This is a genomic window from Alsobacter ponti, assembly GCF_024294805.1.
GTDB lineage: Bacteria > Pseudomonadota > Alphaproteobacteria > Rhizobiales > Beijerinckiaceae > Alsobacter > Alsobacter ponti.
This window is the reverse complement of the sequence record NZ_JANCLU010000019.1, coordinates 1-56,287: the sequence shown is the minus strand read 5'-3', so window position 1 is coordinate 56,287 and position 56,287 is coordinate 1. Positions and strand designations below refer to the sequence as shown.

Sequence of the window (56,287 nt, the reverse complement as noted above, 5' to 3'; positions counted from 1 at the left end):
ATCTTCTGGGACCAGATGGGGCCGTCCGTGTTCCGCGCCGGCGAGGGGATCGACGTCCGCCCGCATCCCCATATCGGCCTCGCGACGGTGACATACCTGTTCGAGGGCCAGATCCTTCATCGCGACAGCCTGGGCAGCCTGCAGGCCATCGATCCGGGCGAGGTCAACTGGATGACCGCCGGAAAGGGCATCGTGCATTCGGAGCGCACGGCGGCGGAAGCGCGCCGCTCCCCGGCGCCTCTGTTCGGCATCCAGTCCTGGGTCGCGCTGCCGGAGCGGTACGAGGAAACCGATCCCGGATTCGCGCACCACGGCGCGGCCGAGCTGCCGTCGCTGTCGGCGGAAGGCAAGACGGTGCGGCTGATCGCCGGGTCGCTGTACGGCCTGACGTCGCCGACCCGCACCTTCTCCGACATGGTCTATGCTGACGTCACGCTGGAGCCGGGAGCGAAGCTGCCGGTGCCGGCCGAGCACGTCGAGCGCGCCATCTATGTCGCGAGCGGCGCCGTCGAGGTTGGGGGAGACGTGTTCGACGAAGCGCGGCTGCTGATTCTCACGCCCGGCGAGCAGGTGACGGTGACCGGCGTCCGCCCGGCGCGCATCCTGGTGTTCGGCGGCGAGCCGATGGACGGCCCCCGATACGTGTGGTGGAATTTCGTCTCCCGGTCCAAGGATCGCATCGACCAGGCGAAGGCGGACTGGCGGGCGGGTCGGTTCCCGGGCGTGCCGGGCGACGAAGAGTTCATCCCCCTGCCCGACTGAGGCTCGCCGCCCACTCGTATCGTGGCTCAGTTCACGCCGGGCTTGCAGCCTCCCCGCCAGATTGCAAGATGGCGGGGGGACAAGTCTTCGCCATGAACATCGCCGAAATGGTCCAGCACGATCCGAATCTCGCCGCCCCGGCGGCGCGCTCGGCGCCGGTGTTCAGCGGCGCGACGATGCCCAAGACGCTGCTCGGCTTCGTCTGGGAGGTCAGCGCCAGGCACCAGTTCTATCTCTCTTTGCTATCGGTGCTGGTCTTCGTGCTGTCGACAGCGCCGCTCGAAGTGCAGAGGCGCATCGTCAACGACGCGTTCAAGGGCGGGGATTACGTCGCGATCATCTGGCTCGCGCTGATCTATTTGGGCCTCGCTCTCGGCGAGGGGCTGCTGAAGCTCGTGATGAACATCTATCGCGCCTGGGTCGGGGAGGTTTCGGTCCTGAGCCTGCGCATGACCGTGCATCGCCTCATCCATGGCCTGCCGGAGGAGCTATCGAGCGCCGAGGCGCTGGGCGTCGAGACCTCGATGATGCTGTCGGAGTCCGAGCCCATCGGCGGCTTCGTCGGCGTCTACGTGTCCGAGCCGATGATGCAGGGCGGCATCCTGATCAGCGTCTTCTCCTACATGATCTACCTGCAGCCGCTGATGGCGCTGGTCGCGTTCGTGGTGTTCTGCCCGCAGATCGTCTTCGTGCCGCTGATCCAGCGGGCGATCAACCGGCGTGTCGCGCGGCGCATCAAGACGTTGCGCGAGGTGAGCATGTCGATGATCGCCGATCCGGCCGGCGTCGGGGTGCTGGGCCGCGCTCAGGAAGACCGGATCGGGCAGGTCTTCGGCTTCAACATGGGCATCTACAAGCTGAAGTTCTCGATGAACTTCTTCATGAACATCCTGCACCACAGCGGCACCGCCTTGGTGCTGGGCATCGGCGGCTGGTTCGTGGTGCGCGGGCAGACCGAGATCGGGACGGTCGTAGCCTTCGTGTCGGGACTCACCAAGATCAACGACCCGTGGGGGGACCTCGTAAACTGGTTCCGCGACCTCACCGTCACCGAGACCAAGTATCGCCTCATCGCCAACGCCATCCAGATGCTCGCGGACGCCAAGCTGGGCGCGGGGCGCGAGCCGGCCGATATCGTGGAATAGAGGGCCGCGGCCGCGCCCCTTGCGCTTGCGCGCGACCGTCGGCTTTGCGACAAGCCCGCATGCTTCACGTCAACGACCTCACCTACCGGCTCGGCGCCCGCACGCTGTTCGACAAGGCGACCGTCGCCATCCCTTCCGGCGCGCGCGTCGGCTTCGTAGGCCGCAACGGCACGGGCAAGACGACGCTGTTTCGCATGATCCGTGGCGAGATTTCGCCGGAGGGAGGCTCCATTGCGGTCGGACGCGGGCTGCGCATCGGCTCCGTCGCGCAGGAGGCGCCCGGGGGGCCCGAGACGCTGACGCAAGTCGTGCTTGCCGCGGATGTCGAGCGCGAAAGCCTTTTGGCGGAAGCGGAAACGGCGACTGACCCGCACCGGATCGCGGAGATCCAGACGCGCCTCGTCGACATCGGCGCCCACGCCGCGCCCGCCAAGGCGGCCGCCATCCTCTATGGACTGGGCTTCGACGCGGAGGCGCAGGCCCGGCCGTGTTCCTCGTTCTCCGGCGGCTGGCGCATGCGCGTGGCCCTGGCCGCCGTGCTGTTCGCCGAGCCGGACATCCTGCTCCTGGACGAACCGACCAACTATCTCGACCTCGAAGGCACGCTCTGGCTGATGGACTACCTGGCGCGGTATCCGCACACCGTGCTCGTCATCAGCCACGACCGCGACCTCCTCAACCAGGCCGTCGATCAGATCCTGCACCTCGACCAGGCCAAGCTGACGCTCTATCGCGGCGGCTACGACCAGTTCGAGCGCCAGCGGACGGAGCAGCAGGCGCTGCAGGCGAAGCTCCGCAAGAAGCAGGACGACGAGCGCAAGCACCTGCAGGCGTTCGTGGACCGCTTCAAGGCCAAGGCGTCGAAGGCCAAGCAGGCCCAGTCGCGCGTCAAGCGGCTGGAGAAAATGCAGACCATCGCGCCAATCCTGGACGCCGAGGTGCTGCCCTTCCACTTCCCCTCGCCCGAACGACCGCTGTCACCGCCGATCGTCGCGATGGAGGGGGCCAGCGTCGGCTACGCGGACAAGCCCGTGCTCTCGCGCCTGTCGCTCGTCATCGCCGACGACGACCGCATCGGCCTGCTCGGATCCAACGGAAACGGCAAGTCCACCTTCGCCAAGCTCGTCGCCGGCAAGCTGGAGGCGATGGCGGGAACGGTGCGGCGCTCGACCAAGCTGAAGGTTGGCTATTTCGCCCAGCACCAGCTCGACGAGCTGCGCCTGAACGCCACGCCGTATCAGCATGTGGCCGAGCTGATGCCGGACAGCCCCGAGGCACGCGTTCGGGCGCGCTGCGCGCAGATGGGTTTTCCCGGCGCCAAGGCGGATACGCCCGTCGCCAACATCTCGGGCGGCGAGAAGGCCCGGCTGCTGATGGGGCTCGCCACCTTCGCCGGGCCGCATCTGCTGATCCTCGACGAGCCGACCAACCACCTCGACATCGACTCGCGCATCGCGCTGATGGAAGCGATCAACGATTTCAAGGGCGCGGTCATCCTCATCTCGCACGACCGCTTTCTTCTGGAGGCCTGCGCCGACCGGCTCTGGCTCGTCGGCAACGGCACGGTCAAGCCCTTCGACGACGACCTCGACGCCTATCGTCGACTGGTGCTCGAAGGCCCGGACGCGGGCGCGAAGCGCAAGGCCGAGACCGAGCGCGCGGCGGGCGACCAGCGCCGGGACAATGCCGGGAAACGGCTGGCGAACGCGCCTCTAAAACGTCGCATCGAGGCAATCGAGGCGAGAATGGCGAAGTTCGCGGAGCTGATCGCGCGCGTCGACGCGGTGCTGGCCGAGCCCGACATCTTCCAGCGCGAGCCTGCCAAGGCCGCCCAGTTCGCGGCCCAGCGAGCCGAGCTGGAGCGCAACCTGACGGCCGCCGAGGAGGAATGGCTGGCCCTGTCCGCGGATTACGACGCGGCCACGGCCTGATCCCGCTCGGTCAGCGGACCACCCGCACGAGGCGGTTGTTGGCGAACAGGTAGATCGCTTTCCCGGTCGGCTCCATGTAGAGCATCGTGGTCTCGCGCTTGGCGCTGGAGCTCGCGCCCGTCTGCACGCTCAACGGCTCGCCCTTGAGCGCCACCAATTCGCATTCGGTCAGGCCGATCAGCCCGTCCCCGTCCCGCCCCCGGAATAGGGCGGGGTCGATGCTCAGGTCCGCCGTGCAGCGGCCGTCCTCGCCGACGACCGCTTCCGTGGTCGCCGCGCGCGCCGTGACGGACTTGTCGTTCACGAAGCCCGAGACCTCCGCCGCGCAGCCGCCAAGCCCGAGCGCGAGCGCCGCGACGACGAGCCCCTTCCGCACGCGGTGTTCTCCAACCGCCATCACGCCTTCTTCTCCCAACGTCCCGCCTCGCTCTGCTGCCAATAGGTCGCCGCGTAGCCCGCCTCCCGCACCGACCGCCAGGTCCGCCGCGCGCCGGCGACCGCCTCGTCGTCGGTGCCGTCGAAGAGGAGCACGATCCGCGCATAGCCCCGCGCGTCGGTGGGCAGGGGCGCGCCCTCGACGAGGAAGCGGATCTGCGCCTCGTTCGGATTGCGGTCGGTCAGGGTCAGGACCACCGGCTCGCGGTCGGCCTCCGGCTCCCGATCCGGCGCATGGGGGATGAAGCTGTCGTCCGACCAGGTCCAGAGGAGGTCGTCGAGCGCGCCGAGCCGCTCCTGCGTGGAGGCCTGCACGACGACGCGCCAGCCGCGCTCCAGGCTCTTCTCGACGAGCTGGGGCAAGACCGCCTCCAGGGGGCGTCTCTCCAGGTGGTAGAAGAGCACTTCGACGTCGGCCAACCTCGTCCCCCTGCCGCAATCCCGCCGGCCTGTGCCTTTTCGCACCTCGAACGCGCCGCGTCGACCCCGCGCCACGGGCCCGCGTGACGAAGCGCACCTCGGACCGGTGAACGAAGCGTTAGCGTCCTGATCGAGATTGATGGGGAGACGACCGATGCCCGCCGCGTTTTACCGCCTTGCCGCGATCTGCTGCGTGATCCTGGCAGGGTCCGCCGTCGCCTACGCCGACAGGATCGTCGGCTCCTTCTGAGAACTCCTGAGACTCGCGCCGACCCCCTTCGCGAGCCGAAGCCTCCCGGTGCGTCCGGGAGGCTCCTTTTTTGCTGGCGCGAACGTCAGTCGATGATCTGCACGATCTTGCGGGAATGCGGGTCCACCAGCACGGCGCGGTCGTTGACCACCGTGTAGCGGTACTCCGTCTTCACGCCGACATCCGCCGGCACCGTATAGAGCTCGACCGAGCTCGGCAGGGCTTCGCCGACGACGACCTTCTCCTTCAGCTTGACCGAAGGCCGGTGTTCGCGGACGACGTACTCCTTCACGCGTCCGGTGTCGGCCGGGGCGAGCGCTCCACCCACGATGGCGCCTGTGACGCCGCCGACGGCCGCGCCCACGGGCCCGCCCACGACAGCGCCGGCCGCCGCGCCGCCGACCGCGCCGGTCGCCGCGCCGCCCGTGCTCTGGGCCATCGCCGGATACGCAAGGACGAGGGACATGGCGGTCGCGGAGACCGCCAGCAGATTTCTGGCTTTCATGGCTTTAACCTCCAATGCGCTTCGAAACGCATCGGAAAGCCGGGTGTTCCCGGCCGCGAGCCCCGGCGCGGCGGATCAGCCTTCGTAGTGGTCCGCCACGAGCCGGTTGAGGAGGCGCACGCCCCAGCCGGAACCCCAGCTCCGGTTGACCTCGCTGGCGGGCGAGCCCATCGCGGTGCCGGCGATGTCGAGATGCGCCCAGGGCGTGTCGTTGACGAAGCGCTTGAGGAACTGCGCGGCGGTGATCGATCCGCCGTGGCGGCCCCCGGAGTTCTTCACGTCGGCGAACTTCGAATCGATGATCTTGTCGTAGGCGGGGGCGAGCGGCATGCGCCACACGCCCTCGCCGGTCGCCTTGCCGGCGGCGAGGAGGCGCTCGGCCAGTTCGTCGTCGTTGGAGAACAGGCCGGCGTTCTCCTGGCCGAGCGCCACGATGATCGCGCCCGTCAGCGTCGCCAGGTCGATCATGAAGGCGGGCTTGAAGCGATCCTGCACGTACCAGAGCACGTCGGCCAGCACGAGCCGGCCCTCGGCGTCGGTGTTGATGATCTCGATCGTCTGGCCCGATAGCGAGGTGACGATGTCTCCCGGCCGCTGCGCCGCGCCGTCGGGCATGTTCTCGACCAGGCCGATCGCGCCGATGACGTTCGCCTTCGCCTTGCGCGAGGCCAAAGCGTGCATGAGGCCGACGACGCAGGCCGCGCCGGCCATGTCGCCCTTCATGTCCTCCATGCCGCCCGCCGGCTTGATCGAGATGCCGCCGGTGTCGAAGCACACGCCCTTCCCGACGAACGCCACCGGCTTCGCCTTGGACGAGCGCGCCCCGTTCCAGCGCATGATGACGACCTTGCTTTCGCGCTCGGACCCCTGCCCGACGCCCAGCAGCGCGCGCATGCCGATCTTCTCGAGCTTCCTGGCGTCGAGCACCTCGACCTCGACGCCGAGCTTCTGCAACTGCTCGGCCCGCTTCGCGAATTCGGCCGGATAGAGCACGTTCGGCGGCTCGTTGACGAGGTTGCGCGCCAGCGTGACGCCTTCCGCGACGCCGGCCCGGGTCTTCATCGCCTTGCGCGCGCCGGCGGGATCGGCGCAGCCGATCGTCACCGCCACGGCCCCGGAGGGCGCGTCCTGGTCGGACTTGCGGGTCTTGTACTTGTCGAACTGGTAGGCGCGCAGCGACAGGCCGAGCGCGAATTCGGCCGACGCTTCCGCGCCCGCCGCCCAATCGGTCGGGCCGTCCAGCAGCACGGTCACCGCCTTGCTCGGGCCGACGCGGCCCATCACGGCGCCGCCCAGGGTCACGAAGTTGGTTTCGGCCCGGTCCTTGGCGGTCCCCAGCCCGACGACCACGAGGCGGTCCGCCTGAAGGCCGGCGGGAGCGAGCAGTGTCAGCCCGCTCAGCGCCTTGCCCTTGAAGTTCTCCGCCGCCGCCGCGCGGGCGACAGCGTCCACGGCGGCCGGGCCGAGCAGGTCGCGGGTCGCGACCGGCAGCATGAGATCGTCGCCCACGAAGACCACGACCGCGCCGGAGGCGGGCAACGAAGGCGCGGAAAAGGCGAGCTTGAGACGATCCGACATCAAGAACTCCGGGAAACGGTCAGGAGCCGCCGACGGCGCGGGACGCGCCTCGTGAAGGCCACATTCCAGCTTCTACCGAGCCATTCGCCATCTTTCCAGTCACATGAGCGCTGGCGCCTCCGCCCGGCCCGCATGGTGTCCCCCGAAGCCGCACTTGTCGGCGGCGGCGGGAGCCTTTACGGCTGACCGCGAAGGAGAACGGCGCGCCTCGATGAGCATCCTGGATCGGTACATCTTCCGGACGTCGATGGTCGCCTTCCTCGCGACCCTCCTGACGCTGACGGCGGTCATCTGGACGACGCAGGCCCTGCGCGAATTCGACCTGCTCACAGCCAAGCGCCAGACCATCCTGGTCTTCCTCGCCGTGACCAGCCTGTCCATCCCCGCCCTGATCACGATCATCGCGCCGGTGGCGGTGTTCATCGCCACCCTCTACACGCTCAACAAGCTGAACGGCGACAGCGAGCTCATCGTCATGAGCGCCGCCGGCCTGCCGCCCAAGCGGCTGCTGCGGCCTTTCCTGGCGCTCACCGTGCTCGCCTCCCTGCTCGTCAGCACGATGACCCTTTGGGCCATGCCGGCGAGCTTCCGCGACCTGCGCGACCTGCTGACGCATATCCGTGCGGACTTCCTGACGAAGATCGTCAAGGAAGGGCAGTTCACCACGCTGGACGCCGGAATCACGTTCCACTACCGCGAAAAATCGGGCGAGGCGCTGCTCGGCATCTTCATGCAGGACCGGCGCGACAAGGACAAGGTGAGCACCTACATCGCCGAGCGCGGCCAGACGACCGAATCCGACGGCGTGCCCTATCTCGTGCTCGAGAAGGGCAGCGTCCAGGCGGACCAGCCGGGAGGCCGCAGCCCGAACATCGTCACGTTCGAGCGCTACGCCATCGACCTCAGCCAGTTCGGTTCGGACGGCGATGTCGTCACCTACAAGCCGCGCGAGCGCAGCACCGGCGAAATCCTCGGGCTCGACATGAACGACCCGTACGTGAAGGCGAATGCCGGCCGGTTCCGCGCGGAGTTGCACGACCGGCTCTCCGCGCCGCTCTATCCGTTCGCGTTCATGGCCCTCGGGCTCGCCGGCCTCGGCGCCGCACGCACGACCCGCCAGGGCCGGGGCATGGCCATCGCCGGCGCGGTGGTCGCCGTCATCGCGCTGCGAATCGCCGGCTTCGCCGCGTCGAGCCTCATCGTCCGCGCGGCGTGGGCGGTCCCGCTGGTCTATCTCATTCCGCTCGCCGGCACGGCGATCGGCCTCGTCGGCCTTCTCAATCCGGGGTTGTTCCAGCGCAAATCGCCGCGCGTTCCGCGGGCGGCCAGGCTGCAGGCCGCGCGGGGCTGACCATGGTGATCGGCAAGACCCTCGGGCTTTATCTCTCGGGCAAGTTCCTGCGGGCCGTCGCCGGCGTGTTCCTGACCGTGTTCGGGCTGATCTACACGCTCGATTTCGTCGAGCTGGTGCGGCGGACGGGCGATGTCGCCGACATTCCGACCGTGCTGCTGGCGCAACTCGCGCTGTTTCGCACGCCGGCCATCGCCGAACAGATCCTGCCGTTCGCGGTGCTGTTCGGGGCCATGGCGGCGCTGCTCAACCTGTCGCGCAAGCTCGAACTCGTGGTCGCCCGCGCCGCCGGCGTGTCGGCCTGGCAGTTCCTGTTCCCGGCCATCGTGGTGGCGACCGTGATCGGCCTGCTTACGGTGACGGTCTACAACCCGCTGGCGCAGACGCTGAAGGACCGGGCGACGCAGATCGAGGCGAAGCGCTTCGGCAAGTCGAAGCCGGCCGCCGACCAGCAATACTGGGTGCGCCAGCGAAGCGTCGACGGGCAGGCGATCGTGCGGGCGGAACGGGCCAGCGCGTCCGGCGAGCAGCTTGGGCAGGTCACGTTCTTCGAGTTCGACAAGGACGGCCGCTTCCAGAGCCGGGTCGAAGCCGATACGGCCGAATTGCGCAGCGGCTTCTGGGAATTGCAGAACGCCCGCCTGTTCACGCCGGAGGAGGAGCCCAGGAGCTTCGCCTCCTACGTCATCGCCACCAATCTGACGCCCGAGCAGGTGCGCCAGTCCTTTTCGGCGGCCCAGGCCGTGCCCGTGTGGGACATGCCGGCCCTGATCGAGCGCACCGAGCGGGCCGGGCTCGACGCGACGCGTTACCGCCTGCAGTACCAGTCCCTGCTCGCCCGCCCTCTCCTCTTTGTGGCGATGGTCTTCGTGGCCGCTTCTGTTTCCTTAAGATTTTTCCGATTTGGTGGTATTGCGCGGATGGTTCTCGGCGGCGTCGCGTGCGGCTTTCTGCTGTACGTCGCAACCCGACTCGTTGAGGATCTCGGCGCGGCAGGAATTCTGTCGACGACGGTCGCGGCGTGGTCTCCGGCCGTCGTTGGGAGTTTGCTCGGAACGCTCGCTCTATTGTATCAAGAGGACGGGTGATGACGGGCCGTGCGTATCTTCGGCCAACGTGGTTCGAGCATGGTTGACAGACGTTACATAACCGCCCTGGCACTCGGCTTGAGCACGCTCGGGGCGACGGCGTCGGTCATCGAGCTCGCCTATGGACAGACCGCGTCCGACATCCTGGCGCGCAAGACCCAGGCTACGGCCAAGAAGGGCGACGACAAGCTCCTCGTGGAGTCGCGCGAGCTCGTCTACGACCGCGACAACGACACCGTCGCCGCGTCGGGCAATGCCCAGCTCTATTACCAGGGCCGCGTGCTGGAGGCCGACAAGGTCACCTACGACCGCAAGGCCAACCGGGTCTATGCAAGCGGCAACGCCAAGCTGACGGAAGCCGACGGCCAGGTGTTCTATGCCGACCGCTTCGAGCTGACCGACGACTTCAAGGACGGGTTCATCGATTCCCTGCGGATCGAAACGACCGACCGCACGCGCTTCGCGGCGCCGCGCGCCGAGCGCACCGCCGGCGAGACGACGGTGTTCGAGAAGGGCACCTACACGGCGTGCGAGCCGTGCAAGGACGATCCCTCCAAGCCGCCGACATGGCAGGTCCGCGCCAAGCGAATCATCCACAAGAACGAAGAGCAGACCGTCTATTACGAGGACGCGACGCTCGAGTTCTGGGGCATGCCCGTCGCGTGGTTCCCGTATTTCTCGGCTCCCGACACGACGGTGAAGCGCAAGTCGGGGTTCCTCGCCCCGCACTACATCGCGTCGACGGCGCTCGGCTACGGGGTGTCGATTCCGTATTTCTGGGCGATCGCGCCCAACTACGACCTGACCATCACGCCGACCTTCCTGACCCGCCAGGGCGTGCTGGGCCAGGCCGAGTGGCGGCATCGCCTCGTCAACGGCAGCTACAACATCCGGGCCGCCGGCATCTTCCAGCAGGACAGGTCGGCGTTCCTGCAGCCTCCGTTCGGCGCGGGCGACAAGACGTTCCGCGGCTCCGTCGACACCGCCGGCAACTTCGTCATCAACGACAAGTGGCAGTGGGGCTGGGATATCCATGCCGCCAGCGACAAGTGGTTCAACCAGAACTACAAGTACAACGTCACCAACATCACCGACTTCAACTGGACGGGCTTCCGCGAAAGCGTCTCGACCATGTTCCTGCGGGGACAGGGCGAACGCAGCTTCTTCGACGCGCGGGGCTACTATTTCCGCGGCCTCTCCTACGCCGACTGGCAGAAGCAGCTGCCGGTCGCCGCGCCCGTTGTCGACTATGATCGCCGCTTCACGGGGCCGGGCGTCCTCGGCGGCGAACTGACGATCGGCGGCAACATCACCACGATCACGCGCGAGCAGACGGCCTACCAGAGCCTTGTGAACGCCGCCGGGCAGCCTGGAAACTATCAGGTCAAGGTCGACGGCAAGGCCACGTACGACACCTGCGCCCCGGGCTTCTACAACCCGACTGACTGTTTCGTGCGCGGCGTCGCCGGCACCTACTCCCGCGGCTCGGTCGACGTCGCCTGGCGCAGGACCTTCATCGATCCGCTCGGGCAGACATGGACCCCGTTCGCCTCGATGCGGGGCGACGTGGCCTTTCCGGCGCTGAGCACGACGGGCCAGTACAACCAGTACCTGCCGCTGTTCATCGACACGAGCGGCGAGGTCATCGGCCGGTTCATGCCCGCCGTGGGCGGCACGTATCGCTACCCGTTCGTGGCCCAGACCGACTTCGGCACGCACATCGTCGAGCCGATCGCGCAGCTCATCGCGCGCCCCAACGAGACCCAGATCGGCCGGATGCCGAACGAGGACGCGCAAAGCCTCGTGTTCGACGACACCACGCTGTTCAGCGTCAACAAGTTCTCCGGCTACGACCGGATCGAAGGCGGCACGCGCGCCAATGTCGGCGCGCAGTACACCTATAACGGCCCCAACGGGGGCTTCGGCAGCTTCCTGTTCGGCCAGTCCTACCAGGTCGCCGGCCTCAATTCCTACGCCAACCCCGACCTCGCGCGGACCGGGCTCGATTCGGGCCTGAGCGACGCGCGCTCCTCCTACGTGTCCCGCATCCAGATGAGCCCCTTCGGGAACATCAACTTCATCGCGCGCGGGCGCTTCTCGCAGGAGGATTTCGCGCTGCAGCGGCTCGAGCTCCAGGCGGTTGGGACCTATGACCGTCTGACCGCGAGCATCCTCTACGCGCGCTACGCTCCGCAGCCCGAGCTCGGCCTCTATACGACGCGGGAAGGCTTCGTCACCCAGGCGAAGCTGGCCGTGACGCCGAACATCTACGTGTCGGGCGGCGTCGCCGTCGACCTCGGCCGCCAGGACGCCGAGAAGTTCTACAATCCCGGCGGCCAGATCTCGAACGCCATCTCGATCAGCGCCGTCACGGTCGGGGCCGGCTACACTGACGATTGCACCACCTTGGGCATCATCTACTCGAATTCGGCGAAGCAAACCTATTCCGAAGGCACGAAGGACCGCGTCCAGACGGTCATGCTCCGGCTGGAACTGCGCACGCTCGGCGCGGCCGGCTATTCGTTCACGCCGTCCATCGGAGCGACGGACGGGGTGAATCAGTGAGCGTCCGCGCCGGCGGTCCGCCGCTGGTCCTGACCCAGGGCGACCCCGCCGGAATCGGTCCCGAGCTGGCGCTGCGCGCATGGGCGGGCCGGGCAGAGTCCGGAGCGCCGAGATTCGCGCTCATCGCCGACCCCGACTTGATGCGGCGGACCGCCCAGCGCCTGGGCCTCGCCATCCGCGTCGTCGAAGTCGCCTCGCCCGACGCCCTCGACCCAGGCGACGACGCACTGCCCGTCATTCCGACCGGCCACTCGGCCGCCGTCGAGCCGGGCCTGCCGGAACCCGCCAGCGCGGCAGGGACGATCGCCTCGATCGACATGGCGGCGCAGTTCGTGCGGGACGGCCGCGCGGCCGCGATGGTCACCAATCCGATCGCCAAGTCGGTCCTCTACGCCGCCGGCTTCACGCATCCCGGCCACACCGAGTATCTCGCGGAACTGGCGAACCGGCTGTGGGGCGTGTCGCCGCTCCCCGTCATGATGCTGTGGTCCGAAACCCTCGCCGTCGTGCCGATCACCATCCACGTGCCGCTGCGGCGCGTGCCGGACCTGCTGACGACCGAGTTGATCGTCGACACCGCCCGGATCGTCGCGCGCGACATGGCGGCGCGGTTCGGGCTGCCCCGGCCCAGGCTGGCGTTCTCGGGGCTCAATCCGCACGCGGGGGAAGGCGGCGCGCTGGGGCTGGAGGACGACGCGGTGATCCGGCCCGCGGTCGAGCAGTTGCGGGCCGAGGGGCTGGACGTGACCGGCCCCCTGCCCGCCGACACGATGTTCCACGCCCGCGCGCGCGCCCGCTACGACGTCGCGCTGTGCATGTACCACGACCAGGCGCTGATCCCGATCAAGGCGCTCGCGTTCGACGACGGCGTCAACGTCACGCTCGGCCTGCCCTTCGTGCGAACGTCGCCCGATCACGGCACGGCGTTCGACATCGCCGGGCGGGGCGTGGCGCGGCCCGACAGCCTGATCGCCGCGCTGCGCCTGGCCGGCCGCCTGAGCGTCGCCGGCACGCCATGAGCGCCATCGACGCCCTGCCGCCGCTGCGCGAGGTGATCCAGGCGCACGGCCTGCAGGCCAAGAAGTCGCTGGGGCAGAACTTCCTGCTGGACCTCAACCTGACGGCGCGCATCGCCCGCGCGTCCGGGCCGCTCGACGGCGTCACGGCGGTCGAGATCGGCCCGGGTCCGGGCGGGCTGACGCGCGCCCTGCTGGCGATGGGCGCGAGGAAAGTGGTCGCGGTGGAGCGCGACGAGCGGTGCCTTCCGGCGCTGGCGGAGATCGCGGGCCATTATCCCGGGCGGCTCGAGGTGATTTCGGGCGACGCGCTGGAGATCGACTGGAGCCGGCTCGGCCTTGAGGGACCGGTGCGCATTGTCGCGAACCTGCCCTACAACATCGCCACCGTGCTGCTGACCGGGTGGATCGAGGCGGAGCCCTGGCCGCCGATCTTCGAGAGCTTCACGCTGATGTTCCAGCGCGAGGTGGCCGAGCGGATCGTCGCGACGCCGGCCCAGCCCAAGGACTACGGGCGGCTGGCCGTGCTGTGCGGCTGGCGCACGAGCGCGCGCATCCTGTTCGACATCTCGCCGGCCGCCTTCACGCCGCCGCCGAAGGTCACGTCGTCCGTCGTGCACCTGACGCCCAGGGCGGATCCGCTGCCCTGCCGCCTCCGCGACCTGACGGAGGTCGCCCAGGCGGCGTTCGGGCAACGGCGCAAGATGCTGAGGCAGAGCCTGAAGCCTCTCGCTTTGGACACGGCCGCCCTGATCGAACGGGCCGGCCTCGATCCCACGGCCCGCGCGGAGACCATCCCCGTCGAGGGCTTCGTCTCCCTCGCGAACGCGATGCGCGACCTCAGAGGTCGTTGAGAAGTCCCTCGACGAAGCTCGTCAGCCCCGTCTGGCGCTCGCGGCGCAGCCGCTCGGCCGACAGGATCGCCCGCAGGCGCGCGAAGGTGCGTTGCAGGTCGTCGTTGACCAGCACGTAGTCGTAGTCGCGCCAGCGGCCGATCTCGCCCTTGGCGGCGGTCAGCCGGCGGGAAATCACCTCGGCGGAATCCTCGGCGCGCCGCTCCAGACGATGGCGCAGTTCCGGGATCGACGGCGGCAGGATGAAGACGCTGACCACGTCGTCCGGCGCCTTCTCGCGCACCTGCATGGCGCCCTGGTAGTCGATGTCGAACAGGATGTCCCGGCCGGCCGCCAGCGAGCGCTCGATCTCGCGCCGGGGCGAGCCGTAGAAATTGCCGTGGACCTCCGCCCATTCCAGCAATTCGCCGCGCTCGCGCAGGTCGAAGAACTCCTCGGGGCTGATGAACCGGTAGTGGATGCCGTCCACCTCGCTGGCCCGGCGCGCGCGGGTGGTGACCGACACCGACAGCGTGAGGCTCGGCTCCTCGTCGCGAAGCAGGCGCGTCAGCGTGGTCTTGCCCGCGCCGGAGGGCGAGGAAAGCACGAACATCAGGCCCCGCCGCCCGATGATGTCGTTTTCGAGATGGGCGGACATGGCGATCACTCGACGTTCTGAACCTGCTCGCGGAACTGCTCGACCTCCGTCTTGAGGTTAAGCCCGATGGCGGTCAATGACACGTCGTTCGCCTTGGCGCAAAGCGTGTTCGCCTCGCGCGAGAATTCCTGCGCCAGAAAGTCCAGCCGGCGGCCGATCGGGCCGCCCTTGGCGAGAAGGTCGCGGGCGGCCGCCACGTGCGCCCCTAGCCGGTCGATCTCCTCGCGCACGTCGGCCTTGGAGGCCAGCAGCACGGCCTCCTGGTAGAGGCGGTTCGGATCGAGGCCGGCCGAGGCGCCGACCAGGGTGGCGATCTGCTCGGCGAGGCGCGCGCGGATCGCTTCCGGCTTGCGGGCCGGGCAGGCGTCGGCCGCCGCCGCCAGGCGGGCGATGGTCTCGATGCGGGTGGTGAGGATGGCGGCGAGCGCGCGCCCCTCCTCCAGCCGCGTGGCGCATAGCGCGGCGAGCGCGATGTCGAGCCCTTCCAGCATCGCCGCCCCTGCGGCGGCCACCGCGCCGGCGTCCTCCGCGCCCTCGACGACCTCGACGACGCCGCGCACCGCGAGCAGGTCGCCGACCGAGGGCGCGCGCAGGCCCATGCGCCCATCGAAGGGCGCCAGCGCCTCCACCAGCGAGGTCAGCAACTCGGTGTTCACGCGGGCCACGGTGGGCGCGGCCTCGCGGGTGGCGTTCAGCGTGGCAAAGCAGGTGCCCCGGCTGATCGCCTTGCCGATGCGCTGTCGGCACTCCTCGGCGATGGACTCGAGCGCCGGCGGAACCCGGACGCGCACGTCCAGACCCTTGGCGTTGACCGTCTTCAGCTCCCACGCCCACGTCCACGGGCCGGACGCGCCGGTCTCCCGCGCGAAGCCGGTCATGCTCGACAGTGCCATCCACCTACTCCGGTGCGGAACGGACCGGCGCGAGACGCGCCGAAAACGGGCGAAGCCGCGCCGCTCGCTCGGCGACGCGGCGGCACCATAAGGCCCGCCTCGCCCCGTCTCAAGCCCGCCGGAGCGTCAGGGCTTGAGCTGAGGCACCGTCTTCGGGGAATTCAGGTCGAAGCTCTTGTTGAGCAGCGGATCCTTCGGCGTCCCCGCCACGGCGTCCAGGTTGCCGCGCGGGCCGAGCGGCGTCGTCCGGCCGTTGGCAGGGCCGCCAGCGTCGGTCTTCTTGCCGTTCGCGGCGGGGTCGTCCGCCGCCGTCGGCGTGACGTCCTTCTTCTCGCCCTCGATCTGACGCCAGCGCACGACGTTCTTGGAGTGCTGGTCGAGAGTCTCGGCAAAGACGTGGCCGCCGGTGCCATCCGCCACGAAGTAGAGTTCGCGCGTCCGCGACGGGTTGGCGACCGCTTCGAGCGCGGCGCGGCCGGGATTGGCGATCGGGCCGGGCGGAAGGCCGGGGATCACGTAGGTGTTGTAGGGCGTGGCCTGGTCGATCTCGCTCTTGAGAAGACCGCGCCCGAGCGTGCCCTTGCCCCCCACGAGCCCGTAGACGATGGTCGGGTCGGACTGGAGCTTCATGTTCTTCACGAGCCGGTTGACGAAAACGCCCGCGACCCGCGGCCGCTCGTCGGCGCGCCCGGTTTCCTTCTCGACGATCGAGGCCAGCACCACCAGTTCCTGCGGGCTGCGGATGGGCAGGTCCGCCGACTTCTTGGCCCAGACCTCGCGCAGAACCTTCGCCTGCTCCTGTTGCATGCGCTCGACGAGCTGGGCGCGCGTCATGCCGCGCGAGAACTTGTAGGTCTCGGGCAGCAGCGCGCCTTCGCGCGGAATGTCGAGGATGTCGCCCACCAGCACGTCGTTCTCGCGCAGCCGCTCGACGATCTGCAGGCTGGTCAGGCCTTCGGGGATAGTGAGGGTGTGCAGGATCGCCTTGCCCTCGACCAGAGTGTCGGCCACGTCGTTGAGGCTGGCGTGCTCCTTGAAGAGGTACTCGCCCGCCTTGATCTGCGACGATTTGCCCAGGACCTGCAGGCCGGTGATGAAGAGCATGGGGTGCTCGATCACCCCTTCCCGCTGCAACTGGTCGGCGACGTCGGCGACGCCGCCCTTCACCATCACGACCTTCTCCGCCTGGAGCGGCCCCGGAGCGTGGAACTGCACCTTGCCGACGAACAGCGCGGCGCCGAGCGCCAGGGCCAGCACCATGACCAGCGTCAGCGCGCCGCTGAAGAAGTTCACGATGGGGCGGCGCGGGCGCTCGCGTCGAAGGTCGGGAGCGGGTTCGGACGGCGGCGTGGGCGGGGCGCTCTTCGTGCGGCCGAACAGGCCGCGCGCGGGCTTCGTCGGCGTCTCGTCCGGGGGAGTCGGCTCGTTCTGTTCGACCATAGATCCTGCTTGCTTCCGGGCGGGCGTGCGGAATCGGCGGCCGCTCGCGCGCACGGCAGCACCCTAACCCGAAATATGGCGAAAGGGCGAACCGTTTCCGGTCCGCCGAACACCGTGTCGGCGGCCGGATCGGCTCGTCAGACCCGGCGGAACACCAGCGAGGCGTTCGTCCCGCCGAAGCCGAAGGAGTTCGACAGGGCCACGTCGATTTGACGCCGGCGCGGCGTCAGCGGCACGAGGTCGACCGGCGTCTCCACCGACGGATTCTCGAGGTTCAACGTCGCGGGAGCGACGCCGTCACGGATCGCCAGCAGGGAGAAAATCGCCTCGATGGCGCCGGCGGCCCCGAGAAGATGCCCGGTGGACGACTTCGTCGAAGACATCACGAGGTCGCCGGCCGCGTTGCCGACGAGGCGTTCGACCGCCTTCAACTCGATCTCGTCGCCCAGCGGCGTCGAGGTGCCGTGCGCGTTGATGTAGTCGACGTCGGACGGCGCGATGCCGGCGCGCTTGAGTGCGGCGGTCATGCAGCGATACGCGCCGTCGCCATCCTCGCTGGGCGAGGTGATGTGATAGGCGTCGCCCGACAGGCCGTAGCCGATCACCTCGGCGTAGATCCTGGCCCCGCGCGCCTTGGCGTGCTCCAGCTCCTCGAGCACCACGACGCCCGCGCCCTCGCCCATCACGAAGCCGTCGCGGTCCTTGTCGTAGGGGCGGGATGCCCGGGTGGGCTCGTCGTTGAAGCCGGTCGACAGCGCCCGGCAGGCGGCGAAGCCGGCCAGCGACAGCCGGTTGATCGGCGACTCGGCGCCGCCGGCCACCATCACGTCCGCATCGCCCAGGGCGACCAGCCGCGCGGCGTCGCCGATGGCGTGCGCGCCCGTCGAGCAGGCCGTCACGACGGCGTGGTTGGGGCCCTTGAGTCCGTGCTGGATCGAGACGTAGCCCGACACCAGGTTGATAAGGCGGCCGGGAATGAAGAAGGGGGATATGCGACGCGGGCCTTTCTCGGCCAGCGTGATCGAGGCGTCGTAGATGCCGCCGATGCCGCCGATGCCCGATCCGATCAGCACACCGGTCGAGATCTGGTCTTCGTAGGATTCGGGTTTCCACCCGGCGTCCTGGAGGGCCTGGGTCGCGGCGGCGATGCCGTAGACGATGAACTCGTCGACCTTGCGCTGCTCCTTCGGCTCCATCCACTGGTCGGGATTGAAGGTGCCGTCGGAGCCGTCGCCGCGCGGGATCTGGCACGCGACGCGGGCCGGCAGATCGCTGACGTCGAAGTTCTGGATCCGGACCGCGCCACTGCGGCCCTCGATCAGCCGCTTCCAGGAGACGTCGACGCCGCATCCCAGCGGCGTCACCATCCCGAGACCCGTGACGACAACACGCCGCATGGTGCCCATATCCCTGCCGGAGACGACGGAAGGCGGCTCAGGCCGCCTTCTTCTCCAGGAAGCTCACCGCATCGCCGACCGTGCGGATCGTCTCCGCCGCGTCGTCCGGGATCTCGACCGAGAACTCTTCCTCGAAAGCCATCACCAGCTCGACGGTGTCGAGGCTGTCCGCACCGAGGTCGTCGATGAAGTTGGCGCTGTCGATCACCTTCTCGGGCTCGACGCCGAGATGCTCGACAACGATCTTCTTCACGCGGGCGGCGATGTCGCTCATGTTTGAACCTCATTCACAGCGGCCGGGCGCACGGCGCCTCAGCCAGGAAAGGATACCGGCCCCCTCGGGTCGGTCGGTTGGGGGTCTTGCAGACCGACTGGTGCTCAGCCCGGCTACAGCACGACCTGAAAACGCCGCAGCGGAAGTGCCGTCAAGCCCCCATTGGACGTCGGCGGTAGATAACACGCTTTATTTCAGAAGGCGAGTGGCGCGACATGGTGACGCGCCGTTTCAACAAGATATTGCAAGCCGCTCAGATCATTGCCATTCCGCCATTTACGTGCAGCGTCTGACCCGTCACGTAGGCGGCTTCCTGGCTGGCCAGGTAGACGGCCGCGGCGGCGATGTCCGGGCCCGTGCCGAGGCGGCCCATGGGCACGTTGCCGAGGATCGATTCCTTTTGCTTGTCGTTCAGGGCGTCGGTCATCGGCGTTTCGATGAAGCCCGGCGCGATGCAGTTGACGGTGATGTTGCGGCTGGCGACCTCCGCGGCGAGCGACTTCGTCATGCCGACCAGGCCGGCCTTGGACGCGGCGTAGTTGCCCTGCCCCGGATTCCCCGTCACGCCCACAATGGAGGTAATGGAGATGATGCGGCCGTAGCGGCGGCGCATCATGCCCTTGACGCTGGCGCGCATCAGGCGGAAGGCGGCCTCGAGGTTGACGCGGATCACCGTGTCCCACTCCTCGTCTTTCATGCGCATGAACAGATTGTCCCGCGTCACGCCGGCGTTGTTGACGAGGATGTCGAGGTGGCCCATCGCGGCCTCGGCGGCGGGCACGACCGCCTCGACGGAGTCCTTGTCGGCGAGGTTGGCCGAAAGGACGTGGGCGCGCTCGCCCAGCTCGGCGGCCAGCGCGCTCAGCGCCTCGACACGCGTGCCGGAGAGCGCCACGACGGCCCCCTGCCCGTGGAGGGCGCGCGCGATCGCGCCGCCGATTCCCCCCGTCGCGCCCGTCACCAGGGCGGTCTTGCCGGTCAGGTCGAACATGGAGCGTCTCCGTGAATTACTGGGGATGTCAGGCCTTGCGGCGCGCGATGAAGGCGGCGATGTCGTCGGGCGTGCCGACCGAGACGGCCTCGGCCCCCTCGGCGAGCCGCTTGGCGAGGCCCGACAGGACCTTCCCGGCGCCCAGCTCGTAGAACGCCGTCACGCCGGCATTAGCCATATAGGCCATGCTCTCGCGCCAGCGCACGGTCCCGGTGACCTGCGCCACGAGCGAGTCCCTGATGGCGGCCGGGTCGGTCAAAGGAGCGGCATGCACGTTGGCCACCAGCGGCACGCGCGGCGCGCGGATGTCGACGCCCGCCAGCGCCTTCGCCATGGCGTCCGCCGCCGGCTGCATCAGCGCGCAATGGAAGGGAGCGGAGACGGGCAGAAGCACCGCGCGGCGCGCGCCCTTGCCCTTGGCGATCTCCATGGCGCGCTCGACGGCGGCCTTCGTTCCGGAGATCACGACCTGCCCGCCGCCATTGTCGTTGGCGGCCTGACAGATCTCGCCCTGGGCGGCTTCGGCCGCGGCTTCTGCCGCCGCGTCGAACTCCAGCCCCAGCAACGCCGCCATCGCGCCCTGACCGGGCGGCACGGCGGCCTGCATCGCGTCGCCGCGGATGCGCAGCAGGCGCGCCGTCTCGGCGATCGTGAGCGAGCCGGCCGCGGCGAGCGCCGAATATTCGCCGAGCGAATGGCCGGCGACGAATTTGGCGTCGCGGGCGAGGTCGAGGCCCGCTTCGGCCTCCAGCACCCGCAGCACCGCGAGGCTCACCGCCATCAGGGCCGGCTGGGCGTTGGCGGTCAGGGTCAGCTCGGCTTCAGGGCCCTCGAACGCCAGGGCCGAGAGCTTCTGCCCAAGGGCCGCGTCGACCTCGTCGAACACCTCGCGCGCGGGACGGAACGTCTCGGCGAGCGCCTTGCCCATGCCGACGGACTGGCTGCCCTGACCGGGAAAAATGAACGCAGCGGACATGCGACCCTCGCGTGAGAACCTGTAAAGTCGCGTGGTGGTGCTGTGGCGAGCCCGGCTTGTCAAGCCGAGGGCGGGATTTTTGCAGTGCGAGACGGCCGCACGGGTTGCGCGCGGCGGGCCGCCGGTATAAAGAGCGCCCTTCGCAGCTTCCGGCCGGGGGCTGAACGGAAGGTCTTGCGCCGGTTCGCCGGATCGAGGCAGGGGCGCTCGCCCCGTCTTCCCGTGTCTCCGCCTTCGGATACCTCCCGTTCGGGCCTTTCACGAGGCCCGAAGGGCTTCGCGCCGGAAGCGAACCGAGTGAAAGGCCACACTGAATGTCTCTTTACGAGCATGTGTACCTTGCGCGGCAGGACGTGACTGCCCAGCAGGTCGAGGCCATGACGGAACAGATGAAGTCCGTCATCGAGGCCAACGGCGGCAAGGTCGAGAAGATCGAGTACTGGGGCGTCAAGACGCTCGCCTTCCGGATCAAGAAGAACCGCAAGGCTCATTTTTCGCTTCTGAACATCTCCGCCCCGCCGGCCGCCGTGGCCGAGATGGAGCGCCAGATGCGCATCAACGAAGACATCCTTCGCTTCATGACGGTCAGCGTCGAGGAGCTCGAGGAAGGCCCGTCGGCGATGATGCAGAAGCGCGACCGCGACGAGCGTGACGACCGCGGCGACCGTGGCTTCGGCGGCGGCGGCCGGTTCGGCGGCGGCGGCGGCCGCTTCGGCGGCGGCGGTGGCCGTGGCGGCGACCGTGATCGCGGGCCCCGCCCGCCCCGTCGTGACGAGGCTCCGGCCGAGGAGGCCATCTGATGTCTGCTGCTGCTCCCCGTCGTCCGTTCTTCCGCCGTCGGAAGACCTGCCCGTTCTCCGGCCCGAACGCGCCGAAGATCGACTACAAGGACACGCGCCTGCTGTCGCGCTACATCTCCGAGCGCGGCAAGATCGTGCCGTCCCGCATCACGGCCGTGTCGGCCAAGAAGCAGCGCGAGCTCGCCAAGGCGATCAAGCGCGCCCGCTTCCTGGGCCTGCTTCCGTACGTGATCGCGTAAGTCTGGCGCGCCGGCGTCAGCCGGCCCGCCTCGTCCGGCCTCGCCGGATTTCGTCTCGCCGGCCGCTCGCGCGGCCGGCTTCGTCGCCCGGCGGTCGCCGCCGGGTTTGTTGGACGGGGCCAGCCCCCGCCCTAACCCCTCGGATGAGGCGGGACAGCTCGACATGGGTACGCTTCTCGGCATCGGCGCCGGCGCGGGATTCGTTTCCGCCCTTCTGTTCGCGGTCCTGACGACCGGGAACCCGATCGCGTTCGCCCTCTATTTCGTCGCGCCGCTCCCCGTGCTTCTGGCCGCGTTGGGCTGGAACCATCGCGCCGGCCTGATCGCCGCTTTGTCCGGCGCGGCCATGGTCGGGCTCGCCTTCGGGCTCGCTCCGGGGCTGCTTTATCTCGTCAGCATCGCGGCTCCCGCCTGGCTGTTCGCCTATCTCCTGCTGCTCGCGCGCAGCGACGGCGCGACGGAGGAGTGGTATCCGCTCGGCCGGCTGCTGCTGTGGATCGTCGGCGTCTCCGCCGGCCTGACGCTGCTCGGCGCGCTCATGATCTCGACCGACTACGACGGCCTGGTCGCCGGCTTCGCGGAGCGGGTCGTGCCGCTCATCGAGCGGATGAACCCCAACGCCTTCGAGGGCCTCGCGGCCGACGACCGCACCGCGACCGTCACCGACCTGGCGCGCCTGCTCGCGGCGGTGGCCCTGCCGATCAGTACGGCGCTCAGCGTCGGCTCGTCCATCGCGCTGTTGTGGCTGGCCGCCCGCATCGTCCGGGCGTCGGGGCGGCTGCCCCGCCCGTGGCCGGCCATCGCGCGCACCGAGATTCCCCGCATCGGGCTGGCGCTGCTCGGGGTGGGGATCGTCGGCGGGCTCGTCCTGTCCGGCTTCGCCGGCCTGTTCGCGCGCTCCGTCGCGGCGGCCGCCCTGATGGCCTACTGCCTGCAGGGCCTCGCGGTGGTCCACGTGCTGACGACGGGCGTCGCCGGGCGCGGCGGCATCCTCTCGGCCGTCTACATCACGTTCTTCATCCTGCCGGGCTGGCCGGTGCTGCTCTACGCGCTGGCCGGCGTCGCCGACAGCCTGTTCGGCATGCGCGCCCGCAAGCTGGCGGGGTCCACCCCTTCACCACCCACACCCACGATCTGAACCCAAGGAGAGTCCCATGGAAGTCATCCTGCTCGAGCGCGTGGCCAAGCTTGGCCAGATGGGCGAGACCGTTCGCGTCAAGAACGGCTTCGCCCGCAACTTCCTGCTGCCGCGCGGCAAGGCGCTGCGCGCCACCAAGGAGAACAAGGCCCGCTTCGAGGAGCAGCGCGCCCAGCTCGAGGCCCGCAACCTCGAGGCGCGCGGCGAGGCCGCCGCCGTCGGCGAGAAGCTGAACGGCCAGAGCTTCGTGATCATCCGCCAGGCCGGCGAGATGGGCCAGCTCTACGGCTCGGTCTCGACGCGCGACCTCGCCGACGTCCTCACCGCCGGCGGCTTCTCGGTCGATCGCCAGCAGATCGTCCTCAACACCCCGATCAAGTCGATCGGCCTGCACCAGGTGCCCGTGCACCTGCACGCCGAGGTCGAGGTGACGGTGACGATCAACGTCGCCCGCAGCCAGGACGAGGCCGAGCGCCAGGGTCGCGGCGAGAGCGTGCTGCAGGGCCGCGAGGAGGCCAATCTCGACGAGCTCGGCCTCGACATCGGCGCGGCGCTGGCCGAGGCCGGCGGCGACCAGGAGCTCTGAGCCCCGGTCCGACGAACAAGAGACGCCCGGCTCCGGCCGGGCGTTTTCGTTTGCGCGCTCCCGCGTGAGGCATTTGGGCCGCAGTCAAGCGGCGCCGGAACGCCTTCTCGGCCATGTGGGGAACGGGGACTGCCGGGACGGCGCGCGAGTTGCAGCCGCCATTCGGGACCCGTCCTGCTAGACTGCGCGCTCAACGGGATACCGAATCGACATGGCGACCGCGCTTACTCTTGCGTCCCCGGCGGCCGGGGGCATGGAGCCCCAGTACCGCACCGCCCCGCACAATATCGAGGCGGAGCAGGCGCTGCTCGGCGCGCTGCTCGTCAACAACGACGCCTTCTACCGCGTCTCGGACTTCCTCGACCCCGAGCATTTCTCCGAAGACGTGCATCGGCGGATCTTCGAGATCGCCCGCTCGCTGATCCGCAACGGCAAGATCGCCACGCCGATCACGCTCAAGACCTTCCTGGGCGACCAGGACCTCGGCGGCATGACGGTGTCGCACTACCTCGCGCGCCTCGCCGCCGAGGCGACGACCGTCATCAACGCGGAGGACTACGGGCGCACGATCTATGACCTCGCCATGCGCCGGCAGCTCATCACGATCGGCGAGGACCTGGTCAACATGGCGTACGATGCGCCGGTCGACGAGCCGCCGCGCAAGCAGATCGAGGACGCCGAGCGCAAGCTGTTCGAGCTTGCCGAGAAGGGCCGCTACGAGGGCGGCTTCCTCAACTTCTCCGAGGCCCTGCGCGGCGCCATCGACATGGCGGCCGAGGCCTTCAAGCGCGACCGCAAGCTGTCGGGCATCTCGACGGGGATCACCGACCTCGACCGCATGATGGGCGGGCTGCAGGGCTCCGACCTCGTGATCCTCGCCGGCCGCCCGGCCATGGGCAAGACGTCGCTGGCCACCAACATCGCCTTCAACATCGCACGGGCCTATGCCGGCGAGCGCCAGCCGGACGGGACGGTGAAGCGGCTCGACGGCGGCATCGTCGGGTTCTTCTCGCTGGAAATGTCGGCCGAGCAGCTCGCCACCCGCATCATCGCCGAGCAGTCCGGCGTCGCCTCCTACAAAATCCGGCGCGGCGAGATCGGCGAAACGGAGTTCGCCCGCGTGGCCGACGCGGCGCGCGAGATGGAGCGCATTCCCTTCTACATCGACCAGACCGGCGGCATCTCCATCGCCCAGCTCACCGCCAGGGCGCGCCGGCTGAAGCGGCAGAAGGGCCTCGACGTCCTGGTCATCGACTATCTCCAGCTCTTGTCCGCCTCGGCCAAGAAGGGCGAGAACCGCGTGCAGGAGCTGACCGAGATCACCACCGGCCTCAAGGCGCTGGCCAAGGAGCTCTCGGTGCCGATCGTCGCGCTGTCGCAGCTCTCCCGCCAGGTCGAGAACCGCGACGACAAGCGCCCGCAGCTGTCGGACCTGCGCGAATCGGGCTCGATCGAACAGGACGCCGACATCGTGCTCTTCGTGTATCGCGAGGAGTACTACCACAAGAACAAGGAGCCGAAGCCCGGCACCGAGGAACACTTCAAGTGGCAGGCCGAGATGGAGCAGATCCACGGCCGCGCCGAGGTGATCATCGGCAAGCAGCGCCACGGCCCGACGGGAACCGTGCAGCTGCACTTCGACGCCGAGATCACCCGCTTCTCCGATCTGGCCCGCGAAGACCACCTTCCGGAGCGGATGTGAACGCCGACGCCGGCCTGAACCGACGCCCGCCGGGCGACGCGCCCGCCGGCGCGTCGGACCATGCGTCGGGCGCCATCCTCACCATCGACGCGGAGGCGATCGCCACCAACTGGCGGCGGATCGGCGCGCGCGCGCCGTCCTGCGAGTGCGCGGCCGTCCTCAAGGCGGACGCCTACGGAACGGGGCTCGAGGTCGCCGCCCCGGCCCTCGTCGCGGCGGGATGCCGGACGATGTTCGTCGCCCTACCCTCGGAGGGAGTCGCCCTGAGGGCGCTCGCGCCGGAGGCCGACATCTACGTCCTCAACGGCCTCTTGCCGGGAACAGCCGCGACGCTGGCGCGCCATCGGCTCCGCCCGGTGCTCGGCTCGCTGGACGAGATCGCGGAGTGGGCGGCGTTCGTGGCGGCGGAGCGCATTGCGGGCGAGGCGGCGGTCCACGTCGACACGGGGATGAACCGCCTCGGCCTGACCGCGCGCGACGCCGTCGAATGGACCCGCCGCGACAAGGTCTTCCGGCCCGGCTTCGCGATCTCGCTGCTGATGAGCCACCTGGTCGCCTCGGAGACGCCGGACAACCTCGTCAACGAGCGCCAGATCGAGATCTTCGCCGCCCTGCGCCAGAGCTTTCCGGGAGTGCCGGGCAGCCTCGCCAACTCGTCGGGCGTGTTCCTCGGCTCGCGCGCCCATCACGATCTCCTGCGCCCCGGCTATGCCCTCTACGGCGGCAATCCGACGCCGTGGGAGCGCAATCCGATGGTCCCCGTGGTCCGGCTGGAGGCCCGCATCCTGCAGGTCAGGGAGGTCGGTCCCGGCGAGACGGTCGGCTATCACGGTCGCTGGACGGCCCGCCGCCCCTCGCGACTGGCCACGGTCGCGCTGGGCTACGCCGACGGCTTTCCCGGCAACGCCTCGTCGAGCGACATGCGCTCGGGGGCGGAAGCGATCGTCGCCGGCGTGCGCTGCCCGGTCGCGGGCCGCATCTCGATGGACATGCTCGTCCTCGACGTCACGGACGCGCCGACCGCCGCGGTCCGGCGCGGCGCGCTGGTCTCGATCCTCGACCACGAAATCACCGTCGACGACCTCGCTGCGCGCGCCGGCACGATCGGCTATGAGGTGCTGACCCAGCTCGGGCGGCGCGCCCACAGGCGGGTGATCGGACGCTGATGGCCAAACGCACCCTCTCCTATGTCTGCCAGAACTGCGGCGCCGTGTACGGGCGCTGGCAGGGACGCTGCGACGCCTGCGGCGAATGGAACTGCATCGCCGAGGAGGCCGCCTCGCCGCCCCTGCCGGGAGGCGGCTCGCCGGTGCGCGGTCCGCGCGGCCGTGGGCGCGTGTTCCGGCTGGAGGGGCTGAAGGGCGACCAGGCCGAAGCGCCCCGCGTGGCGTCGGGCATCGCCGAGCTCGACCGCGTCACCGGCGGCGGCTTCGTCAAGGGCTCGGTGCTGCTGCTCGGCGGCGATCCGGGCATCGGCAAGTCCACCCTGCTTATGCAGGCCTGCGCGGCGCTCGCCGGCGCGGGCCATCGCGTCGTGTACATCTCGGGCGAGGAAGCGACCGGTCAGGTGCGCCTGCGCGCCGAGCGCCTGGGCCTCTCCGGCGCCAATGTCGAGCTGGCCGCCGAAACGAGCGTCGAGGACATCATCGCCACGCTCTCGCAGGGCGAGCCGCCGCGCCTGGTGGTGATCGATTCGATCCAGACCATGTGGACGGAGGCGGTCGAGGCTGCGCCCGGCACCGTGACGCAGGTGCGCGGCTCGGCCCAGACGCTGATCCGCTTCGCCAAGGCGAGCGGGACGGCGGTGATCCTCGTCGGCCACGTCACCAAGGACGGCCAGATCGCCGGGCCGCGCGTGGTCGAGCACATGGTCGACGCCGTCGTGTCCTTCGAGGGCGACGGCGCGCACCAGTTCCGCATCCTGCGCGCGGTCAAGAACCGCTTCGGGCCGACGGACGAGATCGGCGTGTTCGAGATGACCGGCCTCGGCCTCGCCGAGGTGCCCAACCCGTCGGCGATGTTTCTGGCGGGCCGCGACACCGCCTCGCCGGGGACCGCCGTGTTCGCCGCAATGGAAGGGACGCGCCCGCTTCTGGTCGAGTTCCAGGCGCTCGTCGCGCCGACGGCGCTGGGTACGCCCCGCCGCGCCGTGGTCGGCTGGGACCCGAGCCGCCTGTCGATGGTGATGGCCGTGCTCGAGGCGCATGGCGGGCTGCGCCTGGGCCAGCACGACGTCTACCTCAACGTCGCCGGCGGCCTGCGAATCAACGAACCCGCCGCCGACATGGCCGCCGCCGCCGCCCTCGTCTCCTCGCTCGCCGGTGTGCCCTTGCCGGCCGACCGCGTGTACATGGGCGAGATCGCCCTGACGGGCGCGTTGCGGCCGGTCGCGCAGGCGGCGAGCCGCCTCAAAGAAGCCGCAAAACTCGGATTTCAGTCCGCCCTGGCTCCCCGGGCCGGCATCGACAGCGCGGGTCGGCCGCCCATCGAGATCGAAACGGCGGGCGACGTCTCCGAACTGGTCGCGGGGATCGCGGCCAAGGCCGCTTCCAGAAACGTGGCGCAAGGCGGGGGACGGCGCGCGTGACGCTGACCAAGAGGCGTGACGGGCCTGACCTGCGCCGTTATAAGACGTTGCCCATCGGACCTGTCATCGCCGAGACCCCATGAGCCAATTGCCGGTCACAGCCCTCGATCTCGTCGTCATCGGCGTGGTGTTCATCTCGGCGCTTCTGGCCGCCATCCGCGGGTTCACGCGCGAGGTGCTGGCCATCGTGTCGTGGGTCGCGGCGGCGGCGGCGGCCTACGCCTTCCACCCCATGGTGCTGCCGCTGGTGAAGGACTATATCAGCAACCCGCAGGTCGCGCTGGCCGCGGCCATCGGCGGCGTCTTCCTGGCGACGCTGGTGATCGTGTCCTTCCTGACGGTGAAGCTGTCGGACCTGGTGCTGGACTCGCGCATCGGCGCGCTGGACCGCACGCTCGGCTTCCTGTTCGGCGCGGCGCGCGGACTGCTGATCGCCGTCATCGCCTTCGTCTTCTTCGACAAGCTGGTGGGCGACAAGCAGCAGCCGGATTGGGTGCGTGGCGCCAAGCTGCAGCCGGTGCTGCGGTCGGCCGGCGACCAGATCATCGCGGTGCTGCCGGACGATCCGGAAGGCCTGTTCGCCAAGTGGAAGGCGCGCAACCGCAACCAGGGCGACCCCGGCGAGCCGCCGGCCGCGCCCGGAGCGCCGCTGGCTCCGCAGACTGCGCCGCCCGCGGGCCAGAAGAAGACGGAGAACGCGCCCGGCCCGCTCTACAAGAAGGCCGAGCAGCAGACCCTTCAACAGCTGATCGGCTCCACGGCCACTCCGGCCCCGAGCCCGTGAACCGCGCCTTCGGGCGGACAAGATGAGGTCGGTGATGAACGAGCGTCGCGGCTTGGCCGGGTCCGCCTCCTATGGCGACGACCTTCTGGACCTCGACGGAGACCGCCTGCGCGAGGAATGCGGCGTCTTCGGCATCTTCGGGCATCCCGACGCGGCGGCCATCACGGCGCTCGGCCTCCACGCCTTGCAGCACCGGGGCCAGGAGGCCGCCGGCATCGTCAGCTTCGACGGAGCGCGCTTCCATACGGAGCGGGCGCTGGGGCTGGTCGGCGACACCTTCTCGGACGCGGACACGGTGGCGCGGCTGCAGGGGAACCGCGCCATCGGCCATGTGCGCTATTCGACCACGGGCGAAACGATCCTGCGCAACGTGCAGCCGCTGTTCGCCGAGCTCGACGGCGGCGGCTTCGCCGTGGCGCATAACGGCAACCTCACGAATGGCCTGACGCTGCGCCGCCAGCTCGTGCGCGACGGCGCGATCTGCCAGTCGACCTCGGACACCGAGGTGATCCTTCACCTCGTGGCGCGCAGCCGCAGGCCGCGCTTCATGGACCGCTTCATCGACGCGCTGCACGCGCTCGAAGGCGCGTATTCCTTCGTCGGCCTCACCAACAAGAAGCTGATCGGCGCCCGCGACCCGCTCGGTATCCGCCCGCTGGTGCTGGGCGACCTCGACGGCTGCCCGATCCTGGCCTCCGAGACCTGCGCTCTCGACATCATCGGCGCGCGCTTCGTCCGCGACGTCGAGAACGGCGAGATCATCGTGGCCTCCGAGGACGGCATCGAGTCGATCAAGCCCTTCGGCGTCCAGCCGGCTCGCCCGTGCATCTTCGAGTACATCTATTTCTCCCGGCCGGATTCCATCGTCCACGGCCGCCACGTCTACGACGTGCGCAAGCGGATGGGCGCGGAGCTGGCGATGGAGTCGCCGGTCGACGCCGACGTGGTGGTTCCGGTGCCCGACTCCGGCGTTCCGGCGGCGCTCGGTTTCGCGCAGCAGATCGGAATTCCCTACGAGCTGGGCATCATCCGCAACCACTATGTCGGGCGCACCTTCATCCAGCCGACGCAGTCCGTTCGCGCGCTCGGCGTGCGCCTGAAGCACAGCGCCAACCGCTCGGTGGTGGCCGGCAAGCGCATCGTGCTGATCGACGACTCGATCGTGCGCGGCACCACCTCGGTGAAGATCGTGCAGATGATGCGCGAGGCCGGCGCGAAGGAAGTGCACTTCCGCATCTCGAGCCCGCCCATCACCCATCCCGACTACTACGGCATCGACACGCCGGAGCGGGAGAAGCTGCTGGCCGCGACGCACAATCTCGATCAGATGCGCGACTATATCGGCTGCGACTCCCTCGCCTTCCTCTCCGTCGACGGCATCTACCGCGCCATGGGAGAAGGGGCCCGCGACCCGGCGCGGCCGCAGTTCACCGACCATTGCTTCACCGGCGACTATCCTACCCCGCTGGCCGACCTCGACCTGCAGGGACCCAAGCAGTTGTCGCTTCTGGCCGAAGTCGGCTGACCGACCGTCGCCGCCGTTCTTTTCCGATCAAGAGTTGTCCATGACAAAGCCGCTCGACAATCGCATCGCACTCGTCACCGGAGCCTCGCGCGGCATCGGCCGGGCCGCCGCGCTGGCCTTCGCCCGGGCCGGGGCCCACGTGGTCGCCGTCGCCCGGACGCAGGGCGCGCTGGAGGAACTGGACGACGAGATCCGCGCCGTGGGGAGCAGCGCTACCCTGGTGCCGGTCGACATCAAGGACATGGAAGCGCTGGACCGGCTGGGCGGCGCGATCTTCGAGCGCTGGGGCAAGCTCGACGTGTTCCTCGGCAACGCGGCCATCCTGGGCCCGATCACGCCGCTCGGCCACGTGCAGCCCAAGGAGTGGGAGCAGGTGATGACCGTCAACGTGACGGCCAACTGGCGGCTGATCCGTTCGCTCGATCCGCTCCTGCGCGCCTCAGACGCCGGGCGGGCGATCCTGATCAGCTCGGGCGCTTCGTGGAAGAGCAACGCCTATTGGGGCCCCTACAGCGTCTCGAAGGCCGCCATCGACGCGCTGGGGCGCACCTACGCCGCCGAGACTGCTTCGACCAATGTGAAGGTGATGCTGGTCAACCCCGGCCCGCTGCGCACGCGGATGCGCGAATCCGCGGTCCCCGGCGAGGACCCGATGACGCTGCGCACGCCCGACGATCTGGCGCCGCACCTCGTCGCCCTGGCGTCGCCCGCCTGGGAGCAGAGCGGCAAGCTGTTCGACTTCCCCACCGGGCGGGTCGTCGATTTCCAGCACCCGGCCTGAGCGGACGCGCTCGCGCCGGGCGCGTCACTGCTGGTCCGTCATTCCTTGTCGTAGGGATTGTCGCTCGTGCGCATGCTGAGGCGGATCGGCGTGCCCGGCAGGTCGAACTGCTCGCGCAGGCCGTTGATCAGATACCGCGTGTAGCTCTCCGGCAGCGAGTCGAGCTGGTTGCCGAACAGCGCGAAGTGCGGCGGGCGGGCCTTCACCTGCGTCATGTAGCGGATCTTGATCCGGCGGCCTGAGACAGCCGGCGGCGGATGCCCTTCGAGCACACGCGACAGCCACTTGTTGAGCCGCGCCGTCGAGATGCGCCGCGACCAGACCTCGGCGGCGGCGAAGCAGGCCTCCATCAGCCGGTCGACGCCGTCACCGGTCAGCGCCGAGACGGGGACGATCCGCGCGCCCTTCACCTGCGACAGCAGTCGCTCCGAATCGTCCGTCAGGCGCTTCAGCCGTCCGGGATCGCCCGCCACGAGGTCCCACTTGTTGACGGCGATGACGAGCGCCCTGCCCTCCTTTTCGATCAGGTTCTGGATGGCCAGATCCTGCTTTTCGAATGGAATTGTCGCATCGAGCAGAAGAACGACGACTTCCGCGAATTTCACCGCCCGAAGACCATCGGAAACGGCGAGCTTCTCGAGCTTTTCTTCCACCTTTGAACGTCGGCGCATGCCGGCCGTGTCGAACAGCTTCACCTTGCGGCCGCGCCATTCCCAATCGAGACCGATGGAATCGCGCGTGATCCCCGCTTCCGGGCCGGTCAGAAGCCGTTCCTCGCCCAGCATGCGGTTGATGAGCGTCGACTTGCCGGCGTTCGGCCGCCCCACGATCGCGACCCGCAGCGGCCGGTCGGCGTCGTCGGCCGGCTCCGCCTCGGCCCCCTCCTCCTCGGGATCCGGCAGGCGTGTCTGCTCGGGAAGCGCCTCGCGCAGCGCGTCGTAGAGCTCCGAGAGGCCCTCGCCGTGCTCGGCCGAGAAGGGAATCGGGTCGCCCAGGCCGAGCCCGAAGGCTTCGTAGGTCTGCAGGATCCCGGCCCGGCTCTCGGCCTTGTTGGCCAGCAGGATCACCGGCTTGGCCGCCCGGCGCACCAGATCGGCGAATTGGCGGTCGTGAGGAGTGATGCCGGCGCGCGCGTCGACGACGAAGACGATGGCGTCGGCGGAAGCCAGCGCCTCCTCGGTCTGCGCGCGCATGCGCCCGGCGAGCGAGGCGGGATCCGCCTCCTCCAGGCCTGCGGTGTCGATCACCGTGAAATCGAGGTCGCCGAGGCGCGCCTGGCCCTCCCGGCGGTCGCGGGTGACGCCGGGCTGGTCGTCGACCAGCGCGAGCTTCTTGCCGACGAGCCGGTTGAACAGCGTCGACTTGCCCACGTTCGGCCGGCCGATGATGGCCACCGTGAAAGTCATGATCCTCTACCCCTGTCGGGCCGGTTCGAACGGGCTCAGTTCGCCGGCTTGACCGGTCCGGCGCGCACGATCGCCATCAGCAGGTCGGCCCGCTGGCGCAGCGACGAGGGCGCGGCCCGGTCGACGATGATCTCGTCGAGATAACGCCCGGCGCCGTCCAGGTCGCCGGCCTTCAGCGAGGCCAGCGCCAGGAGTTCGCGCGCGTTGGCTGCGAACGGCCCGGAAAGCAGCGGGTCGAGCCTGGCCTTCATGTCCGCCGGGCCCGCGGTGTCGACGAGCAGCAGCGCCGCCCGCAGCCGGGCCACGTCGCGCAGCGTCGCCGGGTAGGAGGCGTCCGCGGCGATGGCGTCATAGGTCTTGACGGCCTCGTCCGGCTTCGACTTCGCGATTTCCGCGGCCTCGCGGACGCGAGCGAGCGTCTGGTAGCCCTTGCTGCCGTCCTTCGCGATGGCGGCGAGCTCACGCTCGGCCTCCTCGGTCCGGCCGTCGCGCGAGGCCTCGAGCGCGGTCTCGAAGCGGGCGCCCGCTTCCTGCGCCTGCTTGGTGGCGTAGAAGTCGTAGACGCGCCAGCCGGCCGTGGCGAGCACCGCCACGAGGGCGAGCCCGATCACCTTGTTGCCGTGCTTCTTCCAGGCTTCGAGGGCTTTGTCCCGGCGGACTTCCTCGTCGATTTCGCGAAAAATATCGGCCATGGCCGTGGTGGGTTCCTTCCGGACGGCATGCGTCCACGGTCAGGCGGGCCTTGGCCCGCGGAGTCGGTCCCGGCGATTAGCACGGGACGCCCGGTTTGTCATGCGTCGCGGCCGTCAGCCGATCACAGGCACGCCGATCAGGTAAGGATGCAGCCAGATCACGGCGACCCAGACCACCGTGCCGACCGCGACGACGATGACGTCGTTCTTCGCCGATCCTTGCGCAAGGGCGGGTGCGCCCTCGGTCGGTTCACGCCGCTTCAGCGAGATGCGGTCGTAGACCGCCCAGGCGAGGACCGAGCCGAACAGCACGATGGAGCCGAGATCCCCGTTGGCGAGCAGATGCGCCAGCGCCCAGATCTTGACGCCGACGAGCATCGGATGCTTGAGCGCCCTCTTGATCCGGCTCGGCGGGGCATAGGCCGCGACAAGCGCCACCATCGCGAACCACATCAGCAGGATGACGAGGTGGCGCATGCCGAGCGGCGGGCTCCACACGTCGATGTAGCCGCTGGCGCGGTATGCCTTGTAGCCGAACACGATCAGCAGCAGGCCCAGCAGCGAGGCCAGGCTGTAGAGGCCCTTGTAGAGGCCCTCCCCCAACCGCCCGACGAGTTGCGCCCGCAGCGGCCGAAGGGTCGTCAGAACATGGACGCCCAACAGGAGGATCAGTCCGGCGATCAAGGTAAGCATGGTCGTTCCCATCCCGCGTTCACGCGGCGCCGCGCGGGAATCGCTCCCGCAGCCCGCCTCGCGCGGCAGTGTGCAGGACGAAGCACGAGCCCGGCAATGGAGAGAACCGCCGGCTCACTCCCACTCGATCGTGCCGGGCGGCTTGGAGGTGACGTCGTAGACGACGCGGTTGATGCCGCGCACCTCGTTGATGATGCGCGTGGCGGCGCGTCCCAGGAACGACATGTCGAACGGGTAGAAATCGGCCGTCATGCCGTCCACGGAGGTGACGGCGCGCAGCGCGCAGACGTGGTCGTAGGTGCGGCCGTCTCCCATCACGCCGACGGTGCGCACCGGCAGCAGCACCGCGAACGCCTGCCAGATGTCGTCGTAGAGCCCTGCCCTGCGGATCTCCTCGAGGAAGATCTCGTCGGCCAGGCGAAGGACATCGCACTTCTCGCGCGTCACCTCGCCGGGAATGCGAATGGCCAGGCCCGGGCCCGGGAACGGATGGCGGCCGACAAAGGCCTCCGGCAGCCCGAGCTCACGCCCGAGCTCGCGCACCTCGTCCTTGAACAGCTCGCGTAGCGGCTCGACGAGCTTCATGCGCATGCGGGCCGGCAGGCCGCCGACATTGTGGTGCGACTTGATGGTCACCGACGGGCCGCCGGTGAACGATACGCTCTCGATCACGTCCGGATACAGGGTGCCCTGGGCGAGGAAGTCCGCCCCGCCGACCGCCTTGGCCTCCTTGTCGAACACGTCGATGAACAGCGAGCCGATGGTCTTGCGCTTGACCTCGGGATCGGTGACCCCCGCCAGCGCGCCCAGGAACTCGCTGGAAGCGTCGACGTGAACGAGGGGGATGTTGTAGCTGTCGCGAAACAGCGCCACGACCTTCTTGGCCTCGCCGAGGCGGAGCAGTCCGTGGTCGACGAAGACGCAGGTGAGCTGGTCGCCGATGGCCTCGTGGATCAGCACGGCCGCAACGGCCGAGTCAACGCCGCCGGACAGCCCGCAGATCACCCGCCCGGAGCCGACCTGCTCGCGGATGCGCGCCACCGCCTCCTGGCGGAACGCCTTCATCGACCAGTCGCCTTTCAGCCCGGCGATGCGGCGGACGAAGTTGCGCAACAGGGCGGCGCCATGCGGCGTGTGGATCACCTCGGGGTGGAACATCAGCCCGTAATAGCGCCGCTTCTCGTCGCCGATGACGGCGAAGGGGGCGTTCTCCGACGTTCCATACCGGGCGAAGCCCGGCGGCAGCCTGGTGATGCGGTCGCCATGGCTCATCCACACGGGATAGGACTCGCCCTTGCGCCAGACGTCCTCGAACAGGCCGCAATCGTCCAGGGCCTCGACCTCGGCGCGGCCGAACTCGCGGTGGTGTCCGCCCTCCACCTCGCCGCCGAGCTGGGCGGCCATGGTCATCTGGCCGTAGCAGATCCCCAGCACCGGGACGCCGCTTTCAAAAATGGCCTGGGGCGCGCGGGGGCTGCCTTCCTCATGCACGGACTCAGGCCCGCCGGATAGGATCACCGCCTTCGGCTTCATGGCGTGGAAGGCGGCCTCGGCCGACTGGAACGGCACGATTTCGGAGTACACGCCCTCTTCCCGCACCCTGCGCGCGATGAGCTGCGTCACCTGGCTGCCGAAATCGACGATGAGAACCTTCTCGTGCTGCTGCTCGGACATTCGGACCCCGTATCATTCGTTCGGTCTGGGCGGCGGGACGCGCCGGCCTTTTACTCCACCCGGCGCAGAAGGGCGACGAAGAACCCGTCGGTCCCGGTTCTGCGCGGGCTCAATTGCAGTCCCTGGCCGCGGATGCTGGTGAAGGCGGCCAGGTCGGCCAGGCCCGCATCCTCGGCCACCCGCGCGGGCGGAATCAGCCGGAAACCGGGATTGCCGGCCAGGAAGCGCTCGATCTGCCCGTCGTTCTCGGCCGGCAGGAACGAGCAGGTGATGTAGGCGATACGCCCGCCCTGCTTCACCAGCCGGGCGGCGCGGGCCAGCACGGCGGCCTGGTCGGCCAGCCGGTCGTCGAGGCTGTTGGGCCGCATCCGCCACTTGGCGTCCGGGTTTCGCCGCCAGGTGCCGGAGCCGGTGCACGGCGCGTCGACGACGACGAGATCGGCCCGCCCGGCCAGCTTGGCGAGAGGCTCGTCGTCCTTGCCCCTTGGGGCGAGCACCTGCGCGTTGCGCACGCCGGCCCGGGTGAGGCGGTCGAAGATCGGGGCCAGCCGACGCTTGTCCGTGTCGGTGGCGAAGATCTGCCCCCGATTATCCATCGCCGCGGCGAGCGCCAGGGTCTTGCCGCCGGCGCCGGCGCACAGGTCGACGACCTGCATGTCGGGATCGGCCGCCGCCAGTTGCGCGGCCAGTTGCGAGCCTTCGTCCTGAACCTCGATCCAGCCTTTCTGGAACGCCGGCTCGGCCTGCACGGCGGGAGCGCGCGCGTCCTCGCCGATCACGATGCGCAGGCCGAGCGGCGCGCGCGCGGTCGGCGTCACGCCGAAATGCGCCAGCTCGGCAGCCGCCTTCTCGCGCGTCGTCTTGAGCGTATTGACGCGCAGGTCCACCGGGGCGCGTTGCGCCAGCGCCTGCGCCTCCTCCACGCGCCCCTCGCCGAACGCCTCGGCCAGTTGCGCGTCGAGCCATTCGGGATAGTCGCCCGCGACGTGAGGCGGCGCATCGGCCAGAGAGGGATGCTCCAGGGCCGCGCGTTCGGCGTCGGTCAGCGGTTCGGGCGCGAAGCGCGCGCCGGAGCACAGATCGTCGAACCGGGCCACTGACCAGTTGCGGGCGAGCCGAATTCCTCCCAGCAGCAGGGCGCGCGGCGAGGCCTCGCCCATGACGTGCGCGGCGGAGGCGCGCCGGCGCAGGACGTCATAGACCAGGCCAGCGATGGCCGAGCGGTCTCCCGACCCGGCGAAGCGGTGGCCGAGCCCCCAGTCCTTCAACGCGTCGGAGGCCGGCCGGCGGCGGGCCTCGATATCGGCCAGCACCTCGATGGCGGCGGAGAGTCGGGCGGCCGGCGTCATGCGTCAGATCCCTCGGCCGGGCTCTCGCCGTTTTGCGGCCATGTTTGAGCTTTCAACATTTCCACGCCGATTCCGGCCTTTCCACGATGGATTTCACGATGACCCGCATTTCCCGCATTGCTTGCCTCGCCGCCGTCGCCGTCGCTCTCGCCGCCTGCGCGACGGCGCCGCCTCCGCCGCCCGCGCCCGCCGCCCCGCCCGCCAAGAAGCTCGACGCGAAGACGCAGCTCGAGACCGGCCGCACCTACTGAGCGGCCTTCGACGTCACCGCGACATCGGATAGTTCGGGCTTTCGCGCGTGATGGTCACGTCATGCGCGTGGCTCTCGCGCAAGCCCGCCGAGGTAATGCGCACGAACTCCGCGCGCTCGCGGAAATCCGCCAGGGTCCTCGCGCCGACATAGCCCATCGCGGCGCGAAGGCCGCCGGCCAGCTGGTGCAGCACGCCCCCGACCGGTCCCTTGTACGGCACCTGCCCCTCGATGCCTTCCGGCACCAGCTTCAGCGTGTCCTTGATGTCCTGCTGGAAATAGCGGTCTGCCGAGCCGCGCGCCATCGCGCCGACCGAGCCCATGCCGCGATAGGCCTTGAACGAGCGGCCCTGGTACAGGAACACCTCGCCCGGGCTCTCGTCCGTGCCGGCCAGCAGCGAACCGACCATGGCGCACTCGGCGCCCGCCGCCAGCGCCTTGGCGAGGTCACCCGAGAACTTGATGCCGCCGTCCGCGATCACCGGAATGTCGTTGCGCAGCGCCACCTCGGCCGCGTCCATGATGGCGGTGAGCTGCGGCACGCCGACGCCCGCCACGATGCGGGTGGTGCAGATCGAGCCCGGCCCGATGCCGATCTTGACCGCGTCCGCGCCCGCGTCGATCAGCGCCTGGGTGCCGGCGCCGGTCGCCACGTTGCCGGCGATCACCTGCACCGAATTGGACAGCTTCTTCACCCGCGTGACGGACTCCAGCACGCGCTGCGAATGGCCGTGCGCCGTGTCGACGACGATGACGTCGCAGCCGGCCTCGATGAGCATTTCCGAGCGCAGGAAGCCCTGCTCACCGACCGTCGTCGCGGCCGCCACCCGCAGGCGGCCCTGCGCGTCCTTGGACGCGTTGGGATGAGCGACCTGCTTCTCCATGTCCTTCACGGTGATCAGGCCGATGCAGCGGAAATGATCGTCGACGACGAGCAGCTTCTCGATGCGGAACTGGTGCAGCAGCCGCTTCGCCTCGTCCTGGCCGACGCCTTCCCGCACGGTGATCAGCCGATCCTTGGTCATCAGTTCGGCTACGGGCTGATTGGGGCTGGTGGCGAAGCGCACGTCGCGGTTGGTGAGGATGCCGACGAGCTTGCCCGGCTTGTTGGCGGGCCCGCGCTCGACCACCGGAATGCCCGAGATGCCGTGCCGGCGCATCAGGCTGAGGGCGTCGTCCAGCGTCTCGTCGGGATGGATGGTGACCGGGTTCACCACCATGCCGCTCTCGAACTTCTTGACGGAGCGAACCTCCATCGCCTGCTCGTCGGGCGTGAGGTTGCGATGAATGACGCCGATGCCGCCGGCCTGCGCCATGGCGATCGCCAGCCGGGCTTCCGTCACCGTGTCCATCGCCGAGGAGATGATCGGCAGGTTGAGATGAATGCTGCGGGTCAGGCGGGTCCGGATATCGACATCGCCGGGCATGACCTCGGAATGACCGGGCTGGAGCAGCACGTCATCGAATGTCAACGCTTCCCTGATGAGCATGGCCAACTCCCCGGATGGATGTGCGAATAGAAAAAGCGCCGAGGCTTACGCCCGGCGCTCGCGATGACGAGTTGGCGCGTGCTGTTAGCACGGACCGACCCGAGTCGAAAGCGGAAATCAGCCGTCCGCGACGGCCGGGCTCGTCTTCCCCCCGCGAAAGCCGGTCGCGAGAACGTAGAGTTCGGCGGAATCGGCGCGGCTGGCGGCCGGCTTGACGTGCCGCACCACCGCGAAGTCCCGCTTGAGATCGGCCAGAAGCTGCCCTTCTGTGCCCCCCTGGAGGACCTTGGCGACGAACGCGCCACCGGGCGCGAGCACTTGCCGGGCGAAGTCGATGGCGAGTTCGGCCAGGGCGACGATCTTCAGATGATCGGTCTTCTTGTGCCCCGTGGCGTTGGCCGCCATGTCGGACATGACCACGTCGGCTTGCCCTCCCAGCATGGCCTTGAGCCGCTCGGGGGCGTCCTCGTCGAGGAAGTCCATGACCGTGAACTCGACGCCGGGCAAGGGATCGATGTCGAGGAGGTCGATGCCGATCACCCGGCCGCGCCCCTCCACCGAACCGACGCGCGCGGCGGCCACCTGCGACCAGCCGCCCGGAGCGGCCCCGAGGTCCAAGACGCGCTGGCCCGGCCGGAACAGATGGAACTTCTCGTCCATCTCCTTGAGCTTGTAGGCGGCGCGGGACTTGTAGCCTTCGCGCTTGGCGCGCGCCACGTACGGATCGTTGAGCTGACGTTCCAGCCAGCGTGTCTGCGATACCGTCCGCTTCCGGGCGGTCTTCACGCGCTGCTTGAGGGACCGTCCGCCCTCTCGGCCCGATGCGCCCTTGCCGCTCACGCGTACCGCCCGCGCCTTGAGGTCCAGACGCCGTCGGCGCTCATCAGCTCCATCAGGATGCCTTCCCTGAGCCCGCGATCGGCGATGCGCAGGCGGTCGGCGGGGAAAGCCCGCCGGATCGCCTCGAGGATCGCGCAGCCGGCCAGCACCAGGTCGGCGCGTTCGGACCCGATGCAGGGGTTCGCGGCGCGCTGGTCGAAACTCATGTCGAGCAACTGGTCCATCACGGTCTCGACGTCGGCGTCGTGCATCCACAGCCCGTCGACCTGACGCCTGTCGTAGCGCGGCAGCCGCAAATGGACGCCGGCGATGGTGGTGACCGTGCCGGACGTGCCGAGCAAATGAAACTTGTCGCAGCGCTCGGAGCCGGCGACGTCAGCGGCGAATTGCGACAGCATGTCCTCGACTTCGATCACCATGCGCTCGAAGGATTCGCGGCTGACCTCCACGCCGCCGTGCCGCTCGGCGAGCGTCACGACGCCGACGGGCAGCGACGTCCAGAAGCGGACGCGATCGCGCAGTTCGCCGCGCCGGCCGGCGGGCCCGTCCAGCCAGACGAGCTCCGACGACCCGCCGCCGATGTCGAACAGGAGTACGCCGGACGCGCGGGAATCGGCCAGCGCGGCGCATCCGGCCACGGCGAGGTGGGCTTCCGTCTCGCGGTCGACGATCTCTAGCTCGAGGTCGGCCTCCTCCCGGACACGGGCGATGAACTCGCCTCCGTTGGCGGCGGCGCGGCACGCCTCGGTGGCGATGAGCCGCGCCCGGCCGACGCCGCGCGCCTCCATCTTGCTCCTGCACACCTTCAGCGCTTCGATTGTGCGGCCGATGGCGGCTTCCTTGAGCCGCCCCGACGCGCCCAGCCCTTCGCCCAGCCTGACGATGCGCGAGAAGGCGTCGACGACGCGAAATCCGTCGGATGACGGCCGCGCGACCAGCAGGCGGCAATTATTGGTGCCGAGATCGAGCGCCGCGTAGGTGGACGTCTCCGGCCGTCGCGATGGGGCCTGGTGGTGCGGCCGCTGAGGGATCGGCGGAGCCAGTGGACGCGCGACCGTCGTCAGCTCGGCGGTGTCCCCGTCGAGGCTGCTGGTGACTGCGCCTGCGTCGTCAACCGGCACGTCGGCTCCTTCATCTCATTCACGGCATAACGTAAACGGTGTCGTGCCGCACTGCAAAGCGACTTGGCTCGCCGAACCCGGCCGCGAACCGCTTTCCATGCAAGACGATGCTGGCGGGAGAATGGCGGCCCGGCAATCAATCTCCCGGCGGCTTCTCGCCGCGCAGCTTCTTGACGGTCGCCCGGCGGCTTTTGCTGTCGAGACGCCGCTTCTTCGAGGCGAGAGTCGGACGCGTGGGACGGCGCACGAGCGGGCGCACGGCCGCCTGACGGATGAGGTCGAGCAGGCGCTCCAGCGCGTCTTGCCGGTTGCGCTCCTGCGTGCGGTGGCGCTGGGCCGTGATGACCAGCACGCCGTCCTGCGTCATCCGGCTGCCCGCGAGCGCCTTCAGCCTCTCCTTGACCTCGTCGGGGAGAGACGGCGAGCGGGCCACGTCGAGGCGCAGCTGAACCGCCGTCTCCACCTTGTTGACGTTCTGCCCGCCGGGGCCCGACGCCCGCAGGAAGCTTTCGTCGAGCTCACGCTCATCGAGGGAAATGCGGCCTGTGACGCGGATCATGGGCTTGCCCGAGGAGTGGACCGGCCTGTGCATAGCACATCGGCGCATGCGGGACGGTCTGCGAGGTTGCGGTGGCCGGTGACGGCCTGTTTGATGCAGGCCCACGCGAGTCGACACAACCGGCCGCGCGCAGGCGGAGGAACGGACATGACGCGGGATGCCGAGAACAGCGGGCTGCGCAAGGGGCTCACCTCCTACGGCGACCCGGGTTTTTCGCTCTTCCTGCGCAAGGTGTTCATCAAGGCGGCGGGCTATTCGGACGACGCCCTGGACCGCCCCATCGTCGGAATCGCGGACACCCGCAGCGACTTCAATCCGTGCCACGGCAACGTTCCGCAGCTGGTCGAGGCGATCCGCCGCGGCGTCATGCTGGCCGGGGCGCTGCCCATGGCCTTCCCGACCATCTCCATCCACGAATCCTTCGCGCATCCGACCTCGATGTACCTGCGCAACCTGATGGCGATGGACACCGAGGAGATGATCCGCGCGCAGCCGATGGACGCCATCGTGCTGATCGGCGGGTGCGACAAGACCATGCCGGCGCAGATCATGGCCGCCGTCAGCGCCGGCATCCCCGCCATCGTCCTGCCGGTGGGACCGATGGTGGTCGGGCATCATCGCGGCGAGGTGCTCGGGGCCTGCACCGACTGCCGCCGCCTGTGGGGCGAGCATCGCGGCGGACGTATCGACGCGGCCGAGATGGAAGCCATCGCCGGCCGTCTCGCGCCGTCCGTCGGCACCTGCATGGTGATGGGCACGGCCAGCACGATGGCCTGCATGGCCGAGGCGATGGGCATCGCCCTGCCCGGCTCCGCGACCGCGCCCGCCACCCACGCCGACCGGCTGCGGATCGCCGAGGCGACCGGTCGCGCCGCCGCCGCCATGGCAGCCTGCAAGGGGCCCAGGCCGAACGAGATCGTGACGGCGGATTCGCTGCGCAACGCCATGGCCGTGCTTCAGGCGATCGGCGGGTCCACCAACGGGCTGGTGCACCTCGCGGCGATCGCGGGGCGGGCGGGCCTGCCGCTCGACTACGCCACGTTCGACAGACTGGGCCGGGAGGTGCCGGTTTTGGTCGACCTCAAGCCCTCGGGCCAGCACTACATGGAGCACTTCCACCATGCCGGCGGCGTTCCGCGACTGCTGCGCGAGATCCGCGAGCATCTCGCGGCCGGCGCTCCCACCATCACGGGAGAGACCCTTGGCGCGTGGATCGACGCGGCCGAGGACACGCCCGGGCAGACGGTGATCCGCAGCCGGGACAACCCCGTGTCGCCCGAGGGCAGCATGGCGGTGCTCGGCGGCAACCTCGCCCCTCGCGGCGCGGTCATCAAGCAGTCGGCCGCCTCTCCCGCGCTGATGCGACACGAGGGCCGCGCGGTGGTGTTCGAGGACGTCGAGGACATGACCGCGCGCATGGACGACCCCGCGCTCGACGTGACGGCGCAGGACGTGCTCGTGCTGCGCAACGCCGGCCCGAAGGGCGCGCCGGGGATGCCCGAGAGCGGCTATTTGCCGATTCCCCGCAAGCTCGCCCGCGAGGGAGTGAAGGACATGGTGCGCATCTCGGACGCCCGCATGTCCGGGACGGCCTTCGGCACCATCGTGCTTCACATCGCGCCGGAGGCGGCGGTCGGGGGGCCGCTCGCCTTGGTGCGGGATGGCGACAGGATCCGCCTGGACGTGGAGGCGCGGACCATCGACCTGCTGGTGGACGAGGCCGAACTGGCGCGCCGGCGGGAGGAATGGACCCCCAGGCCGCCACGGCCGGCGGAAAACCGGGGCTATGCCCGCCTGTTTCGCGACCACGTGCTGCAGGCCGACGAGGGGTGCGACTTCGACCTGCTCAGGGCCCGGGGACCGGACGACTGACACGGAAGTCGATCCGAAACCGCGATCGTCTTGCCGGTTTCGGCCGCGATCTCCAGCCCGAATGTCGGCGGTTCGACAGAATGCATGTTGGAATCCGGCTCCATTGAAAGTTCCAATGTCCAGGTCCTTCGGAATCACCCCCGCGCGCCGCATTCCGGCGACCCTCGCCGGCCTTTTTGTCGCCGACGGGGACGGCTTCGTCACCCGCCCGGTCGACGAGGCCGAGCTCGACCTCGAGGGCTTCGTCCTGCCGGGGATCGCGATCGAGCGTCACCGGGGCCATGCCCGCGCCGCCGACGCGCGGACGCCGTGGTACCGGCGCGGGGAGCCGATCCGCAATTCCCGCCAGGTCTCGATCGTCTCGACCGCCGAGCTGGCGACGATCGCCCGGGGGCTCGACGTCCCGGCCGTCAGGCCCGAATGGCTGGGCGCCAACATGGTGATCGACGGGGTGGAGAACCTGTCCATGCTGGCGCGGGGCTCCCGCCTGTTTTTCGCCGGGGGCGCCGTGCTCGCGGTCGAGGAGCTGAACACGCCTTGCCGCAACCCGGGACGGGCGATCGCGAAGCAGTACCCGGACCGCGCGGGCCTCGACCTCGCCTTCGTCAAGGCGGCCGCCCGGCTGCGCGGGCTGGTGGCGTGGGTCGAGCGCGCCGGGACGGTCCGCGCCGGCGACGCGGTGGAGGTGCGCGTGCCCGAGCAGTGGGTCTACTAGCGCGCGAGGAAGGCCGCGAAGGCCGCCTTCGCCTCCGCCGAATCGAGACGTTCCGCGAAAGCGTCGAACTCGCGCTGCATGGCGGCGGCCAGTTCGTCCGGGTCGGGTCGCATCAGTCGCTTCGTCTCCAGCAGCGCCTCGCGCGGCAGCGCGGCAAGGCGGCTCGCGGCGGCGCGCGACGCCCGCTCCAGCTCGTCCTCGGGGACGACGGCGCTCGCCAGTCCCCAAGCGAGCGCGGTGTCGGCGTCAATCCCCTCGCCCAGCATCAGGAGCCGCGCCGCCCGCGCGTGCCCGACGAGGCGCGGCAAGAGCAGCGTGCTCGCCGCCTCCGGCACCAGGCCGAGCCCCACGAACGGCGTCAGGAACCGCGCCTTGGGCGACGCATAGACGAGATCGCAGTGGAGCAGGATGGTCGCGCCCACGCCGACGGCGAGCCCCGGCACGGAGGCGACGACCGGCTTGCGGCAAAAGGCGACCGCGTCGAGGAAGCGGCGAACCGGCGCGTCGGGCCCGCGCGGCGGATTGTCGAGGAAGTCGCGCAGATCGTTGCCGGCGGTGAACACGCCGCCCTCGCCGGAGAGCACGACGGCCCCGACGCCAGGGTCTGAATCGGCGTCGCGAAACGCCTCGGCCATCGCCGCGTACATGGCGGTCGTGATCGCGTTCTTCTTGGCGGCGCGCGCCATCGTGATCGTCGTCACCCCGTCCGCCCGCTCGACCCGGATCTCGTCGCTCGCCATGCCGAAGCTCCCTCGTTCCCGCCCGTCCAGATGGCGTCGGCGGCGGCCCGGAGGCAAGCCCGAACGTCGGTGAGGCTCCCCGAAGCGGCGCGGAACCGACCTATCGAGATGGCGTTTCATCCGCTCCCCAGCCCGACCAGAGGGTCGGACATCAGCCAATCGGGAGGCTTCGATGGCCAATCAGGATCGATGGAGACACGAGCAGGACCGCTACGGCTCGGGCCGCGAGCGCTGGAACGAACGCGAGCGCTGGGACGAGCGGCGCGACGACGACCGCGGCATGTGGTCCGGCGAGGGCGGACGCAGCCCCGACTACGGGCCGAGCCATCACCGCGGCATGTCGCAGGGCGGTGAATATGGCGGCTCCGGCGGCTATGGGCGCGGCTCCGGCGGCTCTTCGTATGGCGGCGGCTCGGGCTATCGCGGCGACTCCTCCTATCGCGGAGAGGCCGGTCCGTCCGGCTACGGTTCCGGCGAGCGCGGCTACGGTTCCGGCTACGGCCGCTCGGGCCGGCAGGACTATGGCTCGTCGTGGACGGGCGGCTCGAGCGAAGGCTGGGGCGGCTACGGCCGTGACGAGAGCTGGCGCGGATCGTCCGGCCGCTATGGCGGCGACAACGACCGCGGCTTCTTGGACCGGGCGACCGACGAGGTCGCCTCGTGGTTCGGCGACGAGGACGCCGAGCGCCGCCGCCGCATGGACGAGCGCGGCGAACATCGCGGCCGAGGCCCCAAGGGCTATGCGCGCTCCGACGACCGCATCCGGGAAGAGATCTGCGACCGGCTGACCGACGATCCGATGATCGACGCGAGCGACGTCGAGGTCTCGGTCTCGAACTGCGAGGTCACGCTGAGCGGCAATGTCGACCGGCGCGATATCCGCCGCCGGGCGGAGGACATCGCCGAGCGCGTCTCCGGCGTGAACCACGTGCAGAACAATCTGCGCGTGAGCCAGAACCAGTCGACCCCGATCGGCTCGACCGGCCTCGGCTCCGGCCAGACGTCGAGCACGGGCGCCTCGTCGACCACGACGGGAAGCAGCTCGCAGTCGGTCTACGGCAGCGGAACGTCCTCCGGCACGTCGACGAAGTCGGGACTCAGCGGGTCCTGAACCCACTCGCGGCGTGGCCCCGGTCCTGGGGCCGCGCCGTCATTCGCATCATCCGGGGAGACGAGGCCGAGGAGACAAGGCCGAGGAGACAAAGCATGGCGACGCAGCACGGTAGCGGCCAGGGCGGAGACACGGCGCACCGCGCGCGGGCCGACCGCACGGCGCAGGCGGAGCGCGACATCCAGCGCGGCATCGACGAGAAGAAGGGCGGCGGCGGCGGCGAAGCGGGCCCGGCGCAGCTCGGGCAGCGGCGCTATCCCGAAAATCCGCTCCCCGAACAGCACCAAGCGAAGCCCGGCCTCGAGTCGAAGCTCGACCCGCGTCCCATGTTCGAGGCGCCAGCCTATCGCGGTTCCGGCAAGCTCGAAGGCATGGCCGCGCTGATCACCGGCGCGGATTCCGGCATCGGGCGCGCCGTCGCCGTGCTCTACGCCCGCGAGGGCGCGGACGTGGCCGTCGCCTATCTCGACGAGCATGAGGATGCGCGCGAGACCCAGCAGGCCATCGAGAAGGAAGGCCGCCGGTGCATCCTGCTGCCCGGAGACGTGGCGGACTCCGCCTATTGCAAGGACGCCGTGTCCCGCACGGTCGAAGCCTTCGGCAAGCTCGACATCCTCGTCAACAATGCCGCCTTCCAGGAGCATGTCGAGAAAATCGAGGACCTGACGGACGAACACTTCGACCGCACGCTGAAGACGAACCTCTACGGTTATTTCAACATGGTGAAGGCCGCCCTGCCCCATCTCAAGCAAGGCAGCTCCATCCTTCTCACCGGCTCGGTCACCGGCATCATGGGCAGCAAGCAATTGCTGGACTATTCGATGACGAAGGGCGGCATCCACGCGTTCGGGCGGTCGCTCGCCGGGCATCTGCTGGAGCGGGGAATCCGCGTCAACGTCGTCGCCCCGGGCCCGGTGTGGACGCCGCTCAATCCCGCCGACAAGACGGGAAAAGACGTCGCCCAATTCGGCGCGTCGGTGCCGATGAAACGGCCGGCCCAGCCCGAGGAGATCGCGCCGGCCTATGTCTTCCTCGCCGCGCCGTCGTGCTCCAGCTACATCACCGGCGAAATCCTGCCGATTATCGGCGGATATGGCTGACCTCGCAGGGCTCGCCATCAATTTGCTCGCATTTCTCCACGACCGCGCCGCCGATCTCAATAAAGCTTGAACCCTGGAGGTGCGGCGCTTGCGTCCGAAGGCGCGGAAGCAAGGGACGCCGCGTTCGAACGGGAGTTCTCGCCATGTTCGTTCGGTCAACGGTTCGCGGTGTCGTGGCGGCGGGCCTCACCCTTGCCCTCGGCGTTGGCACGATCGCCGCGTCGGCTGCGCCGGCGCAGGCTCAGGCGCGCGGCTTCTACGGCGCGCGCCACTATCCGGGCGGCGGACACTATTATCCCGGCCGGTACTACGGTTACGGCTACCGGCACTACAATGCCGGCCCCGCGATCGCGGCGGGATTGATCGGAGGGCTGGCGCTCGGCGCGCTGGCGACCGCTCCCTACGGGTATGGCTATGGCGGTTACGGCGGCTACGGATACGGCTACCCCGCCTATAATGGCCCGGTTTACTACAACCCCGGATGTTACTGGCGGAACGCGCGTGTCTATGACGCCTGGGGTCGCCCATACTGGCGGCGCGTCCAGATCTGCTCCTGACGGCCGCGAGTCAGCACGCCAGCGTCGCCGCTTCGTTATCCACGGTTGTATGCACAATTCGTCGGCGGAGCGTGATAGTGTCGGCGCGTGGGACGCGGCGTGGCGCTGGCCCACCGTGTGGCGCGGCGGGCGTGCCTCGCCGCGACGAGGTTGACGGTGTTTTCGCTGGACCGATCCCACCTTGTACCGCTCGGCGACATCGAACCTCCCCACCTTCGGAGGCTCGTCGACTACTGGTGGTCGCTGGAAGTCGACGGCCTGCCCTCCCTGGCGGACCTCGACGCAAGGCGAATTCAGGTCGAGCCGGGGCGCGTCCACCTCCTGCGGGTCGAGGGGCCCAACCGGTTCCGCTTCCTGCACTACGGAGCGACGGTCACCAATCCCGACGCGCGCGACATGTCCGGCCTGACGACGGCCGACTACGAGGACAAGGCGTTCGGCGCGCTCGTGACCGCCCACTACCAGGAAGCCGTCGACGCGCGGCAGCCCGTCTGCCGCCGCGTATCCGCCCACTGGAACGCGGCCGACTACGACTATATCCGCCTGACGATGCCCTTCGGCCTCCACCGCCAGCGCGTGGAGTTCCTGATCGTCTGCACGCATCGCATCGCCGTTCCTGGCGCGCTGGAACGCCCGCCCGGCCCCTCCCCCGATCCCGCCGTGCTGCGCGACACCATGGAGCGCAGCCGCCGCCTCGCCGCGCAGATTCACGGCCACGAGATCGGCGTCGGGCTGGAGGGCATCGCGGCGGCGGCCGAACTGCGCTTCGCGGAGTCGGTGGAGCTGGCCGTCAGGCGCGGGCGTGAGGACGACGCGAGCTTGCAGCCCATCGAGGAATGACCGACAAATCGTCCGCGCAGCAGCAGACGGGGCCGGCATGCTTCCGAACGGAGACAGCTTCGAGGAGGTCCGCGACCGGTTCTCCTGGGTGATTCCGGAGCGCTACAATATCGGTGTCGACGTTTGCGACCGCTGGGCGGCGCGCGACCCCGGCCGGGTCGCGCTGGTGCATGTGCGCGACGACGGATCGGCGCGCGACATCACCTTCGGCGAATTGCGGGACACGACCAACCGCCTCGCCAACGGCCTCGCCGCGCGCGGCGTGGGCCGGGGCGACCGTGTCGGCATCCTGCTGCCGCAGGCGCCGGAGACCGCCTACGCCCATATCGCGGCCTACAAGCTCGGCGCCATCGCCATTCCGCTGTTCACGCTGTTCGGCGTGGAGGCGCTCACCCATCGCCTGCGCGACGCGGGCGCGTCGGCGGTCGTCACCAACGCCGAAGGCGCGGCCAAGCTGGCCGCGATCCGCGACGGCCTTCCCGACCTGAAGCTGGTCGTCACCACCGACGGCCAGCCGGAGGGCGCGGTCGATCTCGCCTCCGTGATGGCGGGACAGTCCGACCGGTTTACCCCCGTGGATACCGGGCCGGACGACCCGGCCCTGATCATCTACACCTCGGGCACCACGGGCCAGCCCAAGGGCGCGCTGCACGCCCACCGCGTTCTGCTGGGGCACCTGCCGGGGGTGGAGATCAGCCACGACCTGTTTCCGCAGCCCGGCGACCGGATCTGGACGCCGGCCGACTGGGCCTGGATCGGCGGCCTGCTCGACGTGCTGCTGCCGGCTCTGCATCACGGCGTGCCGGTCGTCGCCCGGCGTTTCCCGAAGTTCTCGGCGGAGGCGGCGTTCGCGCTGCTTCAGGACCAGCGCGTGCGCAACGCTTTCATCCCGCCGACGGCGCTGAAGATGATGCGCGCCGTGCCCGACGCGCGCTCACGCTGGACGCTCGACCTGCGCACGGTGGCGAGTGGCGGCGAGACGCTGGGGGCGGAGTTGCTGGCGTGGGGACGCGACGTGCTCGGCGTGACGATCAACGAGTTCTACGGCCAGACCGAGTGCAACATGATCGTCTCCTCCTGCGGGCGGCTGACGCCGAACCGTGCCGGCGTGATGGGCCGCCCCGTCCCCGGCCACGACGTCGACGTGATCGACGCCAGCGGACGACGCTGCCCCGACGGGACGCAGGGCGACATCGCGGTGCGGCGGGGCGACCCGGTGATGTTCCTCGGCTACTGGAACAACGACGCCGCGACCCGCGCCAAGTTTCGCGGCGACTGGCTCGTCACCGGCGACATCGGCGTCCGTGAAGCGGACGGCGCGCTGCGCTTCGTCGGGCGCGACGACGATGTCATCACGTCGGCGGGATACCGGATCGGGCCCGGCGAGATCGAGGATTGCCTGCTGCGCCATCCGGCCGTGCGCCTCGCCGGCGTGGTGGGGAAGCCGGACGCGGACCGCACCGAGATCGTCAAGGCCTATGTGGTGGTCAAGGAGGGCGTCACACCCGACCCCGCGCTCGCCGCGGACATCGCGAACCACGTGAAGACCCGCCTCGCGGCCCATGAATATCCACGGGAAATCGAGTTCGTCGACGACCTGCCGCTGACCACGACGGGGAAGATCATCCGCCGTGAACTGCGCGAGCGGGCTCGCGCCGGAGGCTGACCGCGCGGCTACTTGGTCCGCGTCGGCGTCGGGGGCTCGGCCGATCCGTCGCGCGCCGTGCGCGGATAGACGATCTTGCGGTGCTCCGCGCACCAGGACGAGGACCCGACGCGCGGCGCGCCGCAGAACACCAGCTCCTGCCCCGCCTCCTCGATGACCCAGCGGCAGTGACTGTCGCGCAGATCGTAGAGCCTCACGCCCCGGCGGGGCCCGCCGCGGGACTTCATGCGCGCCAGCACGTCCCTCGGCGAAGGGCCCGGCTTCGGCGCGGGCGCGGCGACCGGCGCGACTTGCGCGGGCTTGGGGACTTGCGCCGGCTTGGCGACCGGCCTGGCCGCCTTCGCGGCCTTGGCCGCCGCAGCCCCGGGTTTCGTGGGCGCGGCCGGGGCGGGCCTGGCGGGAATCGTCTTCGGCGAGGACGCCTTCAACGGCGAGGCCTTCGGCGCGGCGGGCGTGGCGGGCGAGGGACGTTCGGCGGCGGTTTTCGACTTCGGGGCGGCGGCGGATTTCGCCACGGCTTTGCGGAGCTCCTGCGTCCCGAGGGTCTTTCCGGGCGTCGCCTTGCGACCCGTCGACTTGACCATTCCATCCCCCGCGACACCGCAACGCTGCTCCACGCCATGGATGGCGGGACAGAGCGCGCCCTGAAAACGTCGGTTTCCTGACACAATTGTCAAGCGGCAATTAACAAGGGGCGCAAGCGACTTCCGGCGGCGGATTGAATTTTCGCGGGAACAGGATGACCGGTCCCGCGCGTTGACCGGCGAGCCAATGCCCGGAATTCGATGCCGCTAAAGCCTCGCGATACCCCCGTTCAGGACGGTTCGGCCCCGGCGTCCGGAGCCCTGCCGCGACTGCCCCTGCCGCTCTCTTTCGAGCCCATGGAAGCCCGCCTCGCCGGGGACCTTCCGGACGGCCCGGACTGGCGCTTCGAGCCGAAATGGGACGGATTCCGCTGCCTCGCCTTCCGCTCGGGGGACGACGTCGACCTGCGCGCCAAGTCGGGCAAGCCGCTGGCGCGGTACTTCCCCGAGATGGTCGCGGCGCTGCGGGCCCTGCCCGCCGACCGCTTCGTGCTCGACGGCGAACTGGTCATCCCGCAGGGCGACTCGCTGTCCTTCGACGCGCTGCAGATGCGCCTGCATCCGGCCGAGAGCCGCGTGCGCAAGCTGGCGGCGCAGTCGCCCTCGGTCCTGATCGCCTTCGACCTGCTGGCGGCCGACGGCGCCCCGCTGACCGACCGCCCGCTGTCGGAGCGCCGCCTTCTGCTGGAGGCGTTTATGGCCCGCCTGCCCGCCGACGCGCCGCTGCGCCTCTCCCCCGTCGCGCCCGACCGCGCCCGGGCGCTGCGCTGGCTCGACCTCGCGGGCGACGCGCTCGACGGCGTGGTCGCCAAGCGGCTCGACCTTCCCTACGCGCCGGGCGAGCGCGCCATGGTGAAGGTGAAGCGCCTGCGCACCGCCGACTGCGTCGTCGGCGGCTTCCGCTTCGAGGCCGGCAAGCGCACCGTCGGCTCGCTCCTGCTCGGCCTCTACGACGAAGCCGGGCTACTCGACCACGTGGGCTTCACCTCGGCGCTCTCGGCGGCCGAGCGCGCGGAGCTGACGCCTCGCCTTCTCGCTTTGGTGGAGCCGCCGGGCTTCACCGGCAAGGCGCCCGGCGGGCCCAGCCGCTGGAACGCCGGCAAGGACACGGCCTGGGAACCGCTGCGGCCCGAACTCGTCGTCGAGGTCCAGTTCGACCAGGTGACGGGCCAGCGCTTCCGGCACGGGGCGCGGCTGGTGCGCTGGCGTCCCGACAAGGCGCCGCGCCAATGCACGATGGAGCAGCTGGCGAGCGAGGGCCGCCCCGCCCGCCTCATCGCCGAACTGACGGAGACGTGATGCCCGCCGCCCGACGCGCCACAGCCAAGCCCGCCGCCGAGACGGCCGAGATCGCCGGGGTCCGGCTCACCCACCCCGACAAGGTGCTCTATCCGGAACAGGGCATCACCAAGCGCGACCTCGCGGCCTATTACGAGGCCGTGGCGCCGGCCATGCTGCCGCACGTCGCGGACCGGCCGATCACGCTGGTGCGCTGCCCGACGGGCCGGCGCTCGAAATGCTTCTACCAGCGCCACGCCGGCTCCGGCGTTCCCGCGTCGCTGTCGCGCGTCACGGTGCCGGGCCTGGAGACCTCGGGCGCGTATCTCTATTTGCGCGACGCGACGGGCCTGGTCTCGCTCGTGCAGCTCGGCGTGCTCGAAATCCACCCGTGGGGCGTGCGCGTGGACGAGCCCACGAGGCCAGACCGCGTCATCCTCGACCTCGACCCGGGCGAAGGACTCGCCTTCTCCGATGTCGTCGCGGCGGCGCGCGACGTCCGCCGCGAGCTCGAGGAGGCGGGGCTCGTCTGCTTCGTCAAGACGACCGGCGGCAAGGGCCTGCACGTCGTCGCGCCGCTGACGCGCGATCACGAATGGCCGCAGGTGAAGGCGTTCGCGCGCGCCATGGCGAACCGGCTCGGCGAGCGCGAGCCCGACCGTTTCCTCACGCGCATCGCCAAGGCCGAGCGCGTCGGCCGTATCTTCATCGACTATCTGCGCAACGACGCCACCTCAACCGCCGTCGCGCCCTATTCGAGCCGGGCGCGGGAAGGCGCGCCGGTGGCGACGCCGCTCGAATGGGACGAATTGCGGCCGGGGCTCGACCCCGCCGCCTTCAACGTCCGCACGATCCCCGACCGGCTGAAGACAAAGGGCGACCCCTGGGCCGACATCGCACGCGCCGCGAGGCCCCTGCCCCGCGCGCCTTGAGCCCGCCGATCAGCCGCCCGCGACGCCCTGCGTGTTGACGTAGAGTGCGTAGACCGACTGGCTCGCCGCCATGAACAGCCGGTTGCGCTTGCGCCCGCCGAAGCAGACATTCGCGCAGCGCTCGGGCAGCGCGATGCGCCCGATCGGCGCGCCGTCCGGCGCGAACACGCACACGCCGTCGAGCTCCGGCGATCCCATGCCCCAGCCGCACCACAGATTGCCGTCGACGTCGCAGCGCATTCCGTCGGAGGTCCCGGCTCCGCAATCGATGACGACGCGGCGGTTGGCGAGCGCCCGGCCGCCGTCGCGGACATCGTAGGCGACGATCAGCCGGTTCGGCCGCGCGCGCGATTCGACGACATAGAGCACGCTTTCGTCGGGCGAGAAGCACAGGCCGTTCGGCCCCGCCGAGGCCTCGACGACGACGGAGACCGCGCCCGTCTCGCCGTCGACGCGATAGACGTTCTGCGGCAGCTCGGGCTCGGCCTGGTCGCCCTCGTAATTGCCGGCGATGCCGAAGGGCGGGTCGGTGAACCACACCGAGCCGTCCGACTTCACCACCACGTCGTTGGGCGAGTTCAGCCGCTTGCCGTCGAAGCTGTCGCACAGCACCGTGATCCGCCCGTCATACTCGGTGCGGGTGACGCGCCGTCCGCCGTGCTCGCAGGTCACGAGCCGGCCCTGGCGGTCGCGCGTGTTGCCGTTGGCGTTGCGCGACGGCTTGCGGAACACCGACACCGCGCCCGTCTCCTCGTCCCAGCGCATGATGCGGTCGTTGGGGATGTCGCTCCACAACAGGCAGCGCGCGTCGCCGAACCACACCGGCCCCTCGCTCCACCGCATCCCCGTCGCCAGCCGCTCCACCGCGGCCGAGCCGATCCTGTAGGCCTCAAAGCGCGGATCCAGCACCTCGACGGCGGGGTCGGGATAGAACGGACTGGGCTGCCACATGGGGGGACCTCCGCGATGCGCGGCGCGCGCCCGCGTTTTAGACCACGGCCCACCGGCCTTGGAAACCCTGCCGGCGGCCGCGCGCCGGCCGGCGGGAGCCGCGCGAAAATCCGCCACGACCCGCTTGTCAACGCCGCCCGGCTTCGCTATTGAACCCGCCTACCGCGCCGGCCGCCTCGCCGCCGGCGACCGGTCCCGCTGGGGGATAGTTCAACGGTAGAACAGCGGACTCTGACTCCGTTAATCTTGGTTCGAATCCAGGTCCCCCAGCCAAATATCTTTCTTTTAGTGAAAATCTCCCGTGTCACTACGGCCTGGAAACGTGTCACCGGCCGGCGTTACTCCTGATATCCGCTCGCCATCCGCTGCGCCCAGGGCGACACCGCCTCCGGTTGCCGTCCCGGGATGGCGAAGCCTAGAGCGGAGCGGAATTGCACGGAATCGGACGACCTGGCGTCAACGCCCCGATGGCCGATCTGCGCACTTTCCCGACGCTGTGTTAAGAACATTCTTATGAACTTCGAGCCCCTCACGACCAGGAGGTCAATTCATGCCCGCATACATGGTTGTGCAATCCTCCGTAAATGACCCTCAACAATACGCAAAATATGTTGAGGCGGTCGTCCCGCTGATAACGAAGGCTGGCGGTCGGTTTATAGTACGGCGTCCCGAAGTGGTTGTCCTTGAAGGAACTCACGATGGGAGGCGGCTCGTCATATTTGAATTTCCGTCTCTCGACCATATCAAGAAATTCTGGAATTCACCCGAATACGCGCCGGTAAAAAAGATTCGCGAGGATGCTGCGGTGTTGGATATTTGGGCGGTAGAAGGTGTGTAAGGGAAATATGTCTCGTTGAACGTTGAAAGGTCCGCTTAAAAGGCCGCTCGTTTGAACGTGTAAGCATTCGTCCCGGGCGCGAGATCGACCGGACGCCCCGACGCGAAGTCAGACTTCCGCCTTGCCGCGGATGGAGCCGGTGGAAGATTCTCCTTCCATTTCGTGCACATCGTCCCGAAATGAGAGTGCCATCTCTTCCGCGCCAACCAATTTCCGCGCACGGCCACGAGGTCGGCCGTGACGGCGGAGCCGACGGGCTGGCCCGCGCGCTCCGGCCGGCGTTCCGCCGCGCCCCACCGTTGCCGGAAATCCCGTTCGCGCGCATGCTCGGCCGGGACCTCGACGGAAGGCGGCCATGTTGCAGCGGGCGGATGGAGCGGGAGGAGCGCGGGCGGGCGCGGGCCCGATCGTCAAGCCCGGCGTGGTGGCGGCGCGCGTCTATAGCGGCGGGCGCTGGATCACGGACACCACCGTCGAGCGCGCCGGCGAGTGGGCCCAGAAGCCCGGCCACGTCGTCTGGATCGGCCTCTACGAGCCGACGGCCGAGCTGCTGCGCACCATCCAGCAGGAATTCCAGCTGCACGACCTCGCCATCGAGGACGCCTCGCGCGGGCACCAGCGGCCGAAGATCGAGCAATACGGCGACACGCTGTTCATCGTGGCGCGCACGGCGCAGATGGTGGACGGCCGGATCGCCTTCGGCGAGACGCACGTCTTCCTCGGCCACGGCTACCTGATTTCGGTCCGCCACGGCCCCTCCACCTCCTACGCGGCGGTGCGCGACCGGGCCGAGGCCTGCCCCGGCGCGTTCGCGCGGGGAGAGAACTACATTCTCTACGCCATCCTCGATTTCATCGTCGACAACTACATGCCCGTCATCGAGATGATCGAGGACGAGGTCGACGCGCTCGAGGAGCGTGTGGTCAATTCGCTGCTCACCGGCAACGAGGTCGAGCGGCTCTACCAGCTTCGCCGCGACCTCTTGCGCCTGCGCAACGCCGTGGTGCCGCTCGTCGATGTCTGCCGCAGGCTCGAGCATTCGGAGGTGATGCCGATCGAGGCGGCCTTGCAGCCGCTGTTCCGCGACGTGACGGACCATGTGCGGCGGGTGCAGGAAGCCATCGACGCGCAGCGCGAGGTCCTCGCCTTCACCTACGAAGCCAGCGTCATGGCCGGACAGGCGGAGCAGACCGCCGTGTCGCGGCGGCTGGCGGCCTGGGCGGCCATCCTCGCCGTTCCCACCGCCGTCGCCGGCATCTACGGCATGAACTTCAAGTTCATGCCCGAGCTGGAATGGGAATACGGCTACCACGCGACCATCCTGGTGATCGTGACGGCCTGCGCGACGCTTTACTGGCGTTTCAAGCGCAACGGCTGGCTCTGAACGGCGGTCCCGCGCCGGACGGGGCGGCTTGCGTCCGCGTGCCAGACCTTTCCGAAGGACCGTCCTGAGACTGTCCGGGCGAACCCGAAGGGACGTTCGCACCCGATCGGCGACCCCGCGGACTGGCGGGTTCTGCCGATCCGGCGGGCGCTGCCAGAATGGCGGTCCGCCTCCTATCCTTCTGATTTCAATCAGGATTTTTCGTCTTTCGGCGTGGCTTACTGCCAGCTTGGCAGATCGGCGGGCATGAAGCCGGCTCCCGTCGAGTCCAATTATCTTCGTCATTTCAATCGCTTGGAAACATCTTCCGCGTTGGCACGCCGATTGCCAATCCGATGGTGGTCCGCCGCTTTGAGCGGACGACGAAAGGGTCGCACATGCGGGTCGCGGGTTGGGCAGCGGGTTTTGCGGTTGCGCTTTGTCTCGCCGCGCCGGGCGCGGCGCAGACGGCGTATCCGATCGCGGGCGTGAACCCCGACCGGCGGCCGGAAGGCGCGCCGACCATCAAGAGCGTCCAGCACGACGCCGCCTGGCGCGCCCGCTTCTACAAGGGCGTCGCCCAGCCTTATCCGCCGGGCCTCGGCGAGGCCGACCAGGGCGACTGGTTCACGCCGTTCAACCGGCCCGGCGCGACGCCTCCCTACGATTTGCGGGGATGGCACGCCAGGACGCCCCGCGAGGGCGCGCGGCCGGCTTCGAAGTCACGGTCCTAAGTCCGTGGGGGCGGGTTTGGGGGAACCCGCGTCTGATGCATAGGCCTCGTTTCCCCTTTCCGGACGAGGCGCCAATCATTTTCAGGAGTTCATGATGAAAACGTCCGTCAAGGGTCTCATGTGCGCGTCGGCTCTCGTTGGCCTGCTCGCACTCCCGGCGGTCGCCCAGCAGCAGGGCATGTCCGGGATGGGCGGCATGTCCGGAATGGGCGGCATGTCCGGCATGGGCGGAATGTCCGGCATGGGCGGCATGTCCGGCATGGGCGGCATGTCCGGCATGGG

Annotated in this window: 54 protein-coding genes, 1 tRNA gene and 1 pseudogene (1 of these 56 cut by a window edge); 33 read left to right on the top strand and 23 right to left on the bottom strand. The window is 69.5% G+C overall.

Annotated elements, in window-relative coordinates; translation table 11 throughout:
• The 3 genes from NK718_RS17245 to NK718_RS17235 all read left to right on the top strand — a co-directional run.
• On the top strand, window positions 1-762 hold the 3' portion of the coding sequence (locus NK718_RS17245; RefSeq protein WP_254744796.1) for a pirin family protein. Its footprint begins 87 nt before the window's first position; 762 of the gene's 849 nt are visible here — the last part of the coding sequence; its start codon lies off the left edge, out of view; it ends in the stop codon at window positions 760-762.
• A gap of 92 nt (window positions 763-854) precedes the next feature.
• On the top strand, window positions 855-1,907 hold the full coding sequence (locus NK718_RS17240) for an ABC transporter transmembrane domain-containing protein (RefSeq protein WP_254744794.1): 1,053 nt from the start codon (window positions 855-857) through the stop codon (window positions 1,905-1,907).
• Window positions 1,908-1,966: 59 nt separating this feature from the next.
• Window positions 1,967-3,838: an ABC-F family ATP-binding cassette domain-containing protein gene (locus NK718_RS17235; RefSeq protein ID WP_254744792.1), complete on the top strand. Its 1,872-nt coding sequence runs from the start codon at window positions 1,967-1,969 to the stop codon at window positions 3,836-3,838.
• 10 nt (window positions 3,839-3,848) lie between these two features.
• Here the strand turns inward: NK718_RS17235 and NK718_RS17230 are convergent, their stop codons facing one another.
• The 4 genes from NK718_RS17230 to NK718_RS17215 all read right to left on the bottom strand — a co-directional run bounded on the left by NK718_RS17230 (window position 3,849) and on the right by NK718_RS17215 (window position 7,026).
• Complete coding sequence (locus tag NK718_RS17230; protein ID WP_254744790.1) at window positions 3,849-4,235, bottom strand: hypothetical protein; 387 nt, start codon at window positions 4,233-4,235, stop codon at window positions 3,849-3,851.
• Window positions 4,235-4,693 carry a DNA polymerase III subunit chi gene (locus NK718_RS17225; protein WP_254744788.1) on the bottom strand — a complete coding sequence of 153 codons (459 nt, stop codon included), beginning with the start codon at window positions 4,691-4,693 and terminating at the stop codon, window positions 4,235-4,237. Before NK718_RS17225 ends, NK718_RS17230 begins: the two co-directional genes overlap by 1 nt.
• A 335-nt stretch (window positions 4,694-5,028) precedes the next feature.
• Complete coding sequence (locus NK718_RS17220) at window positions 5,029-5,448, bottom strand: DUF1236 domain-containing protein (protein ID WP_254744786.1); 420 nt, start codon at window positions 5,446-5,448, stop codon at window positions 5,029-5,031.
• A gap of 75 nt (window positions 5,449-5,523) precedes the next feature.
• The gene (locus NK718_RS17215; protein ID WP_254744784.1) at window positions 5,524-7,026 is read right to left on the bottom strand and encodes a leucyl aminopeptidase; all 1,503 of its coding nucleotides are present in this window, start codon (window positions 7,024-7,026) and stop codon (window positions 5,524-5,526) included.
• Window positions 7,027-7,237: 211 nt separating this feature from the next.
• Between NK718_RS17215 and lptF the strand changes: the two genes are divergently transcribed.
• The 5 genes from lptF (at window position 7,238) to rsmA (ending at window position 13,900) form a co-directional block, all read left to right on the top strand.
• Window positions 7,238-8,377 carry an LPS export ABC transporter permease LptF gene (gene lptF, locus NK718_RS17210; protein ID WP_254744782.1) on the top strand — a complete coding sequence of 380 codons (1,140 nt, stop codon included), beginning with the start codon at window positions 7,238-7,240 and terminating at the stop codon, window positions 8,375-8,377.
• A 2-nt stretch (window positions 8,378-8,379) separates the two neighbouring features.
• Entirely contained in the window at window positions 8,380-9,465 is a 1,086-nt protein-coding gene (gene lptG, locus NK718_RS17205; RefSeq protein ID WP_254744780.1) for an LPS export ABC transporter permease LptG, read from the top strand.
• A 78-nt stretch (window positions 9,466-9,543) separates the two neighbouring features.
• Complete coding sequence (locus tag NK718_RS17200) at window positions 9,544-12,030, top strand: LPS-assembly protein LptD (RefSeq protein ID WP_254744778.1); 2,487 nt, start codon at window positions 9,544-9,546, stop codon at window positions 12,028-12,030.
• Window positions 12,027-13,049 (top strand): 4-hydroxythreonine-4-phosphate dehydrogenase PdxA, encoded by a 1,023-nt coding sequence (gene pdxA / locus NK718_RS17195; protein WP_254744776.1) that lies wholly within the window; start codon window positions 12,027-12,029, stop codon window positions 13,047-13,049. Before NK718_RS17200 ends, pdxA begins: the two co-directional genes overlap by 4 nt.
• Window positions 13,046-13,900 (top strand): 16S rRNA (adenine(1518)-N(6)/adenine(1519)-N(6))-dimethyltransferase RsmA, encoded by an 855-nt coding sequence (gene rsmA / locus NK718_RS17190; protein ID WP_254744774.1) that lies wholly within the window; start codon window positions 13,046-13,048, stop codon window positions 13,898-13,900. The genes pdxA and rsmA overlap by 4 nt, the downstream gene beginning before the upstream one ends.
• Here rsmA and gmk read toward each other — a convergent pair.
• The 7 genes from gmk to fabD form a co-directional block, all read right to left on the bottom strand.
• The gene (gene gmk / locus NK718_RS17185; protein ID WP_254744772.1) at window positions 13,887-14,537 is read right to left on the bottom strand and encodes a guanylate kinase; all 651 of its coding nucleotides are present in this window, start codon (window positions 14,535-14,537) and stop codon (window positions 13,887-13,889) included. The two genes, rsmA and gmk, sit on opposite strands and share 14 nt — an antisense overlap.
• Window positions 14,538-14,542: 5 nt before the next feature.
• Window positions 14,543-15,430, bottom strand: a complete 888-nt coding sequence (locus tag NK718_RS17180) for a YicC/YloC family endoribonuclease (protein ID WP_254744770.1) — start codon at window positions 15,428-15,430, stop codon at window positions 14,543-14,545.
• Window positions 15,431-15,556: 126 nt separating this feature from the next.
• Complete coding sequence (gene mltG / locus NK718_RS17175) at window positions 15,557-16,870, bottom strand: endolytic transglycosylase MltG (protein WP_254744768.1); 1,314 nt, start codon at window positions 16,868-16,870, stop codon at window positions 15,557-15,559.
• 137 nt (window positions 16,871-17,007) lie between these two features.
• Window positions 17,008-18,267, bottom strand: coding sequence for a beta-ketoacyl-ACP synthase II (gene fabF, locus NK718_RS17170; protein ID WP_254744766.1), 1,260 nt, complete (start codon window positions 18,265-18,267; stop codon window positions 17,008-17,010).
• A 37-nt stretch (window positions 18,268-18,304) separates the two neighbouring features.
• Window positions 18,305-18,541: an acyl carrier protein gene (locus NK718_RS17165; protein ID WP_254744764.1), complete on the bottom strand. Its 237-nt coding sequence runs from the start codon at window positions 18,539-18,541 to the stop codon at window positions 18,305-18,307.
• 253 nt (window positions 18,542-18,794) lie between these two features.
• Window positions 18,795-19,532, bottom strand: a complete 738-nt coding sequence (gene fabG, locus NK718_RS17160) for a 3-oxoacyl-[acyl-carrier-protein] reductase (RefSeq protein WP_254744762.1) — start codon at window positions 19,530-19,532, stop codon at window positions 18,795-18,797.
• Between the two features lie 28 nt (window positions 19,533-19,560).
• Complete coding sequence (gene fabD, locus NK718_RS17155; protein ID WP_254744760.1) at window positions 19,561-20,508, bottom strand: ACP S-malonyltransferase; 948 nt, start codon at window positions 20,506-20,508, stop codon at window positions 19,561-19,563.
• A gap of 314 nt (window positions 20,509-20,822) precedes the next feature.
• On the opposite strand from fabD, the gene rpsF reads away from it, so the two are divergent.
• From rpsF to NK718_RS17105, 10 genes are all read left to right on the top strand, one after another.
• Window positions 20,823-21,308 (top strand): 30S ribosomal protein S6, encoded by a 486-nt coding sequence (gene rpsF, locus NK718_RS17150; protein ID WP_254744758.1) that lies wholly within the window; start codon window positions 20,823-20,825, stop codon window positions 21,306-21,308.
• Window positions 21,305-21,547, top strand: coding sequence for a 30S ribosomal protein S18 (gene rpsR, locus NK718_RS17145; protein WP_254744905.1), 243 nt, complete (start codon window positions 21,305-21,307; stop codon window positions 21,545-21,547). The genes rpsF and rpsR overlap by 4 nt, the downstream gene beginning before the upstream one ends.
• A gap of 163 nt (window positions 21,548-21,710) precedes the next feature.
• Window positions 21,711-22,685 carry a DUF2232 domain-containing protein gene (locus NK718_RS17140; protein WP_254744756.1) on the top strand — a complete coding sequence of 325 codons (975 nt, stop codon included), beginning with the start codon at window positions 21,711-21,713 and terminating at the stop codon, window positions 22,683-22,685.
• A 16-nt stretch (window positions 22,686-22,701) separates the two neighbouring features.
• Window positions 22,702-23,271, top strand: coding sequence for a 50S ribosomal protein L9 (rplI, locus tag NK718_RS17135; protein ID WP_254744754.1), 570 nt, complete (start codon window positions 22,702-22,704; stop codon window positions 23,269-23,271).
• Window positions 23,272-23,482: 211 nt separating this feature from the next.
• Window positions 23,483-24,973, top strand: coding sequence for a replicative DNA helicase (locus tag NK718_RS17130; RefSeq protein ID WP_254744752.1), 1,491 nt, complete (start codon window positions 23,483-23,485; stop codon window positions 24,971-24,973).
• On the top strand, window positions 24,970-26,139 hold the full coding sequence (alr, locus tag NK718_RS17125; protein WP_371877314.1) for an alanine racemase: 1,170 nt from the start codon (window positions 24,970-24,972) through the stop codon (window positions 26,137-26,139). Before NK718_RS17130 ends, alr begins: the two co-directional genes overlap by 4 nt.
• Window positions 26,139-27,560 carry a DNA repair protein RadA gene (gene radA / locus NK718_RS17120; protein ID WP_254744750.1) on the top strand — a complete coding sequence of 474 codons (1,422 nt, stop codon included), beginning with the start codon at window positions 26,139-26,141 and terminating at the stop codon, window positions 27,558-27,560. The genes alr and radA overlap by 1 nt, the downstream gene beginning before the upstream one ends.
• Window positions 27,561-27,648: 88 nt before the next feature.
• Complete coding sequence (locus tag NK718_RS17115) at window positions 27,649-28,344, top strand: CvpA family protein (RefSeq protein WP_254744901.1); 696 nt, start codon at window positions 27,649-27,651, stop codon at window positions 28,342-28,344.
• Window positions 28,345-28,378: 34 nt separating this feature from the next.
• Window positions 28,379-29,869, top strand: a complete 1,491-nt coding sequence (gene purF / locus NK718_RS17110) for an amidophosphoribosyltransferase (RefSeq protein WP_254744748.1) — start codon at window positions 28,379-28,381, stop codon at window positions 29,867-29,869.
• Between the two features lie 40 nt (window positions 29,870-29,909).
• Window positions 29,910-30,650 carry an SDR family NAD(P)-dependent oxidoreductase gene (locus NK718_RS17105; protein WP_254744746.1) on the top strand — a complete coding sequence of 247 codons (741 nt, stop codon included), beginning with the start codon at window positions 29,910-29,912 and terminating at the stop codon, window positions 30,648-30,650.
• 38 nt (window positions 30,651-30,688) lie between these two features.
• Here the strand turns inward: NK718_RS17105 and der are convergent, their stop codons facing one another.
• The 5 genes from der to NK718_RS17080 all read right to left on the bottom strand — a co-directional run bounded on the left by der (window position 30,689) and on the right by NK718_RS17080 (window position 36,464).
• The gene (gene der / locus NK718_RS17100) at window positions 30,689-32,056 is read right to left on the bottom strand and encodes a ribosome biogenesis GTPase Der (protein WP_256515684.1); all 1,368 of its coding nucleotides are present in this window, start codon (window positions 32,054-32,056) and stop codon (window positions 30,689-30,691) included.
• A 35-nt stretch (window positions 32,057-32,091) separates the two neighbouring features.
• A complete protein-coding gene (locus tag NK718_RS17095) occupies window positions 32,092-32,748 on the bottom strand; it encodes a tetratricopeptide repeat protein (RefSeq protein WP_254744744.1) in 657 nt (218 codons plus the stop codon).
• A gap of 114 nt (window positions 32,749-32,862) precedes the next feature.
• Window positions 32,863-33,441: an NnrU family protein gene (locus tag NK718_RS17090; RefSeq protein WP_371877313.1), complete on the bottom strand. Its 579-nt coding sequence runs from the start codon at window positions 33,439-33,441 to the stop codon at window positions 32,863-32,865.
• Between the two features lie 114 nt (window positions 33,442-33,555).
• The gene (guaA, locus tag NK718_RS17085; RefSeq protein ID WP_254744740.1) at window positions 33,556-35,115 is read right to left on the bottom strand and encodes a glutamine-hydrolyzing GMP synthase; all 1,560 of its coding nucleotides are present in this window, start codon (window positions 35,113-35,115) and stop codon (window positions 33,556-33,558) included.
• A gap of 50 nt (window positions 35,116-35,165) precedes the next feature.
• Complete coding sequence (locus NK718_RS17080; RefSeq protein WP_254744738.1) at window positions 35,166-36,464, bottom strand: RsmB/NOP family class I SAM-dependent RNA methyltransferase; 1,299 nt, start codon at window positions 36,462-36,464, stop codon at window positions 35,166-35,168.
• A 98-nt stretch (window positions 36,465-36,562) separates the two neighbouring features.
• Here NK718_RS17080 and NK718_RS17075 point away from each other — a divergent pair, with 98 nt between their 5' ends.
• On the top strand, window positions 36,563-36,715 hold the full coding sequence (locus NK718_RS17075; RefSeq protein ID WP_254744736.1) for a hypothetical protein: 153 nt from the start codon (window positions 36,563-36,565) through the stop codon (window positions 36,713-36,715).
• Between the two features lie 13 nt (window positions 36,716-36,728).
• Here the strand turns inward: NK718_RS17075 and guaB are convergent, their stop codons facing one another.
• From guaB to arfB, 4 genes are all read right to left on the bottom strand, one after another.
• On the bottom strand, window positions 36,729-38,204 hold the full coding sequence (gene guaB / locus NK718_RS17070; protein WP_254744734.1) for an IMP dehydrogenase: 1,476 nt from the start codon (window positions 38,202-38,204) through the stop codon (window positions 36,729-36,731).
• A 117-nt stretch (window positions 38,205-38,321) separates the two neighbouring features.
• Entirely contained in the window at window positions 38,322-39,044 is a 723-nt protein-coding gene (locus NK718_RS17065) for an RlmE family RNA methyltransferase (protein WP_254744732.1), read from the bottom strand.
• Window positions 39,041-40,075 carry a Ppx/GppA phosphatase family protein gene (locus NK718_RS17060; protein ID WP_254744886.1) on the bottom strand — a complete coding sequence of 345 codons (1,035 nt, stop codon included), beginning with the start codon at window positions 40,073-40,075 and terminating at the stop codon, window positions 39,041-39,043. The genes NK718_RS17065 and NK718_RS17060 overlap by 4 nt, the downstream gene beginning before the upstream one ends.
• 226 nt (window positions 40,076-40,301) lie before the next feature.
• Window positions 40,302-40,724, bottom strand: a complete 423-nt coding sequence (gene arfB, locus NK718_RS17055; protein ID WP_254744730.1) for an alternative ribosome rescue aminoacyl-tRNA hydrolase ArfB — start codon at window positions 40,722-40,724, stop codon at window positions 40,302-40,304.
• Window positions 40,725-40,871: 147 nt separating this feature from the next.
• Here arfB and NK718_RS17050 point away from each other — a divergent pair, with 147 nt between their 5' ends.
• Together NK718_RS17050 and NK718_RS17045 are read left to right on the top strand one after the other, a co-directional pair.
• Complete coding sequence (locus NK718_RS17050; RefSeq protein WP_254744728.1) at window positions 40,872-42,596, top strand: IlvD/Edd family dehydratase; 1,725 nt, start codon at window positions 40,872-40,874, stop codon at window positions 42,594-42,596.
• Between the two features lie 115 nt (window positions 42,597-42,711).
• Entirely contained in the window at window positions 42,712-43,311 is a 600-nt protein-coding gene (locus NK718_RS17045) for an MOSC domain-containing protein (protein WP_254744726.1), read from the top strand.
• On the opposite strand, the gene NK718_RS17040 is transcribed toward NK718_RS17045, so the two are convergent.
• Window positions 43,308-44,051: an enoyl-CoA hydratase gene (locus NK718_RS17040; protein ID WP_254744724.1), complete on the bottom strand. Its 744-nt coding sequence runs from the start codon at window positions 44,049-44,051 to the stop codon at window positions 43,308-43,310. The two genes, NK718_RS17045 and NK718_RS17040, sit on opposite strands and share 4 nt — an antisense overlap.
• Before the next feature lie 172 nt (window positions 44,052-44,223).
• Between NK718_RS17040 and NK718_RS17035 the strand changes: the two genes are divergently transcribed.
• The 5 genes from NK718_RS17035 (at window position 44,224) to NK718_RS17015 (ending at window position 49,325) form a co-directional block, all read left to right on the top strand.
• Complete coding sequence (locus NK718_RS17035) at window positions 44,224-45,162, top strand: BON domain-containing protein (protein ID WP_254744722.1); 939 nt, start codon at window positions 44,224-44,226, stop codon at window positions 45,160-45,162.
• Between the two features lie 95 nt (window positions 45,163-45,257).
• A complete protein-coding gene (locus NK718_RS17030; RefSeq protein WP_254744720.1) occupies window positions 45,258-46,262 on the top strand; it encodes an SDR family oxidoreductase in 1,005 nt (334 codons plus the stop codon).
• A gap of 143 nt (window positions 46,263-46,405) precedes the next feature.
• Entirely contained in the window at window positions 46,406-46,819 is a 414-nt protein-coding gene (locus tag NK718_RS17025) for a hypothetical protein (RefSeq protein WP_254744718.1), read from the top strand.
• 99 nt (window positions 46,820-46,918) lie between these two features.
• A complete protein-coding gene (locus NK718_RS17020) occupies window positions 46,919-47,659 on the top strand; it encodes a hypothetical protein (protein WP_254744716.1) in 741 nt (246 codons plus the stop codon).
• Window positions 47,660-47,696: 37 nt separating this feature from the next.
• A complete protein-coding gene (locus tag NK718_RS17015; RefSeq protein ID WP_254744714.1) occupies window positions 47,697-49,325 on the top strand; it encodes an acyl-CoA synthetase in 1,629 nt (542 codons plus the stop codon).
• A gap of 8 nt (window positions 49,326-49,333) precedes the next feature.
• Here NK718_RS17015 and NK718_RS17010 read toward each other — a convergent pair whose 3' ends face one another.
• Window positions 49,334-49,840 (bottom strand): GcrA family cell cycle regulator, encoded by a 507-nt coding sequence (locus NK718_RS17010; protein WP_254744712.1) that lies wholly within the window; start codon window positions 49,838-49,840, stop codon window positions 49,334-49,336.
• Window positions 49,841-50,206: 366 nt separating this feature from the next.
• Between NK718_RS17010 and NK718_RS17005 the strand changes: the two genes are divergently transcribed.
• Window positions 50,207-51,208, top strand: a complete 1,002-nt coding sequence (locus NK718_RS17005) for an ATP-dependent DNA ligase (protein ID WP_254744710.1) — start codon at window positions 50,207-50,209, stop codon at window positions 51,206-51,208.
• Window positions 51,208-52,119, top strand: coding sequence for a non-homologous end-joining DNA ligase (gene ligD, locus NK718_RS17000; RefSeq protein ID WP_254744707.1), 912 nt, complete (start codon window positions 51,208-51,210; stop codon window positions 52,117-52,119). Before NK718_RS17005 ends, ligD begins: the two co-directional genes overlap by 1 nt.
• A gap of 9 nt (window positions 52,120-52,128) precedes the next feature.
• Here ligD and NK718_RS16995 read toward each other — a convergent pair whose 3' ends face one another.
• Window positions 52,129-53,070 (bottom strand): SMP-30/gluconolactonase/LRE family protein, encoded by a 942-nt coding sequence (locus tag NK718_RS16995; protein WP_254744705.1) that lies wholly within the window; start codon window positions 53,068-53,070, stop codon window positions 52,129-52,131.
• 199 nt (window positions 53,071-53,269) lie between these two features.
• Between NK718_RS16995 and NK718_RS16990 the strand changes: the two genes are divergently transcribed.
• The 5 genes and pseudogenes from NK718_RS16990 to NK718_RS16970 form a co-directional block, all read left to right on the top strand.
• Window positions 53,270-53,343, top strand: a tRNA-Gln gene (locus NK718_RS16990).
• Between the two features lie 277 nt (window positions 53,344-53,620).
• Window positions 53,621-53,908: a DUF1330 domain-containing protein gene (locus NK718_RS16985; protein WP_254744702.1), complete on the top strand. Its 288-nt coding sequence runs from the start codon at window positions 53,621-53,623 to the stop codon at window positions 53,906-53,908.
• 355 nt (window positions 53,909-54,263) lie between these two features.
• Window positions 54,264-55,292, top strand: coding sequence for a magnesium/cobalt transporter CorA (gene corA / locus NK718_RS16980; RefSeq protein WP_254744700.1), 1,029 nt, complete (start codon window positions 54,264-54,266; stop codon window positions 55,290-55,292).
• A gap of 467 nt (window positions 55,293-55,759) precedes the next feature.
• Complete coding sequence (locus NK718_RS16975; protein ID WP_254744698.1) at window positions 55,760-56,005, top strand: hypothetical protein; 246 nt, start codon at window positions 55,760-55,762, stop codon at window positions 56,003-56,005.
• A gap of 94 nt (window positions 56,006-56,099) precedes the next feature.
• Window positions 56,100-56,287, top strand: a pseudogene (locus tag NK718_RS16970) (hypothetical protein); the annotation flags it as partial.

Bases quoted from the DNA above. Each gene is read 5' to 3' on its own strand.
- NK718_RS17240 (WP_254744794.1), top strand. From the start codon at position 855: ATGAACATCGCCGAAATGGTCCAGCACGATCCGAATCTCGCCGCCCCG.
- NK718_RS17235 (WP_254744792.1), top strand. From the start codon at position 1,967: ATGCTTCACGTCAACGACCTCACCTACCGGCTCGGCGCCCGCACGCTG.
- NK718_RS17230 (WP_254744790.1), bottom strand. From the start codon at position 4,235: ATGGCGGTTGGAGAACACCGCGTGCGGAAGGGGCTCGTCGTCGCGGCG.
- NK718_RS17220 (WP_254744786.1), bottom strand. From the start codon at position 5,448: ATGAAAGCCAGAAATCTGCTGGCGGTCTCCGCGACCGCCATGTCCCTC.
- NK718_RS17215 (WP_254744784.1), bottom strand. From the start codon at position 7,026: ATGTCGGATCGTCTCAAGCTCGCCTTTTCCGCGCCTTCGTTGCCCGCC.
- lptF (WP_254744782.1), top strand. From the start codon at position 7,238: ATGAGCATCCTGGATCGGTACATCTTCCGGACGTCGATGGTCGCCTTC.
- lptG (WP_254744780.1), top strand. From the start codon at position 8,380: ATGGTGATCGGCAAGACCCTCGGGCTTTATCTCTCGGGCAAGTTCCTG.
- rsmA (WP_254744774.1), top strand. From the start codon at position 13,046: ATGAGCGCCATCGACGCCCTGCCGCCGCTGCGCGAGGTGATCCAGGCG.
- gmk (WP_254744772.1), bottom strand. From the start codon at position 14,537: ATGTCCGCCCATCTCGAAAACGACATCATCGGGCGGCGGGGCCTGATG.
- NK718_RS17180 (WP_254744770.1), bottom strand. From the start codon at position 15,430: ATGGCACTGTCGAGCATGACCGGCTTCGCGCGGGAGACCGGCGCGTCC.
- mltG (WP_254744768.1), bottom strand. From the start codon at position 16,870: ATGGTCGAACAGAACGAGCCGACTCCCCCGGACGAGACGCCGACGAAG.
- fabF (WP_254744766.1), bottom strand. From the start codon at position 18,267: ATGCGGCGTGTTGTCGTCACGGGTCTCGGGATGGTGACGCCGCTGGGA.
- NK718_RS17165 (WP_254744764.1), bottom strand. From the start codon at position 18,541: ATGAGCGACATCGCCGCCCGCGTGAAGAAGATCGTTGTCGAGCATCTC.
- fabG (WP_254744762.1), bottom strand. From the start codon at position 19,532: ATGTTCGACCTGACCGGCAAGACCGCCCTGGTGACGGGCGCGACGGGG.
- fabD (WP_254744760.1), bottom strand. From the start codon at position 20,508: ATGTCCGCTGCGTTCATTTTTCCCGGTCAGGGCAGCCAGTCCGTCGGC.
- rpsF (WP_254744758.1), top strand. From the start codon at position 20,823: ATGTCTCTTTACGAGCATGTGTACCTTGCGCGGCAGGACGTGACTGCC.
- NK718_RS17140 (WP_254744756.1), top strand. From the start codon at position 21,711: ATGGGTACGCTTCTCGGCATCGGCGCCGGCGCGGGATTCGTTTCCGCC.
- rplI (WP_254744754.1), top strand. From the start codon at position 22,702: ATGGAAGTCATCCTGCTCGAGCGCGTGGCCAAGCTTGGCCAGATGGGC.
- NK718_RS17130 (WP_254744752.1), top strand. From the start codon at position 23,483: ATGGCGACCGCGCTTACTCTTGCGTCCCCGGCGGCCGGGGGCATGGAG.
- radA (WP_254744750.1), top strand. From the start codon at position 26,139: ATGGCCAAACGCACCCTCTCCTATGTCTGCCAGAACTGCGGCGCCGTG.
- purF (WP_254744748.1), top strand. From the start codon at position 28,379: ATGAACGAGCGTCGCGGCTTGGCCGGGTCCGCCTCCTATGGCGACGAC.
- NK718_RS17105 (WP_254744746.1), top strand. From the start codon at position 29,910: ATGACAAAGCCGCTCGACAATCGCATCGCACTCGTCACCGGAGCCTCG.
- der (WP_256515684.1), bottom strand. From the start codon at position 32,056: ATGACTTTCACGGTGGCCATCATCGGCCGGCCGAACGTGGGCAAGTCG.
- NK718_RS17095 (WP_254744744.1), bottom strand. From the start codon at position 32,748: ATGGCCGATATTTTTCGCGAAATCGACGAGGAAGTCCGCCGGGACAAA.
- NK718_RS17090 (WP_371877313.1), bottom strand. From the start codon at position 33,441: ATGCTTACCTTGATCGCCGGACTGATCCTCCTGTTGGGCGTCCATGTT.
- guaA (WP_254744740.1), bottom strand. From the start codon at position 35,115: ATGTCCGAGCAGCAGCACGAGAAGGTTCTCATCGTCGATTTCGGCAGC.
- NK718_RS17080 (WP_254744738.1), bottom strand. From the start codon at position 36,464: ATGACGCCGGCCGCCCGACTCTCCGCCGCCATCGAGGTGCTGGCCGAT.
- NK718_RS17075 (WP_254744736.1), top strand. From the start codon at position 36,563: ATGACCCGCATTTCCCGCATTGCTTGCCTCGCCGCCGTCGCCGTCGCT.
- guaB (WP_254744734.1), bottom strand. From the start codon at position 38,204: ATGCTCATCAGGGAAGCGTTGACATTCGATGACGTGCTGCTCCAGCCC.
- arfB (WP_254744730.1), bottom strand. From the start codon at position 40,724: ATGATCCGCGTCACAGGCCGCATTTCCCTCGATGAGCGTGAGCTCGAC.
- NK718_RS17050 (WP_254744728.1), top strand. From the start codon at position 40,872: ATGACGCGGGATGCCGAGAACAGCGGGCTGCGCAAGGGGCTCACCTCC.
- NK718_RS17045 (WP_254744726.1), top strand. From the start codon at position 42,712: ATGTCCAGGTCCTTCGGAATCACCCCCGCGCGCCGCATTCCGGCGACC.
- NK718_RS17040 (WP_254744724.1), bottom strand. From the start codon at position 44,051: ATGGCGAGCGACGAGATCCGGGTCGAGCGGGCGGACGGGGTGACGACG.
- NK718_RS17035 (WP_254744722.1), top strand. From the start codon at position 44,224: ATGGCCAATCAGGATCGATGGAGACACGAGCAGGACCGCTACGGCTCG.
- NK718_RS17030 (WP_254744720.1), top strand. From the start codon at position 45,258: ATGGCGACGCAGCACGGTAGCGGCCAGGGCGGAGACACGGCGCACCGC.
- NK718_RS17025 (WP_254744718.1), top strand. From the start codon at position 46,406: ATGTTCGTTCGGTCAACGGTTCGCGGTGTCGTGGCGGCGGGCCTCACC.
- NK718_RS17015 (WP_254744714.1), top strand. From the start codon at position 47,697: ATGCTTCCGAACGGAGACAGCTTCGAGGAGGTCCGCGACCGGTTCTCC.
- NK718_RS17005 (WP_254744710.1), top strand. From the start codon at position 50,207: ATGGAAGCCCGCCTCGCCGGGGACCTTCCGGACGGCCCGGACTGGCGC.
- ligD (WP_254744707.1), top strand. From the start codon at position 51,208: ATGCCCGCCGCCCGACGCGCCACAGCCAAGCCCGCCGCCGAGACGGCC.
- NK718_RS16995 (WP_254744705.1), bottom strand. From the start codon at position 53,070: ATGTGGCAGCCCAGTCCGTTCTATCCCGACCCCGCCGTCGAGGTGCTG.
- NK718_RS16985 (WP_254744702.1), top strand. From the start codon at position 53,621: ATGCCCGCATACATGGTTGTGCAATCCTCCGTAAATGACCCTCAACAA.
- corA (WP_254744700.1), top strand. From the start codon at position 54,264: ATGTTGCAGCGGGCGGATGGAGCGGGAGGAGCGCGGGCGGGCGCGGGC.